Source organism: Sphingomonas sp. Root241, assembly GCF_001428865.1.
GTDB lineage: Bacteria > Pseudomonadota > Alphaproteobacteria > Sphingomonadales > Sphingomonadaceae > Sphingomonas.
Genome location: NZ_LMIV01000001.1, coordinates 421,122 through 477,093 on the forward strand (window position 1 = coordinate 421,122; position 55,972 = coordinate 477,093).

Below are 55,972 nucleotides of genomic sequence, written 5' to 3' on the forward strand. Positions count from 1 at the left end.
TCGCCCGCAAAGGCGCCGTCGAGGTCGACGACGTGCAGCCATTCGGCCCCGGCATTCGCGAAGATCTCGGCCTGTGCGGCGGGATCGTCGCCATAGATGGTGGCACGATCCATATCGCCCTCGGCGAGCCGGACGACCTGTCCGGCCTTGAGGTCGATGGCGGGGAAGACGATCAAGGCCGCCATTTGAGGAACCTCTCCAGCAGCGCGATGCCGTAGCGCTGGCTCTTTTCGGGGTGGAACTGGACGCCGGCCATGTTGTCGCGGCCGATCGCGGCGGTGACAGTGCCGCCGTGCTCGGTGGTCGCCAGCACCGAATCGCCCGTGAAGGCGAAGCTGTGGAGGAAATAAGCCTCGCCGCGCTCGATCAGCGGATGATCGGCGGCGGGAATCACGTCGTTCCAGCCCATATGCGGCACGCGCACGGCGGGCGAGGGGGGCAGCGCGTGGACGGTGCCGGGGATCCAGCCGAGTCCCGCGTGCACGCCATATTCCTCGCCGGTATCGGCCATCAGCTGCATGCCGACACAGACACCCAGGAAAGGCGCGGCTTCCTGCCGAACCCGGCGATCGAGCGCTTCGATCATGCCCGGGATCGCGCGGAGGCCCGCGGCGCAGGCAGCGAAGGCGCCGACGCCGGGCAACACGACGCGATCGGCCTTCGCCACCGCATCGGGATCGGCGGTGATGACGAGCCCCTCGGCGCCCGCGGCTTTGAGCGCATTGTGGACCGAATGGAGATTGCCCGCGCCGTAATCGATCAGCGCGATGCTCACGGCAGCAGCGACTCCAGCGCCGGCGCCGCCATGCTCGGGGTGAATTCGACGAAGTCGTTCTCCGCGACGCCCGCCAGCCGGTACGGATCCTGCGCGGCCCAGGCTTCGACATCGCTGCGTTCGCCGCGGGCGATCAGCACGCCGCCGGTCTCGGGCTGGCGCCCCGCAGTGATCAGCCGGCCCTCGGCCAGCGCCTCGCGCAGCCAGGCGACATGCGCATCGCGGTGCGGAGTGACGTCGCCGGTGTAGCGGAGCAGGACGATGATCATCAGAGGACGCCTTTGGTGCTGGGGATGACGTCCGCCTTGCGCGGATCGATCTCGATCGCCTCGCGCAGCGCCCGGGCGAGGCCCTTGAACGCCGCCTCGGCGATATGGTGGTTGTTGCTGCCGTACAGCGTCTCGACGTGGAGCGTCACGCCGGCGGTCTGGGCGAAGCTGTGGAACCAGTGTTCGAACATCTCGGTGTCCATCTCGCCGAGTCGCTTCTGGCTGAACTCGGTCTTCCAGACGAGGAAGGGCCGGCCCGAAATGTCGATCGCGACGCGCGCGAGCGTCTCGTCCATCGGCGAGAGCGCGTCGGCGTAGCGGCGGATGCCCTTCTTGTCGCCCAGCGCCTTGGCCATCGCCTCGCCGATCGCGAGGCCGGTATCCTCCACCGTGTGGTGCTGGTCGATGTGCAGGTCGCCGACGGTCTTCACGTCCATGTCGATCAGCGAATGGCGGCTCAATTGCTCGAGCATGTGATCGAAAAAGCCGATGCCGGTCGAAACCGCATAGGCGCCGGTGCCGTCGAGGTTGACGGTGACCTCGACCGAGGTCTCGCTCGTCTTGCGGCTGATCGTGGCGGTGCGCATGCGCCCCCATAGCGCCCGCTTGGCCCCAAGCAAAATAGCCTTGCTTGGGGTCAAGCAGCATACGCTTGACCCGTGGGCGTGAAACGCTACCCAAGGCCCATGACCGGTGCCGTACCTGACAGCCTGATTCCCTATGACGAGATCGTCCAGGAAGCCCTTCGCGCTGTGGTCGGCCGGGTCCTCGGAACGGTCGCCGCGACTCAGGCGCTCCCCGGCGCGCACCATTTCTACATCACCTTCAAGACTCACGCGCCCGGCGTGGACATCCCGCAGCGGCTGATCGAGCGTTTCCCCGACGAGATGACGATCGTCCTCCAGCACCGCTTCTGGGATCTGAAGGTCGACGACGAGAAATTCTCGGTCGGACTGAGCTTCAATCAGGTGCCGGCGATCCTCAACATCCCCTTCTCGGCGATCACCGGCTTCCACGATCCGGCAGTCAATTTCGAGCTGCGTTTCCAGGCCCAGGATGTGCCCGAGGGCCCCGAGCCGCACGAAGAGGCCGAGAATGACGGCCCGACCGTGACGCCCGCGGACGACGGATCGAACGTCGTCTCGGTGGACTTCAAGCGGAAGAAATAGCTAAGGGGCCGTCATCCCGGCGCAAGCCGGGATCTCATGCCAGCGAGGCTGCGTCAGCGGCCTGAGACCCCGGCGTTCGCCGGGGTGACGGAGGAAGAATGAACACCCGCACCGAAACCGATTCGATCGGCGCCATCGAAGTTCCCGCCGATTGCTATTGGGGCGCGCAGACCCAGCGCTCGATCGAGAATTTCCCGTTCGGCGCCATGGAGCGCATGCCGCTGGGCATCGTCCATGCGCAAGCCATCGTGAAGCAGGCCGCGGCGCGGGTGAACCGCAAGCATGGCCTCGACGCGAAGATCGTCGACGCGATCGAGGCGGCGGCGCAGGAGATCGTCGCGGGCAAGCTCGACGACCAGTTCCCGCTGGTGATCTGGCAGACCGGCAGCGGCACCCAGACCAACATGAACGTCAACGAGGTGATCGCCGGCCGCGCCAACGAAGTGCTTGGCGGCACGCGCGGCGGCAAGAGCCCGGTGCACCCCAACGACCATGTCAACATGAGCCAGTCGTCCAACGACAGCTTCCCGACCGCGCTGCATGTCGCGACGGCAATCGCGACGCGTGACCTGCTGGTCCCCGCGCTCGAGCAATTGACCGCGTCGCTGACCGCCAAGGCCGAAGCCTGGGATCACATCGTCAAGATCGGCCGCACCCACACCCAGGATGCCACGCCGCTGACCCTGGGGCAGGAATTTTCGGGCTATGCCGCGCAGCTGGTGAGCTGCAAGGCGCGGATCGAGGGGGCGCTGAACGGCAATATCCGGAAGCTGGCGATCGGCGGCACCGCCGTCGGCACCGGGCTCAATGCGCCCGAAGGCTGGGCCGAGGACATGGCCGCGGCAATCAGCGACATCGCCGGCACGCAGTTCGAGCCTGCGCCCAACAAGTTCGAGCAGCTCGCCGCCAAGGACGGCCTCGTCTTCTTCTCGGGCGCGCTCAACACGCTGGCGGTGGCGCTCAACAAGATCGCCAACGACATCCGCTTCCTCGGCTCGGGCCCGCGCTCGGGGCTGGGCGAGCTGTCGCTGCCGGCCAACGAGCCCGGCAGCTCGATCATGCCCGGCAAGGTCAACCCGACCCAGTGCGAATCGCTGACGATGGTCGCCGCGCAGGTGATCGGCAACCACCAGGCAGTCACCGTCGGCGGCATGCAGGGCCATTTCGAGCTCAACGTGTTCATGCCGCTGATCGGCGCGAACGTGCTGCGCTCGATCCACTTGCTCGCGGTGGGCATGACCAGCTTCGCCGAGCGCTGCGTCGACGGCACCGAGGCAAACGAGAAGCAGATCGCCGATCTGGTCGGCCGATCGCTGATGCTGGTGACCGCGCTGGCACCGGTGATCGGCTATGACAATGCCGCCAAGATCGCCAAGAACGCGCACGAAAAGGGGCTGACGCTCAAGGAATCCGGGCTGGCGCTGGGGCTCGTCGATGAGGCGACATTCGACGAATATGTCCGCCCCGAGACGATGGTCGGGAAGTGACTTCTTTCTCCCCTCCCTCCTAGGGAGGGGCAGGGGGTGGGTAGAAAAGGTCGGGCTCGATGCTCGGCCTTTTCTTTTTCTCGAGCCGCATCGATGGGCTCCCCCGGCCTTCGCCGGGGTCGCACCCACCCCTAGCCCCTCCCTTACAGGGAGGGGAACAAGTCCGGGATTCAACCGCTTACCCTTCGACTCAGGTAAGCGAGGGAGTATCCAATGATCGGCGACGCAATTGCAGGGTGGATCGGCAACAAGATCGATCGCCGCGACGGCAAGGGCGGCACGCTCGGCGCGATCGCGGGCGTGCTCACCTGGAAGGCGGCGAAGCGGGTCGTGCCCGCCGCGATCGTGCTCGGCGCGGTGGCGTATGGCGCCTACAAGCTTTCGCAAGGCTCGAACCCGCCGGTGTGACGTGACGCTCTGACTTGACGGGGGGCGAGTCCGCACGCCAGTAGCGCCCATGCCCCACCGCACCGAGAACGATCCGCATAAATTCCGCCGCCGCGGCGTCCTCTTCGTCCTTTCCTCGCCTTCGGGCGCGGGCAAGTCGACGATTGCGCGCAAGCTGCTCGCGGCGGATCCGTTTCTCGAAATGTCGGTGTCGTACACCACGCGGCCGATGCGCCCGGGCGAAGTCGACGGCGTCGACTATCATTTCGTCGATCTCGAGAAGTTCCGCGAGATGGTCTCGAACAACGAGTTCCTCGAATGGGCGCACGTGTTCGACCAGCGTTACGGCACCCCGCGCGAGGGCGTGAACAAGATTCTCGCTTCGGGTCGCGACGTATTGTTCGACATCGACTGGCAGGGCGCGCAGCAGCTGTTCCAGCTCGCCGGCGGCGACGTGGTCCGCGCCTTCATCCTGCCGCCGTCGCTCAAGGAACTGCACGAGCGCCTGATCCGCCGCGCGACCGACTCGGTCGAAGTGATCGACGCCCGCATGGCCCGCGCCACCGCCGAGGTCAGCCACTGGGACGGCTATGACTATGTGCTGGTCAACGACGACGTGGAGGAGTGCTTCGAATCGGTGCACACGATCCTGAAGGCCGAACGGCTGCGGCGCTCGCGCCAGACGGGGCTGATCGGGTTCATCCGCGGGCTGAACAAGTAACGCGACGGCGCTGCCCCGGGGCAGGTCGCTATTCCAGGCCGTTCGCGATTCGGGTGAGGGCGATCGCGCCACCGCACGGCATCTTGCGAACCGAAGGTCACACCAGGGTCACACTGCCGCGCATGTTCCGGCGATGAATGGGCCCTGCGGGAAATCACAAGGGCCTGGCCCGGAAGCGCCTTGCGTTCCGATCGGACCGACATTGTCAAAGAGCGGCCGCCAGGCGGCAGCGTCTCGATCCCAGCAAACGAAATCCTACATTGCAAGGGGTATCAGACCTCGATTGCAAACCGTGCCAGCGCCCCAGAGACTGCCATTCCAGGCAACGTCTCAGTACCCCATAAGCCGTCATCCAGTGGATGCGGATAGGGACCGCGCCGAAGTGCCTGTGTCAAAATACAAGGGGAGGACCCATGGGAGCGGTCGCCAGGATAGCCGCTATCGCGCTTGTCACCTTCGCCGGCCTGGCCATGCCGATTTCGGCGCAGGGGCAAGCCGGCGCATCGAAGGTGTTTGCATGCTCTCTGGGCAAAAAGTTCGTGTCGGTTACGGCTGTCGGCAGCACTTTGACCTATCGGTTTGGCACGCCCGCGAAAGTTGAGATGGCGATCATCGGCAGCGCGGCGCGGGGAAATATATTCTACCGGACGGATCGTTACGCGAGCGCGCAATATCAACTCAGGTTCGCGAACGGCCCTTACAGTTACATCGTCTACAGCATGGGAGGGAACGACCGCACCGGTACCAAGCCCGTTTCGGGACTGGTCGTGATGAAAGGCGCGCGCCGGATCTCGGACATGTCGTGCGTTCGGCAAGCCGAGTTCAGTACGGCGTTCGATCTAAACGCGCTGCCCAAAGACGCCGAGGCTTATTCCGCGATGTGACTTTCGGGGGCGGCGATGCGCCAAGCCATTTGCACGGACTGGCATTCTCGTGGGGAAGGCAGACGCCTGGAGCGGAACGGTCGGAAACGCTCCACGAGCGGCCACCGTCGATCCTTGCCGGCACTGTGGCCAGCTGCAGGCCGGTAAAGGGGGCTCTCCGCAGAGGATGTCGCCTGTGGCGCTCCCCTTCCACCACCGCCTTTCGGCGGCGGTCCCCCTCCCCGTACCGGGGAGGATCTGAACGGCAGCTATCCACCACTTTCAGCCGTCGGCGGATCATGCCGACGATCCGACGGCTGATGTCCGAGATTGGTGGAAAGCGGTCGTTGGCGAGGCGCCGCGCATGACCTAACAACCAGACATGTCGCTCTACCGAAAATCTTGGTTGTTCATGGCGTGGATCATGCTCCTGTTCATAACCTCGCCGTTCTGGCTGTTCTTGCCGTTTGTTCGCTGGGGTCTGATCGGCGCACTTCCCGGCGCGGCTTTCTGGCTCGCTCATGGCGCCGCCGCGCTATGGCTTTTCCGCTGTCCAGAGTGCGGCACCTCTCCATTCACGACGCGAATAGGCTTCATGGCAATCAGCCATCCGTGGCCACGTCGGTCATGCTCGAAATGCGAGCAAGACCTTACTGTCTAATGTCCGCTATTGGGCATTACCCGCCGTAACTCGGTACCGTCTCGAAGGGCAGCTTCCGGGCGTCCCGGCGACGTCGCAACCACGAATATTGTCGCCGTTCGATCCACCATGCTAGGCGAAAGGCATCTCTGGTCGAGGAGTGGTGATGAGCAAGAAGACGAGAACGATCCTGGTGATGGTGATCATCGAAGCGGGCCTAGCAGGGATATGGTGGTATCTCGCCCGCTACGGCATGGACAATCCCGATCGCGTCACACCGGATTTCCAGGCGGTCGTCGGCCAGACAATGGGAATGGCCATGGGAGGCCTGCTGGGGGTCGGCATCATCTTGTTTCTGGTCGCGGCCCGCAACGATCGCAAGGCGGCGCAGGACAAGCCGGACCGATAGAGCCGTTCGCCAACTGACGCCGACCTAAAGCAGCCCCAGGAACCGCGCGCCCGCATCGAAGTCCGCGCGGTGCGCGTCGCGTGCCTGCACCGCGAGTTCGTCCTCGCCCCATTGCTCGGCCTGCCAGTCCTCGTCGATCTCCGCGGCGCGCCATACCGTCTCGCGATCGGCGGCGCCTTCGAGCAGCGCCAGCGCGGCGACCAGCGATCCGCTTACCGTCACCAGCGGCGAAAGGCCCGCGAGGCGGAAGGCGTCGAGCGCCGCCACTGCTTCGCGCAGGCGCGCCACGGTCGCGGCCGGCTGGGCGCGGTGCATCACGCCGGCGGTCGTCTCGAAATGCACGTCATAGCGTCCGCGCGCCCATTCGAGCAGCGGGTCCCATGCGGCCCTCTGGCGCTCGACCAGGGGCGGGGGTCCTTCGGCGCGGTAATAAAGCAGGTCGCTCTCGCCATACGCCGCGAGCCCTGCGGCGAAGGCGGCCGTGTCGGGCGCGATCCGGTCGATCGCGGCGTTGGCGAGCCCGGTCAGCGGCATCGCGCGCGGGTCGACCGTCTCGCGCACTGTGCGCCATTCCCCGGCCACCGCCTCGGCCAGCTGAGGCGTGGGCAATGCGAGCGGTGCGCGGCCGGGGGTGCGCACCGGCTTGCCGTCGAGCGCGATGCCGTTGCCGGGCTCGATCGTCACGTGCTTCCAGAATCGCTTCACGGCTGCGGCGTCCTCCAGCGGCGCGCCATTGCGCGCGGCACCACCGCCATGAAATATAACGAGGAAAGCAGGATCGCGCCGCCGAGCACGCTGCCTTCCCAACTGTTCGAGCGCCCGGCGACGAGCAGCCCGAGCACGGCGCCCGCGGTCGCGAGCATGTTGACTCCGACGATCATGAAATAGCGCTTCTGCGCCAGGCGGTCGGCATCGGTCATAGGGCCTCCAGGTGCGCGGGCAGCGCGGCCGCATGATCGACGACATGGCCGGCGCCCGCCTGCCACAGTTCATGCATGGTGTGGTAGCCCCATGCAACACCTACTGCATGCGCACCCGCCGCGCGCGCCATGAGGATGTCGAAGCTGGTGTCGCCGATCATCGCGGTGGTTCCGGGCGAAGCGCCGGCCTCGGCCATCGCCGTCTCGATCATCGAGGGGTGCGGCTTGGAGGGGTGGCGATCCGCGGTCTGGAGCGTGACGAAGCGATCGTAGAGGCCGTGATGCTCGAGAATGTGCCTGAGCCCGCGATCGGATTTGCCGGTGGCGACGCCGAGCAGCCAGCCATTGGCGTCGAGCGTCTCGATCGCGTCGGCGATCCCCTCGAAAAGGGGCTCGGGGGCGAGCGCACCGCTGGCGCGCATCGCGAAGAAGGCGCGCTTATACTCCTCGGCCATCGCTTCGTGCTGGCCCGCCTCGGCCTCGGGCAGCAGCTGCGCGATGGCGGGAACGAGGCTGAGCCCGACGATCCGCCGGATCGTCGCGCGCGGCGGCGGATCGAGCCGCGAGACGGCGAAACACTCCTCCATCGCGCGGCAAATATTGGCTTGGCTGTCGACGAGCGTGCCGTCGCAATCGAAGAGCGCGAGGCGGTTCATTCGGGATTGCGCATCCAGTGCGCGATCGCACGGCGGCCCTGTGCGTCGAGCGCATCGGCTGCGGCGTGCCGGGCGGATTCGGGCTTGTTCTGGCCGAGTTTCCGCGTGCCGCGCCACGCCGTGACTTCGAGCCGGAAGCCGATGATCGCGTCGAGCATTTTGCCGAGCAGGGCGGGATCGACCTTGGCGCTGGTCCATTCGGGTTTGGGCGCGAGCCGGCGCTCTTGCTCGTGGCTGAGAGCGTCGATGATCGCGCGCAGCGCGTCGCGGTCGGTCCGCACCATCCGCCCTTCGAGCTCGACGCTCACATAGTTCCAGGTCGGCACTTCGTTGGGGCCGGTACCGTACCAGTCGGGACTGACATAGGCGTCGGGTCCGTGCGCAGTGAACAGACCGGTCGCGCCGTCGAGGTGCCGCGCGATTCCATTGCCGCGTGCGACGTGGAGCCCGAGCGTTGTCTCGTCGAGCCACACCACCGGCACATGCGCGACGCGGGGACCATCGGGCGTGGCGGCGAACAGCGCGCCGAAGCCGAGCTGCGCCACGAAACCGCGCATCGCCTCGCGGTCCTCCCAGCGGAAGGTCGGGTTGGGATGCACGTCAGTCCTTCTGGCCGCGGCCGCGCCGCTCGCCTCGCCGTTCCTTGCGAACGCCCTTGGCGTGCGCGCGGGCCTGGGCCTTTTTCTGCTCGCGGCTCATCGGTGGACGGTCGTCGAGCGCGTCGGTGTTGCCCAGCGCCAGGTCGAAGCCGAGCGTCTTCATCGATTCGGCGAAATGCGAGGGCAGCTCGGCAGTGACGTCGATCTTGCCCTCGTCGGGATGATCGATGCGGATGCGCCGCGCGTGAAGGTGCATCTTCCGGGAGATGCCGCCGCTCAGGAACGCCTCCTGCAGCCCGTATTTGCCGTCGCCGACGATCGGGTGGCCGATCGCCGCCATGTGGACGCGCAACTGGTGGGTGCGGCCGGTGAGCGGCTGGAGCTCGACCCAGGCGGTGCGGTTGCCGGCCTGCTCGATCACGCGGTAGCGCGTGCGGCTGGGCGCGCCTTCCTTCATGTCGACCTGCATCTTCTCGCCGCCGGTGCCCGGCTGCTTGCCGATCGGCAGCTCGATCAGCCCGTCCTCGATCTCGGGCACGCCCATGACGAGCGCCCAATAGAGCTTCTTGGCGCTGCGCCCGGAGAAGTGCTTCGAGAAGAAGGCGGCGGCGCGCGAGGTGCGGGCGAGCAGCAGCGCGCCCGACGTGTCCTTGTCGAGCCGGTGGACCAATTTGGGCCGTCCCTCGGCCTCGAACTGGAGTGCGTCGAGCAGGCCGTCGACGTGCTCGAAGGTCTTGGTGCCGCCCTGCGTCGCGAGGCCCGGCGGCTTGTTGAGCACGATCGCCTGCGCATCCTTGTGGATCACCATCTCGCGCGCGAACGCGATCTGGTCGTCGCTGAGCGGCGGGCGATCCGATTTGGGCTTGGCCGCGCTGGCCTTGACCGGCTCGGCCGGGGGCACGCGGATCATCTGGCCGGTGGCGACGCGATCGCTCGGGTCGGCGCGCGCGCCGTCGACGCGGAGCTGCCCGGTGCGCGCCCAGCGGGAGACGATGTTGAAGCTGGTGTCGGGCAGATGCCGCTTGAACCAGCGATCGAGCCGGATGCCGTCATCGTCGGCGGCGACGCGGAACTGGCGGACGTCGGTGCCGCTCATGCCACTGCCCTCGCGAGTTGGAGGCCGATCGCCAACGCGACTACCGAGCCGATCACCGAGGCGAGGATATAGCCGAGGCCCATCGCCCAATCGCCGCGCTGAAGCATGTTCATCACGTCGAGCGAAAAGGCCGAAAAGGTCGTGAAGCCGCCGAGTGCGCCGACGCCCAATAGCAGCCGCCATTGCTCGCCATTTTCGCCGAACCGCATCAGGCCGCCGGCGAGTAGGCCCATCAGCAGCCCGCCGATCAGGTTCACGGCCAGCGTGCCCCAGGGATAGTTCGGGCCGAACAGGCTGAGCGTCGCACGCCCGACGAGATGTCGGGCGCCGGCACCGAATGCGCCGCCGATCATGACGAGGAAAAGAGAAGGCATGGAGCGCCGGTAGCGCGGAATGGCCGCGAGGGGAACCGCGCTGTTCGCGCGCGGCGCTTCAGGCCCCGTTATTGGCGACCAGATCCACGTCGGTGCCGCCGTCCCTGCGCGCGGTGAGGAACAGCACATAGGCGCCGTCGTCGCGGGCGCGCGTGCCGCCGAGGATGTGCTGGGCGCCGTCGACCTGATGCTCGGCGCTGTACCCGGCGCGGACGGCCTTGGTGTAATACCAGTCGAGCAACGTCTGCATCGGCTGCGCGGCGGAAAAGCTGACGACGCGCAATGCGCAATTGCCCTGTGCGCCCGCAGCCTCGGTCACGCGTGCCTGCGGATAGAGCGGCAGATCGGCCGGAAGCCGCTGCGCCCAGCTCGCCGAATATTGGAGCGAACCCGCGCAGCCCCGCGTCCGCGCATTCTTCTGGCGCGCGGCGATCCCGGCGAGCGTCACCGATTCGCGCGCCGCGGCGCATTGGGGGCAATCCTTGCCGCTGACCGGCGGGGGCGTCTTGAGCAAGCCGGCGGTGTCAATCTTGGTGCCGTTGGCGGCGACTGCGTCGTCGGGAACGCCGCCCGAATAAGGCTGGCTGGGCGGGCGCACCGCATCGCCGTTCGCCTGACCGCCAAGCTGCGGGTCGACCATGATCTGGTCCTGCAGCGCGCCGGTGAGCGCCGGATCGGCGGCATTGCCGAGCTCGGCATCGCTCAGCGTGTTGTTGGCCATGTCCGCGCCACCGCAGCCGGCAAGTGCCAGCGGCAGGAAGACGAACAGGATGAAACCGATGGTGCGGAACATTGCGAAAAGGCGCTCCTTTGGGCATCCCCTCATGCCGCAGCAAGGTTAAGGAACTCTTGGGGAGGGCGCCTCACGCGACTTAGCTTGCCAACACACCGCGCCGCCCCCATGTTTGCTTTATGCTGAACCTCATCTCCATCCTGATCGGCCTGGTCGCGATACCGTTCGCGCTGGTCGGCGTGATTCCATTCCCGCTGGTGCCGATGCTCAACTGGATTGCCTTTCCCGTGGCGCTCGTCGGCGCGGTGATCGGCATGCTCTCCAGTCGCACCTCGGGCCGCAACCTCAATTTGCTGGTCATGCTGGTCAGCGGCTTGCGGCTCTTCCTCACCGGCGGGCTGATCTAAAAGCGGAGAGTTTGCGCGGCTGTCCGCTTCGCTCCACTAGCGGACGTCCTTCCAGCTTCCGAGGTTTTGGCGCTTGAGCGACGCGATCGACGGCTGGCCGAGCGGGTATGGCTGGTTGCCAAAGAGGCGAGCGACAAACAGGCGCTCTCCGACGCGCTGGAAATACAGAAAGCATGGATCGGGAAGAGGTATCGGAATCAGGCGCGGCGGAGTGCCCTTGATGCTCGCCTCTACGCGGAGGAGCCCCGGTAGCGGTTCCTTTGTGTCATTGAGCATCCGCGCTCCAGGTGATCTGATCACGGTAACTTCAGCAATATAGCTTGCGTCCGTGAATATGCGTCGCGCTGCCCGGTCTACCTCTGCCTGAGGAACCGCCTTGCGAGTCGCAACCGGTGCCGGCGTGCAGGCCTGCGCATCCCAAGCACACAGCGTCATGGCTGACGCGATCATCAACGCACTCAGATATCGTCGCATGAGAAAGCTTCCTGCCAACGCCGATGCAGATAGTGGCCGTGCAACCTTAACGATCGCTTTCCACCTAGCGGCCGTTCCGCGATAGAAGCCCGCCAACGAAAAGGGCCCGACGCCGAAGCGCCGGGCCCTCTCTTGCCTGCGTGGCAAAGACCTTAGCGGCAGCGGACCTGGCCGCGATCGACCGATGAGCCGAGCGCCGCACCGGCAGCCGCGCCGAGCAGGGTGCCGAGCGTGGCATTGCGGCCGTTCGAGAGCGCGTTGCCGAGGAAACCACCGGCGACGCCACCGACGATCAGGCCGGTCGTGCCGTCCGAGCGGCGGCAATAATAGCGGCCGTCGTTACCGCGATAGATCCGGTCGTTCCGGCTCAGGCGGCGCTCCTGATAATAGCGGCCATCGCGATAATATTGATCGGCATAATAAGCGTTCGTGCCGCGGGGCAGGCGGTTGTAATCATAGTTCCGATACTGGCGCCAATCGCGGCTGTCGCGGCGATATTCGCGCTGGGCCTGCCGCATGTCGCGGCGGCATTCGCGCATTTCGCGCTCATATTCGCGGCGATTGTCGGCACGGCGCAGCTCGCGGTTGCAGTCACGCTGCGCCTCGCGCACGTTTTCGCGATATTCCTGGCGGGGCGTCTGGGCCATCGCCGGCAGTGCCGGGATGGCCACGGCGGCAATGGCCGCGGCAAAGAGGATACGCATGGATCATCTCCTGTTTTCTTATTATTGAAGGTGACGATCCAACGTACCGGCGCATCGCCGGGTTGCGTGAACGCGAAACTACGTTCCGTTCATCCGCGGGCCATGTCCGCGTTCAAATCCGCGCGGCACCCGGATAAGCGAAGAGCAGGTCGCTGCCTGCCTCGGCGTGGAGTTCGCACGCCCCTTCCAAGGTCAGGCACTCGCCGGCCCGGAATGCGACTCCGTCGACCACGCCTTCGCCCGCGAGCGGGATCAGCCAGCCGGTAACGCCTTCGGGCAGCGTGAAGCTGCGCCGTCCGCCTTCCCAGCGCTCGAGCACGAATTTGGGCCCCTCGACCAGGATCTCGCGGTCGTCCGCCACCTTGCCCGGCATCGGATGTGGCACATAAGGCACCGGGTCCGACACGGCGACTCCGTCCTCGAGATGCAGCTCGCGCGGGCGGCCGTAATCGTAGAGCCGATAGGTCGTCTCGCTGTTCTGCTGCACTTCGACCAAAGTGATTCCGGCGCCGATCGCATGGATCGTCCCCGAGCCGGAATAGAAGAAGTCGCCCGCCTTTACCGGCTTCCAGTCGAGCAGATACTCGATCGATCCGTCGAGCGCCGCGGCGCGCAGCGTCTCGCGGTCGATCGGCTCCTTCGTCCCCAGCGCAATCGTCGAATCGGGTTCGGCGTCGAGGATTACCCAGCATTCGTCCTTGCCGCGCGGCAGGCCTTTCGCTTGCGCCTGTTCGTCGTTCGGGTGGACCTGCACCGACAATTTCTCGCTGGTGAAGAGATATTTGATCAGCAGATCGGGAGCGGCATTGCCCGGCGTCTGGAACCAGATCTCGCCCACTGGATCCTGGTCGGGTGCCGGATCGGCGAAACCCGGCCACAAAGTGTGGCGTCCCCAGGGCTTTTCAACACGGTGCGTGGCGAGAAGCGTCGCAGTCACTCAATTTCCCTCCCGATACTCGGATGCGCAATGACCAGCGCAACGCGCCCATGCAGGAGAAGGTCCCGCGAAAAAAGCGCCCGCCGCACCGGCCGTCGCGGCCTATGACACAATCGCGCCGCGAAAAGGATTGTTTGACGCCACTACGCTCGGCTAAGACCCCCTCATATGCGTATTCCCCTTGCTCGCGCGCTCGCGCTCGCCCTCGTTCCGGTGCTTGCCTTCTCGGTCGCAGGCTGCGCCAAGCGCGGCGTGAAGACTGACCTTCCCTATGTCGCGCGCGACGTGGGAACGCTCTATTCGGCGGGCAAGCAGCGGCTCGACCAGCGCCAGTACAAGCTTGCCGCAGCATTGTTCGACGAAGTCGAGCGCCAGCATCCCTATTCGGTCTGGGCGCGCCGCGCGCAGCTGATGGGCGCGTTCAGCTATTATCTGAACCAGGATTATTCCGAGGCGATCGCCTCGGCGCAGCGCTTCCTCGCGGTCCATCCGGGCAATCGCGATGCGCCTTATGCTTATTATCTGATCGGCCTCAGCTATTACGAGCAGATCGCCGACGTCACGCGCGACCAGAAGATCACGCAGCAGGCGCTCGATTCGCTGGGCGAGCTGACCCGCCGCTATCCAAACACCCGCTATGCCGCCGATGCGCGCCTCAAGATGGATCTCGTCCGCGACCATCTTGCGGGCAAGGAAATGGAGATCGGCCGCTTCTACGAAGGCCGCGGTCAATGGCTCGCCGCGACGACGCGCTTCCGCACCGTCGTCGACAATTACCAGATGACCACACACGTGCCCGAGGCGCTGCTGCGGCTGACCGAGGCCTATCTGGCGCTCGGCGTGCCGATGGAAGCGCAGAAGGCCGCCGCGGTGCTCGGCGCAAATTATCCCGGCACCGACTGGTACAAGCGCGCGTATGACCTGATGCAGAAGAATCAGGACAAGCTCGCCAAGGCGCAGAACCCCGCCGCGAGCTGATGCCCGGGGCGGCTTCCGTTCTTCCTCCGTTCCTGCAATAAGGCGCCGCGCATGTTGACGGCGCTCTCCATCCGCGATGTCGTCCTGATCGAGGCGCTGGACCTTGAGTTCGGCACCGGCCTCGGCGTGCTGACCGGCGAGACCGGCGCGGGCAAGTCGATCCTGCTCGATGCGCTGGGCCTTGCGCTCGGCGCGCGCGGCGAGAGCGGGCTGGTGCGCCAAGGGGCCGCGCAGGCCGCAGTCACCGCCAGCTTCGAGACTCCGCCGCCGGGCGGCGCGATCGCCAACGTGATGGCGCAGAACGGGCTCGACCTCGAACCCGGCGAGCCCTTGCTCGTCCGCCGCATCGTCAAGTCGGACGGCGGCAGCCGCGCCTTTATCAACGATCAGCCCGCCTCTGCCGGCCTGCTCCGCGAGCTCGCGCCGCATCTGGTCGAGATTCACGGCCAGCACGACGATCGCGGACTGCTCAACCCGCGCGGCCATCGTGCTCTGCTCGACAGTTTCGGGCGGCTCGATATCGGTCCCGTCGCCGTGGCGCATCGCGCGTGGCGCGAGGCCGAGGATGCGCTCGCGGTAGCCCGTGCCGAGCAGGACGTGGCCGAGCGCGACCGCGAATGGCTCGATCACGCCGTCACCGAACTCCGCGCGCTCGCACCCGAAGCGGGCGAGGAAGAGCGCCTCGCCGAGCGCCGCGCCACGATGCAGCGCGGCGAGAAGGTTGCCGACGAGCTTCAGACGATCGCGCAATTGCTCGAAGGATCGGAAGGCGGGCTCAGCCAGCTCCGCCAGGCCGCGCGCGTGCTCGAGCGGATCGCCGACAGCCATGACGCGCTTGCCGAGGCGCTCGCCGCGATCGATCGTGCGATCACCGAGGGTGCCGAGGCGCAGGACCGGATCGATTTCGCCGCCGAGGCGCTGGCCTTCGATCCCGCCGCGCTCGAGGCCGACGAGACGCGGCTGTTCGAGCTGCGCGGCGTCGCGCGCAAGCATCGCGTCCAGCCCGACGATCTTCCCGCGTTGCTGGAGGAATTGTCCGCCCGGCTAGATCGTGTCGAGAGTGGCGGTGCCGGCATTGCCCGGCTCGCGCTCGCCGTGGAGGAAACCCACCGCGCCTATCGCGAGGCCGGGCGCGCACTGTCCGCCGCGCGCGCCGGGGCGGCCGCGCGGCTCGATATCGCGGTTGAGGCCGAGCTCAAGCCGTTGAAGCTCGACGCCGCGCGCTTCCGCACCGTGGTCGAGCAAATCGACGAGGGGCAATGGTCGGCCGCGGGCATGGACCGGGTCGAATTCGAGGTCTCGACCAACCCGGGGGCGCCCTTCGCGCCGCTGATCAAGATCGCCAGCGGCGGCGAGCTTTCGCGCTTTATCCTCGCCTTGAAGGTCGCACTTGCCGAAGAGGGCGGCGCGGCGACACTGATCTTCGACGAGATCGATCGCGGCGTCGGCGGCGCGGTGGCCAGTGCGATCGGCGAGCGGCTCGCGCGGCTGTCGTCGAGCGCGCAGGTGCTCGTCGTGACGCACAGTCCGCAAGTGGCGGCGCGGGGCGCGCAGCATCTGCTGATCGCCAAGAGCCATGACGGCTTCGTCACTCGGACCGGCGTCACCCCGCTCGACGCCGCACAGCGCCGCGAGGAGATCGCCCGCATGCTCTCCGGCGCCGAGATCACCCCGGAAGCACGCGCCCAGGCGGAGCGCCTGCTCGCCGCCTGAACAAGGCGAACCTGAACGCTCCTTTCGCAGCTGCGACAAATCGCGACACAAAATGCGGGGCCATGGGACACTCCCGCGACACGGGCGCTTCATAACGCCTTTCGACCGCAGCCGCGGTCCAGTTGCAAAAGGAGAGTAACATGAAGAAGTTCTCGCTCGTTCTTGCCGGCCTCGGCATTGCCGCCGCGGCTGTCCCCGCCGCCGCCATCGCAGCCCCCGCGCCGCATTTCGCGAGCTATCAGGGCGGCTGGCAGAACATCAATGCGCGCCAGGCGAAGCTCGAGGCCCGCATCAACCAGGGCATCCGCTCGGGTTCGCTCACCCGCGCCGAAGCCGTTCGGCTCCGTGCGCAGTTCCGCGACCTCAGCCGCCTCGAGGCACGCTATCGTGCGAGCCGCCCCGGCCTGACGCTTGCCGAACGCCGCGATCTCGATCGCCGCTTCGATGCGCTCTCGGCGCGGATCCGCTTCGAGAAGCATGATCGCCAGGGATATCACGGCCGATAAGCGGCCTTGGCCGAAAGACCATGACGGGCTCCGCCAGCGACGGTGGGGCCCGTTCTACATCGGCCATGCTCCCCGTGCATTCGCTCCCGAAGGAAAATTAGGGCAGCAATTCAGACGCATTCCCTGTACAAGGTCGCCATGTACACCGTCTCCCAACCCCAGACCGATTCCGCGACGCTCCTCGTCGTCGACGACGATCACGACATCCGCCATCTGCTCGCGAACAGTCTCGGCGCGCGCGGCTTTCGGGTCGAAACCGCCGCCGATGCGCGCGGCATGGACGAAGTGCTCGCGCGCACGCCGGTCGATTGCGTGATCCTCGACATCATGATGCCGGGCGAGGACGGCCTGTCCGCGTGCCGCCGCATCGCGAAGCGCGAGGGACCCGAAGTCATCCTGCTGAGCGCGCTCGGCGAGGAGCAGGACCGCATCCTCGGGCTCGAGGTCGGTGCCGGCCATTATCTGCCCAAGCCGTGCAGCCCGCGCGAGATCCTCGCCACGGTGCGCGCGGCACTCCGCAAGCGCGGGACGAACCCTGCGCCGGTGAGCGAAGTCTACATGTTCGATGGCTGGAGGATCGATCTCGGCAGCCATGAGCTGTTCGATCCCGACGGCGTGCTGGTCGGGCTCACCGACGGCGAGTTCGCAGTGCTGCGCGTGTTCATCGAGCGGCCGCGGCGCGTGCTCTCGCGTGAGGCCTTGCTCCAGGCCGCGCGCGGCCCCGATTCGGACGCCTATGACCGTGCGATCGACGTGCAGGTCAGCCGCCTGCGGCGCAAGCTGCGTGCCGGCGCCGACGAGATCATCCGTACCGTCCGCAACGAAGGCTATCTGTTCGTGCCGCGAGTCGCGCGCGCATGATCCCAGCCGGGGGCGCGGCCCGATCGCCGCTGTTCCTGCGCATCTTCGTGCTGATGCTGGTCTGCGTCGCGGTGGTCCAGCTCATGAACCTCGCGCTGCTGGTCGCGGCCCAGACGCCCTCGGCCAAGCTCTATACCGTCGAGTACATCGTTCAGACCATGGAGCAAGGCCGCGATCCGGGTGGCGAACTGCAGGTCGAGCGCGTCGGGGACGTGCCGCCCGTGCCATGGAACCCGCGTAGCGAGCGTATCGGGGCGGCGCTGGCAACCGCGCTCGGCACGTCGGCCGACAAGGTGCGGATCAGTTTCCCCCCGCCTTTCCTCCAGCGTGAGCGCGTGTTCGAGCGCTCCGCCGTGCCGCGCCCTTCGCCGATCAGCCCCACGGTCGCGCGCAACGTCATCGTCATCGGTGGATTCTCGGCGGCGTGGCGCCAGCCCGACGGGCAATGGATCCGAGTCGAGCCTGTCGAGGCTTTCGAGCCGTGGCGCTGGTTCGTGCTGCTGTGGCTGATCGTCTCGGCGCTGGCCGTCGCGCCTTTCGCCTGGGCGCTCGCGCATCGCTTCGCCAAGCCGATCCGCGCCTTCGCCGCCGCCGCCGAACGACTGGGGCGCGATCCGCGCGCGCCACCGCTCGAGCTCGAAGGACCGGGCGAGATCGCCGAGGCGGCCGCTGCGTTCAACACGATGCAGGCGCGGCTCAATCGCTATGTCGACGATCGCACCACGGTGATCAGCGCAGTGGCGCACGATCTGCGCACGCCGCTGATGCGGCTCGGGCTCCGGCTCGAAGCCGCGCCCGACGATCTGCGCCGGGCGTGCGAAAGCGACATCCGCGACATGCAGGGGCTGGTCTCGACCGCGCTCGCTTATGTCCGCGATACCAGCGAAAAGCCGGTGCGGCGCCCGCTCGACCTGCGCTCGCTGACCGAGACGGTGGTCGATGATCTCGCCGATTGCGGGGAGGCGGTGACGCTCGCGCCCGGAGAGACCGTGGTACTCGACGGCAATCCCGCGGCGATCAAGGCATTGGTCACCAATCTGGTGACGAACGCGGTCAAATATGCCGGCGGCGCCGAAGTGACGCTCGATCGGGTGGATGGTCACGCAGTGCTGGAGGTGTGCGACCGCGGACCCGGCATCCCGCCCGAGGATCTCGACCATGTCTTCGAGCCGTTCTTCCGCGGCGAGCGTTCGCGCAACCGGGACACCGGCGGCGTCGGCCTCGGCCTGCCCAGCGCGCGGGCAGTGGCGCGCGCGCATGGCGGCGATGTCGAACTGGCCGACCGGCCAGGCGGCGGGCTGATCGCGACCGTGCGCCTGCCGATCTAGGTTGAGATCCCAAACGGACCGCTAACATATTTCCGTCATCCCGACCTTGAGCCGGGATCCCGCTTCTTCTGCTTGTCCGAAAGGCAGCGGGACCCCGGCTCAAGGCCGGGGTGACGAGGGAAGAATATGAGTCCTCAACCTGGCGCGAGACGATCTGCCGGGGCACCTCTCCGGCATACGACCATGAGGGGTCTTTCGCTCCCGTCCGCCATCATGATAGCGCTACCGCCTGCACGGCGGCAGATCGATTCACACGCGCGACGTGATGAACGATCGGCCAGCCCAAGCAGCGCGAGAGGAGAGGGTGATGAGCAACGGACAGAGCCGCCGCGAGATCCTGACCGGTTCGAGCGCCGCGCTGCTGGCGGCGACGCTGCCGGCATGCGGCTGGGCGCAGGAGCCGCCGAAACGCAAGCTGGGCTATGCGATCGTCGGGCTGGGCAGCTACGCCACCAACCAGATCATGCCGCGGCTGAAGGACTGCGAGTTCGCCAAGCTCTCCGCGCTGGTCAGCGGCACGCCCGAGAAGCTCGAGCGCTACGGCACCGAATACGGCATCCCCAAGACGCATCGCTACAGCTACGCCAATTACGACAGCATCCGCGACAATCCCGACATCGACCTGGTCTATGTCGTGCTGCCCAATGCGCTGCACGCCGAATATTCGATTCGCGCGAGCAAGGCGGGGAAGCATGTGCTGTGCGAGAAGCCGATGGCGGTGTCCTCGGCCGAATGCGAGGCGATGATCGCCGCCGCGAAGAAGGCCGGCAAGAAGCTGATGATCGGCTATCGCAGCCATTTCGAGCCGTATAACCGCCACGGCATCGAACTGATCAAGAACGGCTTCATCGGCCGCCCGCGGCTGATCACCTCCGAGCACGGCTTCACCATCCAGCCCAACCAGTGGCGGCTCGATCGGCCCTTGTCGGGCGGTGGATCGATGATGGACATCGGCATCTACAGCCTCAATGCCGCGCGCTATCTCGCGGGGGAGGAGCCGGTCGAAGTCAGCGCGATGGAATCGACCGACAGGGCCGACCCGCGCTTCCGCACTGTCGAGGACCGGATCGACTGGCAGATGCGCTTCCCCTCGGGCGCGCTGGCCGCGTGCGTGTCGAGCTACAGCTCGAACCACAATGCCTGGCGTGCCACCGGAGGCGATGGCTGGATCGGGATGGAGCCCGCAACGCCCTATGAAGGGCACCAGATGTGGACGCGCAAGAGAGGCAAGCCCGAGCAGGTGACGCTGCCGGTGCCGGCCAAGAACCAGTTCGTGGCGCAGCTCGATCACCTCGCCGAATGCGCGATGAGCGGCCGCGAGCCGATCGTCGCGGGCGAGGAAGGCCTGCGCGACATGCAGCTGATCGAGGCGATCTATCGCTCGGCGCGCGAGGGCAAGGCGATCCGGGTGGCCAAGGCGTGAAGGCGGACCCCAGGCAGCTTCTCACCACCAAACTCATCGAAATCCGCGTGGAGAGCGCCTGATGCCCGAGCCCTGGTACACGCTGGCGATCGTCGCCGCGAGCATCGCCGCGGTGATCGTGCTCGTCCTGCGCTTCAAGCTGCAGCCGTTCCTCGTCCTCCTGCTGGTGGCGTTGGTGACGGGACTGGCATTCGGCGGCGAGCCCCAGTCGGTGATCGCCGCGATCCGCAAGGGCACGGGCGAGGCACTCGGCTTCGTCGCGGTGGTGATCGGGCTCGGCGCCGTGCTCGGCGGGCTGCTCGAGGCGAGCGGCGGCGTCAACGCCATCGCACACCGCCTGCTCGACCTGTTCGGCGAGAAGCGCGTGCCCTGGGCGCTCACTGCGGTGGGCATCGTGGTCGGGGTGCCTCTGTTCTTCGACGTGGCCTTCATCATCCTCGCGCCCTTGCTCGCCACGCTGGCGATCCGCGCCGAGCGTCGGGTGACTTATTTCGCGCTGCCGCTGCTCGCCGGGCTGATGACGATGCACGCCTTGCTGCCGCCGCATCCGGGCCCGGTGGCGGTCGCCGAGCTGATCCACACCGATTACGGGCTGCTAGCTTTCTACGGCCTGATCTGCGGGATACCCTCGGCGCTCCTCGCCGGGCCGATCTTCGCGAAGATGTTCCACGGCGCGCCCGGTTTCGGCGATCAGGCACCGCCGCCGATGCTCGACGAAGGCGCGCCCCAGACCAACCCGATCGGCTTCTTGCCGGCATTGCTCGCGATGCTCTTCCCGCTCGCCTTGATCCTCATCGCGGCAGTGGCGGGGCAGGCGATGGCACCGGGCCCGGCCAAGACCTTCCTGCTCTTCCTCGGCCATCCTTTCACTGCGCTGATGCTCGCCGCCTTGTCGGTGACCGGCTGGCTCCGCGTGCGCGAAGGCGCATCCTGGGCGACGCTTTCGAAAATCATGACCCGCGCGCTCGAACCTGCCGGGCTGATGGTGCTGATCATCGGCGCGGGTGCGGCGTACAAGGAAGTGCTGATCGAATCGGGGGCGGGACAGCAGATCACCGCCCTGGTCACCGCGGCGCAGGTCTCGGTGCCGGTCTTCGCCTTCCTGCTCTCGGCGTTCGTCCGCATCGCGCAGGGCTCGGCCACCGTCGCGATGGTGACCGCCGCGGGGCTCGCCGGGCCGCTGATCACCGCGGCGGCGCTCAGCCCCAGTCGGATCGCATTGGTCACCATCGCGATCGGCGGCGGGGCCACGATCGCCAGCCACGTCAACGACACCGGCTTCTGGCTGGTGAAGCAATATCTGGGGCTGACCGAAGCACAGACCTTCCGCAGCTGGACGATCGGCGCCACGATCGCCGGGCTCACCAGCTTCGGAATCGCGCTGCTGATCTGGCCGTTCGTGTAAAGAGAGGGACATGACCAACTCCATCACGCGCCGCACCGCGCTCGCCGGAATGGCGGCGCTCCCCTTCGTCCCTGCGCTCGCACGCGCCAAAACCATCGGCAGCATCACTCGGCTCGATCCGGGCCTCGACGCCGTGATCGACGCGAACGCGCCGATCGAAGTGCTCGGCACCGGCTATCGATGGACCGAGGGCCCGGTCTGGGTGAAAAACGGCGGCTATCTGCTCTTCTCCGACGTGCCGGCGAACATCGCCTATCGCTGGAAGCAGGGTGAGGGCATCACGCCGTTCCTGAACCCGTCGGGACTGGTCGGGCCAATCCCGGCCGGCATCCGCGAGGCAGGATCGAATGGCCTCGGAATCGATGCGCAGGGGCGGCTGATCATCGCCGATTCGGGAACGCGCGCGATCGCCGCGCTTGATCTCGCCACCAAACGCCGGAAGATCCTCGCCGATCGCTATGAGGGCAAGCGCTTCAACAGCTGCAACGATGTCGCGTTCGGGCGCGACGGCGCGATCTACTTCACCGATCCGCCTTACGGCCTCACCGAAGGCGACACTTCGCCGCTCAAGGAGCTGGCGTTCAACGGCGTGTTCCGGCTCGATCGCGACGGCAAGGTCCGGGTGATCGACGACACGCTCAAGCGCCCCAACGGCATCGGCCTCTGCCCCAAAAAGACCACGCTCTACGTCGCGATGTCGGATGAGGCGCGGCCGCAGATCCTCGCATACCCGCTGGGTGCCGACGGCATGCCGCGCGCCGCGCCGACCGTCTTCCACGATTTCAGCGAGCCCTTGAGTCGGAAGCTTCCTGGGATGCCCGACGGGCTCGAGGTCGACAGGGCCGGCCGGCTGTTCGCCAGCGGGCCCGGCGGTATCTATGTCCTCTCGCCCGAAGGCAAGGCGCTCGGCCTGATCGCCACCGGCAAGGCAACCGCCAATTGCGCGTTCGGCGAGGATGGCAGGACCTTGTTCCTCACGTCGAGCGACATGCTCGCCCGCGTCCGGCTGAAGAGCTCGGGCTGGTAGAGCCGGGGATCGCCGCCTAGATCGGGGGCATGTCCGAACCCGAGGCGATTCCCGCGGCCACCGTGATCGTGATGCGCGAGACCGCTGACGGTCCGCCCGAATTGCTGATCGTCGAGCGTGCGCGGGCGATGTCGTTCGCCGGCGGCGCACTGGTGTTTCCCGGCGGGCGTGTCGATCCGGGCGACCATGTGCTGGCGATGACGCTGGACGGGGACCCCGAAGACCTCGCCGCGCGCATCGCCGCGGTGCGCGAGACGATCGAGGAAGCCGGCGTCGCAATCGGCGTGACGGTCCCCGCCACGGCGATCCCCGATCTCCAGCGGCGCCTCTATGCCGGCGAGGCGATGGGGGCATTGCTCGACGAGGTCGGGGGCGCGCTCGATCTCGCCGCGCTGGTACCGTTCGCACGCTGGCTGCCCGCGGGGGTCCATCACAAGGTGTTCGACACGCGCTTCTATCTCGCCCGGGCGCCGCAAGACGCCGAGCCGGTGGTCGACGGCAACGAGAATGTCCGCGTCTTCTGGGCCTCGGCGCGCGCGGTGCTCGACGCGGCCGATCGCGGCGAGGCCATGATCATCTTCCCCACCCGTCGCAATCTCGAACGGCTCGCATTGTTCGCCAGCTTCGCCGATGCGGCGGCCGATGCCCGGGCGCATCCGGTGCGCACGATCACGCCGTGGATGGAGGCGCGCGACGATGGCCGGCACCTCTGCATCCCCGACGACCTCGGCTATCCGGTCACGTCGGAGCCGCTGGCGCAAGCGATCCGCGCATGAGGACGATCCGCCAGGCGGTCCTCGCCGTCATCGCCTTCGCGGTGCTGCTGGGCCTCTTCTTCACGATCTACGCGCTGGTGCGAAACCGGCCGCAGGACCTGCCCTGGACGCGGCTCGATCTGGGCCAGCCGATCGGCGCCTTCACCGGGCGCAAGCTCGCCGGCCTGACCGACAATTTCGCCGAATGCCGCGCGCTGCTCCAGTCGGCGGGGGTGCGCTACACGATCCTGCCGGCGGTGAAGTCGGGTGAGCGATGCGGCTATGCGGATGGGCTTCGCTTCACGCCGGGCGGCACCCAGCAGATCGAATTCAGTCCGGCGCGGCTCGGCGTCTCCTGCCCCGTGGCGGCCGGTCTGGCGATGTGGGAGTGGAACGTCCTTCAGCCCGCCGCGCAGAAGCATTTCGGCGCGCGGGTCGAGCGGATCGAGCATCTCGGCAGCTATTCGTGCCGCCGCATCTACGGCCGCAGCGCAGGCGACTGGAGCGAGCACGCCACCGCGGACGCGATCGACGTCGCCGGCTTCAGGCTTTCGGACGGCACGCATATCCGCGTGCTCGGCGATTGGGAGAGCGGGGGAGCGAAGGCGGCGTTCCTGCGCGACGTGCGCACCGGCGGGTGCAGATTATTCTCGACGGTACTGTCGCCCGATTACAACGCGGCGCACCGCGATCACTTGCATCTCGACCAGGCGACACGCGGGGAAATGGGGTGGCGGACCTGCCGGTGAGGGCAGGCCCGCGCGAAGATCAGTGCGGAAGCGCCGCCGCGTCGACCTTCTCCACCCATTGCGGGAAGAAAGCCGGCTGGCGGTTCGACCAGCCCGAGGCGGTCGCCGCGGCTTCGCTGATCGACTGGAGCAATTTCCGGCGCAGATCCGGGTGCAAATGCGGCAGCGCCGCCGCCGAGCAGAAGGCCGAAGGGAGCCACGGCCGGACCTCGGCGCCGATCAGCCGCTCATAGAGGAAGCGATAGGCCGAAAAGGTGGTGAGGCGGCCCTGGCCGAGGTCGAACGCCGACACGGTTACCAGCGGTGCCATGAACGGCTCGATCGAATCGAGATCGCTATCCTCGGGCATCAGCGCGCGAAGCTCGGGGATGCGCTCGTACATGTGCGCCTGGGCGCGGATGCTCGCCGCCTCGACCACGTCGCGCGACCAGCGCTCCAGCGCGTCCTCGCGTTCGAGCCCGATGTCGAGCGCGCGGCGGACATAACGCTGCGTAGCCGCGCTGAACCCCGCGAATTCCTTCATTTCGGCCAGCGTCATGGCGCCTTCGGCCGGCTTCATTCTCGATGCCATCACCTTAACTCCCACCCCACTCAATCCCCGACGGTGATCATGCGACAGAATGGTTAACGCGCCGCTTAATCAGCCGTTGGCTCCCGTTCATTATAGGAATCGAAAAGGTGTTGCGGCGCAACATCGCTGCGATGAATCGAGTCGGCTCCTGTGGAAAACCCGCAGGCTGATGCTCTTGCGCAACAATCGGACTTTTACGGAGCCTCGCCCGGTGTGCGGCGGGGAATTAAGAAAGTATAAACCTTTGAAGGGAGCCAAAGCCGCTGTTTTCCGCGGTTTTTTGGCCAGTTCCTTCAACCCGTCGGTTCGTCGCAACGGTTCGTCCGATCGGTGGGCCGCAGGGCTGTACCGGCGTCCTATGTTGCGGTTAGCAACAATCAACAGCTTGATTCCTGACCGGGGGGTCCATGAAGTTTCGTGTTCTCGCAGCGCGTTTTGCGCTGATGGCGGTTTGCGCCCTGATGACTTCGGTGCCCGCCCAGGCGAAGAGCGCCTATCTCCAGTGCGTGCCTTATGCCCGTCAGGTTTCCGGCGTGAACATTCGCGGCAATGCCTGGACGTGGTGGGAACAGGCCGCCGGCCGTTACGAGCGCGGCGCCACTCCCAAGGTCGGCGCAGTGATGTCGTTCAAGAAGACCGCGCGGAACCCGTTCGGCCATGTCGCGATGGTTTCGGAAATCGTCAGCGACCGCGAAGTGCTGCTCACCCATGCGAACTGGTCGCGCCGCGGCGGCATCGAGCGCAACGTCCGCGCCGTCGACGTCTCGGCAGCCGGTGACTGGAGCGAAGTCCGCGTCTGGTTCGCGCCGCTCGGCGATCTCGGCACCTCGACCTACCCGATCAACGGCTTCATCTATTCGGACGGCGCGCCGGACGCATTTGCCGCACCGCAGATGGCGAAGAAGGCCGATCCGATCGTCGTCGCCTCGCTGAACCTCGATCTCAGCGATCTCAAGCCCGAGACCGCCGCGAACTAAGCTTTCGCCGTGAACGTCAGCGCCACGCCGTTCATGCAATAGCGCTTGCCCGTGGGCTGGGGCCCGTCGTCGAAGACATGGCCGAGATGCCCGCCGCAGCGGCGGCACAGGACCTCGGTCCGCGCCATCCCCAGGGTCCGGTCGCTCTTCGTGACCACTGCATTGGGCAAAGCCGCATAGAAACTCGGCCATCCCGTTCCGCTGTCGAACTTGGTCGACGAGGCGAACAGCGGCAGCGCGCACCCCGCACAGGAAAACGTCCCCGCGCGATGCTCGCGATTGAGCGGGCTCGTCCCCGGAAACTCGGTCGCGCCCTGCCGCAACGTCCGATAGGCGGCGGGGCTCAGCCGCTTCTTCCACTCGGCATCGGTGAGCGTGAAGGCGAAATGCTGCGCCGCCTCGGCGGGCACGCCACCGCATGCCGCGGTGATCGCGCCGAGTCCGGCAACGGTGAGGAGCGTGCGGCGATCGGTCTGCATGCCCGATATGTGGGGCGTGCGCCGCACTCCCGCAACGTCAGCCGATCGCGCTCAGATGCTCGTACAGGATCACCGAACCGATCGTGATCAGCGCGATGCCGCCCAGTATCTCGACCGTGCGCCCCAGCCGCGCTCCCGCCACGCGCCCGATGCTCAGCCCGATCGTCGTCATCGTGAAGGTCGCCAGCCCGATCGCCGCGGCGATCACGAGGATGTTCTCGCCTACCAGAGCGAGCGACACGCCCACCGCCGCCGCGTCGATGCTCGTGCCGATCGCGGTTGCTACGAGCACCAACCCGCCGCGCCATCCCGGTGCCGCGGCTGCCGGCGTATCCTCGGCCTCGTCCCGGCGCGCGGCTTCCCAGATCATCCGCGCGCCGACCACGCCGAGGATCGCGAACGCAATCCAGTGATCGATCGCGCCGACGAAGCTCGCGGTGGCGAGTCCCGCCGCAAAGCCGAGCAGCGGCGTGATCGCCTCGACCGCACCGAACACCAGCCCGCCCTTCACCGCGCCGGCGAAATCGGGCCGCGTCGAGGCGCCGCGCGCGATCGATGCGGCAAAGGCGTCGGCGGACATGCTGAGCGAAAGCGCGACGATACCGAAAGGGGACATTCACGAACCTCACCGGACGAGCGACAGCGGCATCGGTCCCGGCCGGTGCGGGTCCGATGCACGCTGGTCTCGCAAGGCGAACTAGGTTCGCTGATCGCGCCATGCGCCGAAGCGCAAGTATGTTGACGCGATCTCGGCTTCAGAGCCGAAAGCTACTCCCCAACAAAGGGGCGTCTAGCAAAGCGCCGATTTTCCGCAAGCGCGAAAGGGCTCAATAGCGGCTGAGCTCCACCGGCATCTTCCTGTAGCCATGGACGAAGCACGCCGCGACGCGCTCGGGCTCGCGCAGCACATTTACGCGCAGCCGCCGCTTCGCCATTTCCTCGAGCAATATCCCGATCTGCAGCTCGGCGAGCCGCGCGCCGACGCAGCGATGGATGCCATGCCCGAAAGCGAGGTGGCGCCGCGCATTCCCGCGGTCGACGATGATCTTGTCGGCATTGGGGAACATGCTCTCGTCGCGATTGGCCGAGAGATACCAGAGCGCCAATTTGTCGCCCGCGCAGATCTGCTGCCCTTCCAGCTCGCTGTCCTGTGTCGCTGTCCGCCGCATATGCGCGAGCGGCGTCTGCCAGCGGATGATCTCCTGCACCGCATTGGGGATCAGCGCCGGATCGGCCTCCAGCTTCGCCCGTTCGTCGGGGAATTGTTCGAGCCCCCAGGCGTAAGCGCTCATCGAATTGCGCGTCGTATCATTGCCGCCGACGATCAGCAGGATGAGGTTCCCGAGGAACTCCATCTGATCCATGTGGCTCATCGCGTCCGAATGGATCATCATCGAAATGAGGTCCGGGGTCGGCTCCTTGCCCAATTTTCCCTGCCACAGATTGCCGAAATAGGCGGCGCATTCGAACAGGATGTTGCGGCGCTCTTCCTTGCGCACCGGATCCTTGGCGATCTCGATGTCGCCCGCCCAGTCGGACCAATAGGTCAGCAGCCGCCGTTCCTCCCACGGGAAGTCGAACAGGATCGCCAGCATCTGCGTGGTCAGCTCGATCGAGACGGTGTCGACCCAGTCGAACTCCTGTCCCACCGGCAGCGAATCGAGGATCTCGGCGCTGCGGGTGCGGATATTGTCGTTCATCCGCACCATTTCCGACGGCGTGAACGCCGGGGCCACGGTCCGTCGCTGGCCGGTATGCTTGGGTCGGTCCATCGCGATGAACATCGGCATCTTGATGTCGCCTTCCTGCAGGTCGGCGATGGTGATCCCGCCCGCTTCGGACGAATAGAGATCGGGCAGCGACTCGACCTGGACGATCGGCTTGTAGGAAGAGACCGACCAATAAGGGCCGAAGGCGCTGTGCTCGGTATAATATACCGGAGCCTTCTCCCGCAGCTCGCGGAACGGCGCCTGCCAGACATCGTCGCGATAGAGCTCGGCGCGGCTCATATCGAGCGGATCCATGGCCTTTTCCGGGCTCGACTCAGTCGCAAGCGTAGCCATTCCGCCTCTCCTTTTCGCGGAGAGGAGAACCTTAACTGACAGTCATGTCAATAGCGGGTTGCTCGACCTGCCGCTTGCTGCGCTTCGGGCTGCCCGACTTGAGCACGCCGCGCCGGAACAGCCGTGCCGCCACCGTCACGGTGATCGCCACCCACAGCATCTGCCAGACGAGCGCCACCGCGTGCGGCCACAATATCGGGGAGTTCGCCGCGTGCGCCGCCATCGCCAGCGGCGAGCTGAACGGGAAGATCTCTGCGGCGCGCGCCAGCCAGCTGTCGGCATGGCCGGCGGCATAGGAAGCGAAGCCGAGCATCGAGAACTGGAAGATCGTGATCGGCAGCGACAGCATCTGGATCTCGCGCTGGGTGCCCGCCAGCGATCCCACGCCAAGGAACACCGCGCTTTGCAGCATGTACGCCATGGTGAAATAGACGACGAACAGCAGGGGGAAGATCGGTCCCACCGCGGTGCTCAGATTGCCCAGCTCGGCGGCGAACCCCGCCGGCACCACCTTGGGCAGCTGCGCGATCAGCGTCCCCCAGAAGCACACGAACAGCAGCGCCGATCCGAACGCGCCGAGCAGCTTGCCGAAGAACACGCTCTCCAGGGGGATCGCGGCGGCGAGCACTTCGATGACCTTGTTCGATCGTTCCTCGGCCATCGCCCCCACGGCCTGGCCCGAGAGCATCAGCGTCAGGAAGAAGATGCCGAGCGCGGCGAAATAGGCCGCCTGGCTGCGCCCTCCGGTGGTTGCCTGGCCGGAGGTCACCTCAACGACATGGGCCTTGCTCAATTGCTTCGCGCCGCCGCTGCGTTCGGCACGCAGCGTCTGCTCGGCAAGCTGCGTCAGATAGACTCCTTCGGCATAGCCCGAAGGCCTGCGCAGGATGTGCGGCCGATCGAGCGGACCATAAAGCACCGCCGTCACATCGAACTGGCTGCTGTCCAGCAAGGCGCGGGCCTGCGCGGGCACATCGTCGCCTGGACCCTCGATCCGCAGCGACGGGCGTGCCGTCGGTACGGTGAAGACCTGGCGCAATTGCTTGTCGACCGCGACGATCTCGTCCGCTTTGTCGGGGGCGGCGATCACGACGATGCGCTGGCGCTCCTCGCCACCGCCCGCGGCGCTCGACGCACTCATGCTGCCGACGACGCCGAAGCCGATCATCAGCAACGGGCTCAGCAGGAAGAGCAGGAAGGTCGGCGTCATCACCGTCGCGGTGAAGTCGCGGCGCGCCACGGTGAGCGTCTGGCGGAGCATGCGTCCGAATTTCATGCCGCCTGCTCCAGCGCTTCCGGGCCGACGATGCGGACGAACGCGTCGTGCAGCCCCGGTCGCTCGATCGACAGCCCCGAAATGCCGTAGCCCGCATCGATCAACCGGACGAGCAGCGCCTCGATCCCCTCAGGCGGCACGGTGAAACGCCAGCTTCCATTCTCGCGTTCAGCGTCTGGCGGCAGCAGCGCGCCCGCGGTGTCGGCATGATGATGCGGGGTGTAATGCGCCTTGAGCGGCAGCATCGCGCGCGCCTCGTTCACCGTGCCTTCGAATTTCACCACCCCACCGGCGATGATCGACAGCCGGTCGCACAGCCGCTCGGCATGCGCCATGACGTGGGTCGAGAACAGGATCGTCGCGCCGCGGTCGCGCTGGCCGCGGATCAGTTTCTCGAGCCGTTCCTGATTGACCGGATCGAGCCCGGAAAAGGGCTCGTCGAGCACCAGCAATTCGGGCTCGTGCACCACCGATCCGAGCAGTTGGACGAGCTGCGCCATGCCCTTGGAGAGCTTGCGGATCTTGTCGTCGGCGGCATGGCCGAGCCCAGCCGCTTCGAGCAATTCGCCTGCGCGCTTGCGCCCCACGCTCCAGGGCAGTCCGCGCAATGCGCCCATGAACGCGATCGCCTCGCGGCACTTCATGTTGGGATAGAGCCCGCGCTCCTCGGGCAGATAGCCGACCCGATCGCTCGCATCGCGCGGCGCAGCGCAGCCGAGCAGCATGCGTTCGCCCTCGTCCGGCTCGATGATCCCGAGCAGCATGCGCAGCGTCGTCGTCTTGCCCGCGCCATTGGGCCCGAGCACGCCATAGATCAGCCCCCTGGGCACCGCGATGCTCACCCCGTCGACCGCGCGTCTGTCGCCGAAGCGTTTGACGAGGCCGGTGGCGCTTACCGCCAGATCACTGTTCAAATGGGTGCCCTCCGTTGTGCTTCGTGGTAGCGGGTGCGCGTGCGCGAAGACAAGCCACTCGAAGACCGGATCAAGGAGAAGGCGGCCGAAATCGGTTTCGCTGATTGCGGAATCGCGCGCGCCGATGCCGCGCCCGCGGCGGGCGAGCGGCTGCGCCAATGGCTGGCGGAGGGCCGTCACGGCTCGATGATCTGGATGGAGGAGCGCGCGCATCACCGCGAGAGCCCGGCCTCGCTCTGGCCCGAAGTGCGCTCGGTGATAGCGCTCGGGATGAGTTATGCGCCCTCGGTCGATCCGCTTGCGCTGGCCGAAGAAGGGGAGGTGGGCCGCATCTCGGTCTATGCCCAGGGCGGCGATTATCACGATCTCATCAAGCGCCGGCTGAAGGAACTCGCGCGCTGGCTGGTCGCCACGGCTCCGGGCGCCGATATGAAGGTGTTCGTCGATACCGCACCGGTGATGGAGAAGCCGCTGTCCGAGGCGGCGGGTCTCGGCTGGCAGGGAAAGCACACCAATCTCGTCAGCCGCAGCCACGGCAGCTGGCTGTTCCTCGGTGCGATCTACACCACGCTCGATCTCGTGCCCGATCGCGCCGGCCGCTCAACCTGCGGCAGCTGCGACGCGTGCCAGACCGCCTGTCCGACCGACGCGTTTCCGGCGCCGTACCGGCTCGATGCCCGGCGCTGCATCTCCTACCTCACGATCGAGCACAAAGGCCCGATCCCGCTCGAATTCCGCGAGAATATAGGCAATCGCATCTATGGCTGCGACGATTGCCTGGCGGTCTGTCCGTGGAACAAGTTCGCCGCGGCCGCCCAGGCCAATCTCGCCTTCGCGCCGCGTGCCGAGCTGACCGCGCCGATGCTCGCCGACCTCCTCGCGCTCGACGATGCCGGTTTCCGCGAAGTCTTCGCCGGATCACCGATCAAGCGCATCGGCCGCGATCGGATGGTACGCAATTGCCTGATCGCCGCGGGGAATAGCGGCAGCGCGGTACTGATGGCGCCGATCCGGGCGCTGCTTGATGATCCTGACGAGGTCATCCGCGATGCGGCGCAATGGGCGCTGGAACGGCTTGGACAGGCGCCACCCGAGTCCTGAGTTCCTCCCTCGCGCACCGGGGGATGGGGACCACGAAGTGGTGGAGGGGGCTTGGCCGCAGGCGATGCGCTTGCGGCTGCGCCCCCTCCGTCATGCTTTGCATGCCGCCTCCCCCGCTGCGCGAGGGAGGAATTTTTTCGGGCTACCGCCCCACCGGCTGCCGCGCTGCCAGCGCCGCGAGGCAGCTCGCCTGGTCGATTGGGCCGCCGTCGCGCTGGCGCGTGTCCAGCCAAGTAACCACCGGTTCGCTGCGCCCGTTCGAGGGCGGATAGAGATACGCGTCGAGCACGCAGATCGGCCCGACGAACTGCAGCTTGCGCGCCCGGCTTTCGGTCGCGTCCATCGCAGGTTGACCGAACTGCGCGATCAGACGCGTCGCGGTCTGGCCTTTCACCGCCGTGACGCTCGCCGGCGCGGCAGCGGGCGGCGCGGCGGGGACGGGGACATAGGCCGCGGGTCGCGCTTCGGGGATCAGCTCGCCCCCGCAGCCGCCCAGCGCCATCGCCCCCGCCAATACCCAGAACTTCATGCCTCTCTCCCGCGGTGGAATGCGTGCGTCGCCATCGCCGCGCCGAGCACCGGCGCCATCAGATTGATGACCGGCACGAGGAACAGTCCCGTGCCGATCGCGCCCAGCGCAAGACGCCGCAGGTGGGTTTGGCGCCGCCATTCGCCGAGCTGCGCATAGGGCATATGCCGCGCCGCGACCATGTCGCCAAGGTCGCGCCCCAATAGCCATGCGTTGACGAGGAAAAATGCCAGCGCGGTCCCAACGCCGGTGACGAGCAGCATCAGATAGATCGGCGCGAGCAGCAGATTATAGCCGATCGTGCGCGCCGCCGAGCCCACGCCCATGGTAATGGAGCGCCCCAGCGGCACGGCACGCGCGGCGGCATGCGCGGCCGGATAATGCTTCGCTTCGACCGCCGCGACGACTTCGTCGGCGAAAATGCCCACCACTGCGACCGCCACCGCGCGGAACAGCAGCCACCAGCCGAGCACGAACAGCAGCAAGGTCGCGATATCCGCGAGCGCCCCGGCACCCGCGCCGTGCCCCATCCACTCGCTGGCCACTCTTGCCAGCCATCCCATCGCGAACCACAGCCCGACCCCGAGGCCTAAGAAGAGCAGCAAAGTCAGCGCCAGTGACTTGAGCAGGACCAGCAGCACCGGCCGATCGAACAACTGCCCGAACGAGAGGAGGAGGCCATGCATCATTGCGCTATCCCTTGCCCGCCACTAGGGCGTCCGCGCAACCCTGTCGGAGCCCAGACTTGACCAGCCACACCTACGACGTCGTCGCCATCGGCAACGCCATCGTCGACATTCTCGCCCAGGCCGAGGACAGCTTCATCGAGGAAATCGGCGTCGCCAAGGGCTCGATGCAGCTGATGTTCTCGCCCGAGGAAGCCGACGCGCTCTACGCGAAGATGGGGCCCGGCCGCGAAGTCTCGGGCGGTTCGGCCGCCAACACCGTCGCCGGCATCGCAGCCCTTGGCGGAAAGTGCGCGTTCATCGGCCAGGTAGCCGACGACCAGCTCGGCACTGTCTTCGCCCACGACATCCGCGCCGCCGGCGTCGACTTCGCCACCGCGGTTCGCCCCGGTCAGCCGACCACTGCGCGCTGCCTGATCTTCGTCACGCCCGATGGCCAGCGCACGATGAACACCTTCCTCGGGGCGTCGCAGTTTCTGCCCGCCGCCGCGCTCGACGAAGCGGTGATCGCCAATGGCGCGATCCTCTATCTCGAAGGCTATCTCTGGGATCCCGAAGAGCCCCGCGCCGCGATGCGCAAGGCGATCGACATCGCCCGCGCCAACGGGCGGAAAGTCGCCTTCACGCTCTCCGACGTCTTCTGCATCTCGCGTCACGGCGGCGATTTCCGTAAGCTGATCGAGGACGGTCTGATCGACATCCTCTTCGCCAACGAGAGCGAATTGCTCGCTTTGTGCGAGCACGAGACATTCGAGGCGGCGGTCGAGCACATCCACGGCAAGGTGCCTTTGCTCGTCGTCACGCGCAGCGAGAAGGGCGCGATGGCGCTGCAGGGCACCGAGCGTGTCGAAGTGCCGGCCGAGCCGATCGCAAAGCTGGTCGACACCACCGGTGCCGGCGACATGTTCGCGGCGGGCTTCCTGTTCGGCCAGGCGCAGGGCAGGGGCTTGCAGGAATCGCTCCGCCTCGGCGCGATTTGCGCGGCGGAGATCATCCAGCATTATGGCGCGCGCGCCGAAGCCGATCTCAAGCAGCTGGCCGGCGCCTGATCGCGTTCGTCCATCGGACCGAACAGGCTTTCCGCCGCCTTAAGGCTGTCTCTTTAAGCACTATGAAACCCGGAGCGAGGTAAGCCGCTAGAACGGCTACCTTATCTCTGGGGGCAAATCGTTGCTGCGACGGATCGCGCCCAGCCAGGCCAGGATGGGCATGTACATCCATGGATTCGAAGGCTCGTGGTTCAGCCACCCCTTCTGGCGCACGCGATTCCTGCTCGAACGCTCCGAGGACCTCGCCGCGCTGCTCGCCAGCGACGTGCCGGCGGTGCTCATCGATATCGACAAGGGCGTCGCTCCCGCCGAACCTCGGCCGCAAGCCACCGCCGCGCGCGCCGCCCCGACGCTCGTCGCGATCGAGCCGCTCGTCCCGCGCGACGCCGCCAAGATCGATCGCGAGCTCGCGCGCAAGACGATCGCGCGGTCCAAAACCGTGTTGAAGGACGTATTCGAAGGCGCGCGCCTCGGCCGGCCGATCGATGCCGGAGACGTGGCATCGGTCGTTACCGATATTTCAGCCGCGGTCGACCGCAATCCAGCGATGTTCATCGATATGGCGCGGCTGAAGTCCAAGGACGAATACACCTATCTCCATTCGGTTTCGGTCTGCGCGCTGATGGTCAATTTCGCCAGTCAGCTCGGCCTAGACGAGCCGACGGTGCGATCGATGGGGCTGGCCGGCCTGCTCCACGATGTCGGCAAGATGGCGGTGCCCGACGCTGTCCTCAACAAGCCCGGCCCCCTCGACGAGAACGAGCTCGCGCTGATCCGCGCGCATCCCGAGCACGGCCATGCGATGCTCGCCAATGGCGAAGGCGTCACGCAGGAAGTGCTCGACGTCAGCCTGCTCCACCATGAGAAGATCGACGGCACCGGTTATCCTTATGGCCTCAAGGGCGACGCGATCAGCCTCGCCGCGCGAATGGGCGCGATCTGCGACGTCTATGACGCGCTCACTTCCGAACGCCCCTACAAGGAAGGCTGGACCCCGCTCCGCGCCGCGACCGAGATGCATCGCTGGGAAGGCCATTTCGATCGCGATTTGCTGTTCAAGTTCTTCCGCAGTGTCGGCATCGCGCCCACCGGGCTGCTGGTGCGGATGCGCTCGAACCGCCTCGGTATCACGCTGCCCGACGGCGCCAGGGAGACGCGCAGCAAGGTCCGCGTCTTCCATTGCGCGCTCGAACGTGCCCCGCTCACGCTCGAGGACGTCTTCCTGTCCAGCGCGGGCGGGAGCGACCAGATCGTCAGCGAGGAAGAGCCAGATCGCTGGGGTTTTGCCGATTGGCGGGCATTGTCGCAGAGGCTGATCGCCGGGCAGGCCGCGCGGAGCTGAGTGGCGGCGCCTAAGCGTGGGCCAGGCTCCACGCGAACTCCGCCTTGGTTCAGGCGGCGCCGGCCTCGAGCGGTTCGCTGGTTCGCTCCGGCTGGCCGTATTCCGCGAGTGCCTGGGGGTAGCCGAGCAGGAAGCCCTGCACTTCGTCGCACCCTTCGCGTCGCAGCACGCCCAGCTGGCGCTCGGTTTCGATACCCTCGGCGAGCACGGGGATCGACAGGCTCTTGCCCAGCGCCAGCACCGCGCGGACGATCGCCACTGCCTGCGGGCTGCTTTCGAGCTCGGAGACGAACAGTCGGTCGAGCTTGATCTTGTCGAACGGGAAAGCGCGCAACGTTTCCAGCGAGGAATAGCCGGTGCCGAAATCGTCCAGCGCGATGCCGATCCCCATCGCCTTGATCTGGCGAAGGACGTGCAGCGCGCGGTCTCGATCGGCGAAGATCGCGGTTTCGGTCAGTTCGATCTCGAGGCGACGCGGCGGTAGCCCGGTATCGAGCAGCACCTGATGGAACAGCCGCGGCAGATCGGCATGGGTGAGCTGCATCGGAGAGACGTTGATCGCGACCTTGGCCTTATGACGCCAGCCCATCGCATCCGAACAAGCACGTCGCAGCACCCACTCGCCGAGCGGCAGGATCAGACCGTTCTCCTCCGCGATCGGAATGAACAGGTCCGGCGCGATCGGTCCGCGTTCGGGGTGCGTCCAGCGCAGCAGCGCCTCATACCCCGTCACCTCGTGCGTCGCGACCGAGGTCTGCACCTGATAATGGAGCTGGAGGTCGCCCTGATCGAGCGCCACCCGCAAGTCGTTTGCCAACTCTCGCCTGTCGCGAATCGCTTCGTCGAGCAGCGCGTCGTAGTAGCAAGGCGTCGGCGAGCGCTGGCTCTTGGCGCGGTACATCGCCAGATCGGCGTTGTTCATCAGCGTCTGGGCATCGCCCGCATCGGCCGGATAGACCGCGACGCCGAAACTGGCGCCGACTCGCGTATCGAACTGCCCGAGCGCCAGCGGGGCTTCGAGCGCCGTCTTCAGCCGATCGGTGAACGTGGTCAATTGGGTGGGGTGCTCGAAGCGAATGAGCGCCACGAACTCGTCGCCCCCGAAACGCGCGACCATTTCGTGCCGCCCGAGCTGGCTTGCCATGCGTTGCGCGACCAGGAGGAGGACCTGGTCGCCGGCCTGGTGCCCGTGGACGTCATTGATCTCCTTGAAGTGGTTGAGATCGATCGCCACGACGCCCAGCTGGCTCCCGCTCGCGCGCGCCAGCTCCAACTGGTGCTTGAGCTCGGACTGGAAATTGACGCGATTGGGGAGCCCGGTGAGCCCGTCGTTCATCGCCATATGGTGCAGCCGGTCCATCGCGTCCGAGCGGGTCCAGCGGTCGATCAGCGCCGCGAACACGCCGGCAGCGATCACCACCAGCCCTACCAGCGCCGTGGCGAGTGCCAACGCCTGCATCTGCTGCGGCTCCAGCGGCGCGGCGCTGAGCCGGAGCGGCGTGATGCGCAGCGCCGTCATCGCCACAAAGTGCAGCGTCGCAATCGCCGTGACCAGCAGCCCCGTGCCCGTCGCGACACGGTAGCGACCCAGCCGGGGCGACGAGAAAGCGCCGAGCGCGGCACCTGCGAAGACGACCGAGCACAGCACCGATGCCACCACATAGGGGATCCGCCATTCGACCAGCCCGTCGACCCGATAGGCCGCCATGCCGGTGAAGTGCATGCCCGAGATCGCGAGTCCGACGACCCCACCACCTGCGATCGAGTAGAAAAGGCTCCGGCGCGAAACTGCGATCCCGAAGCCCGTGCCCGTGCCCATGATCGCCGCGATCAGCGAGACGATGGTGAGCACCGGATCGAGCCGGACCGGAACCCCAGCGCGATATGCCAGCATCGCGACGAAATGGGTGCACCAGATCGTGGCGCCGGCGCCGACCGCGGTGAGGAACAGCCATGCGATCCGCTGGGCGCCGTGGGTGACCTGCGCGCGGCCGAACATCTGCATGATCGCGAACGCGCCGGTGCAGCAGACGAAGACTGCGAGCAGGACCAGCCAGGGGTCATGGTCCCTGCCGATACACATGGCGACTTCGATCATAGGGCGCGACCCCGCAAGCTGCGGGCCGGATATGCCGGCACCGCTTGAACACGCTTTCTGCGCAATGCGGGTTAAAAGGATGTGAAGCCTCGGGATTGGCGATCACCGATGCCGATAGTGGCGGCCCTCGCGTCGTCCGATATCCCGCTGGTCGAGATATCGGGCCGATCCGAAGCGCGGGCCAACCGCGGACCAACTTGACTCGACGCGACACCTTCGCGCCTGCCACGCGTCACTCGGGCTACAGCTACGCGCCGCGTAGGCGCCACCACGGTCACGCAGATGCGCCATCCGCGTTGACTCGCGCTTGCGACGGGAATCGACCGACGACGTCAAAGAGCGCCCGGCAAGGCCGGCTGGCGGAGGCAAGCAGACGAAATCCTACATTGCAAGCGAGGCGGTGACGTTCCTGCCAGCGACACTCACTTGCAATTGCAAGTCAATCGCATTAGTGGCGCGGGAACATCGTGCGACAAAGGGGAAATGATGCGCCATTCATTTGGTTTGCTGCTGGCGAACTCCGCCTGGTTGTTCACGCCGGCGCTGGCCCAGGCGCAGGAGATGCCGCAGCAGGACACGGCGCCGGGCGACACGGCCGTCGAGGATATCGTCGTCACGGGCTATGGCCGAAGCAACGAACCCACCACGGCTACGGGACTTCCCCTCACGCCCATCGAAACCCCGCAGACGATCAGCGTCATCACCCGACAGCAGATCACCGATCAGGCGCTGACGTCGATCAACGACGCGCTCGATTTTGCCGTGGGCATTTCCAAGAAGGACATCGATCGCGGCCGCAGCGCCATTTCCGCGCGCGGCTTCGAGGTCCAGAATTTCCAGCTCGACGGCGCGCCGTTCGTCAACGGCAATGTCGGCTTCGGCGAGACCAGCACGGCGCTGTACGAGCGCGTCGACCTGGTCCGCGGCGCCGCGGGCCTGATGCATGGTGCGGGCGACCCATCCGCAGTGGTCAACCTGATCCGCAAGCATGCGGATGCCAGCGAATTCGGCGGCTATGCCAGCCTCGAAGCAGGTTCGTGGAGCCGCTTCGCTGCGACGGTGGATGTCCAGTCGCCGCTCAATGCTTCGGGGACGGTGCGCGCCCGCGTCGTCGCACAGGCATATCGGCAGGATGCTTTCGTCGATCGCGAGGAAAGGAAGGGCCTGGTCCTTTACGGCGTGCTCGATGTCGATCTGGGCGAGCGCACCAAATTGTCCTTCGGCGCGAGCTATCAACGCGACGACCGCGACGGCGTGATGTGGGTGCAGCTTCCTTATTGGTACACCGACGGTACGCGGACCGACTGGCCACGATCCAAGACCACCGGCGCCGATTGGGGGCATTGGAACACCACCGAAATCACTGCCTTTGCGACGCTGACGCATGATCTGGGCGGCGGCTGGAAGGTCCGCGGCGATCTCGGTTATCACAACGGGCTCGAGGATTCGAAGCTGTTGTGGCTCGACGGCACACCCGATCGGGTGACCGGGCTGGGCATGACCAGCTATGGCTATTGGTACAAGGCCAATCCCGAGCAATGGCACGGCAGCATCCAGGCCAACGGCACCTTCGCGCTGCTCGGCGGCACCCATGATCTCTCCTTCGGCGCCATGGCGAGCTATCTCGACGGCGGCTGGACCAATCGCGATCCGATCGCGATCGATCCCGTCGGCGACTTCAATCGCTGGGACGGCACGCTGGCCGAGCCCGAATGGGGCGATCGTTACGTGCTGTCCGACCAGGGCAACACCACCCAGGCGGCGCTTTACGGCACGACGCGGATCAGCCTGTTCGACGGGCTGAAGCTGATCGCCGGCGGGCGCGTGAGCAGTTTCAAGCGCAACGAAGACGCGCATCCCTCGGGCAGGGCCGCCTACAGCCTGGCGTATAAGGGTGTGTTCACGCCTTATGCGGGGCTGGTCTATGAGATCACCGACAATCTGTCCGCTTATGCGAGCTACACCAACATCTTCAAGCCGCAGGGCAATCTGCGCGATCGCGAGGGTCGGCTTCTCGATCCACTCGAGGGCAAGAGCTACGAAGCGGGGGTGAAGGCGCTGCTGCTGGCCGGCAAGCTTCTCGCGACCGCCGCCGTGTACCGCATCGAGCAGGACAATCTTGCCGTGCCCGATCCGGGCCAGTTCGTGCCGGGCACGTCCAATCCGGCGTATCGCGGGGCGAGCGGGACCGTCGCCAAAGGCTACGAACTCGAAGTGGTCGGCAAGCTCACGCCGCAATGGGACATCAGCGCCGGGTGGAGCGACTATAGCGCGAAGGATGCCGATGGCGTCGATGTGCTCAGCCATCAACCGCGCCGCGCGTTCAATTTCGCGACTGCCTATGGCTTTGCCGGCGCACTCGACGGACTGCGGATCGGCGGCGCGCTCAAATGGGAGAGCCAGCCGCCGGTCACCGCGACCAATCCCGGATCGGGCGCCGTGGAGCGGATCGGCCAGCCCGATTACGCGATCGCCAACATCATGGCGCGCTACGATCTGAACAAGCAGGTGTCGCTGCAGCTCAATGTCGACAATCTGTTGGACCAGACCTTCTTCAGCGGCAACAGCTGGTTCCCCGGCTTCGTCTATGGCGAGCCCAGAAATGCGCGGGTGACGCTGAAATACGCCTTCTGACGCCGGACACCGTGGACGCCCCGCGCGTCCACGGACCTTGGCCTAGGACTTCGCCGTCTCTTCGCGCTGCACTTCGCGCCAGCCGATGTCGCGCCGGCAGAAGCCCGTCGGAAAATCCACCGCGTCCACCGCGCGATAGGCGGCCGCCTGCGCCGCCTTCACGCTTGCGCCACGCGCGGTCACCGCGAGTACGCGTCCGCCGCTCGACATCAGCGTCTCGCCGTCCAGCCGGGTGCCGGCGTGGAATATCTTCGCGCCGGTCGCCTCGGCTGCGTCGAGCCCGCGGATCGCGCCGCCGGTCTCCGGCGTGCCCGGATAGCCGTTCGCCGCCATCACCACGGTCAGCGCGGTATCGCCGGAAAAGACGGGATCGGCTCGTCCCGCCAGCTCGCCCTTCGCGGTCGCGACCATCAGCTCGAGCAGATCGCCTTCATAGCGCAGCATCAGCACCTGGCATTCGGGATCGCCGAACCGGGCGTTGTATTCGATCAGCTTGGGGCCGTGCGCGGTCAGCATCAGCCCCGCATAGAGCACGCCCGAATAAGGCGCGCCCATCCGCGCCAGCGCTTCCACCGTCGGCCGCACGATCGTGTCGATCGCTTCGCGCTCCAGTTCTGGGGTAAGCACCCGGGCGGGGCTGTACGCGCCCATCCCGCCGGTATTGGGTCCGGTGTCGCCATCGCCGACGCGTTTATGGTCCTGCGCCGATCCGAACGGGAGCAGATGCGTTCCGTCGGTCAGCACGAACAGGCTGGCTTCCTCGCCTTCCAGGAATTCCTCGATCACCGCGCTGGCGCCCTGCACCGCGAAGATGTCGCGGATCGCCTCCTCGGCTTCCTCGCGCGTCATCGCCACCGTCACGCCCTTGCCCGCGGCGAGGCCGTCAGCCTTGATCACCACCGGCAGGGGGAAATCGTCGAGCGTCGCGAGCCCGCCGTCGCGGCTCTCGACGCGGACATAGCCAGCGGTCGGGATCTTCGCGCGCGCGCACAGGTCCTTGGTGAAGCCCTTCGATCCCTCGAGTTGCGCCGCGGCCTTGTTGGGGCCGAAGACGCCGATCCCCATCGTACGCAAATTGTCGCCGAGTCCTTCGACCAGCGGCGCTTCGGGGCCGATCACGACGAAGCCGATCGAATGGCGGATGCAGAAATCGATGATCGCGCGATGGTCGGTCAGCGCGATCTCGGCGAGTTCGGCGTGCGCGGCTATTCCCGGATTGCCCGGCGCGGCGTAGAGCTTCGCGAGGAGTGGCGATTGCGCCAGCTTCCACGCGAGCGCATGTTCGCGGCCTCCCGACCCGAGCAGCAGGACGTTCATGGCCGATCCCTTTTCCGATACGTCATCCGGGCGGCTCGTAGCCGAGCAAGTGCCGGGGGACAACGCACCTGAAATGAGTGTCAGCGAACTCTCGCTCGCGCTCAAGCGGATGGTGGAGGGCGAGTTCGGCCATGTCCGCCTGCGCGGCGAGATTTCAGGGTGGAAACGCGCCGCCTCGGGCCACGCCTATCTGTGCCTCAAGGATGCCGATGCGGTGATCGACGGCGTGATCTGGCGCGGCGCCGCGTCGGCCCTCGCTTTCGCGCCGCAGGACGGCATCGAAGTGATCGCCACCGGCAAGCTCACCACCTATCCCGGCCGCTCCAAATATCAGATCGTGATCGAGCGGATGGAGCTCGCCGGCGAAGGCGCGCTGATGGCTTTGTTCGAGAAATTGAAGGCGAAGCTGGCGGGCGAGGGGCTATTCGATCCGGCGCGCAAGCAGCCCTTGCCCTATATGCCGCGCACGATCGGGGTGGTGACCTCGCCCACCGGCGCGGTGATCCGCGACATCCTCCATCGCCTCGCCGATCGCTTCCCCAGCCACGTCCTCGTCTGGCCGGTCAAGGTGCAGGGGGAAGGAGCAGCGGCCGAGGTCGCTGCGGCGGTGCAGGGATTCAATGCGCTGCAGGGCGATGGTCCGATCGGTCGCCCCGACCTGCTCATCGTCGCGCGCGGTGGCGGTTCGATCGAGGATCTGTGGGCGTTCAACGAAGAGATCGTCGTTCGGGCAGTCGCAAACAGCGACATTCCGGTGATCTCCGCGGTCGGCCACGAGACCGATACGAGCCTTTGCGATTTCGCCGCCGATCTCCGCGCGCCCACGCCCACCGCCGCCGCCGAGATCGCGGTACCGGTACTCGCCGACGTCCGCCACACCGTCGCCACCCTGGCGCACCGTACCGAACGCTGCGTCCGCCGCTACCACGAGCGTGCCGGCGAGCGACTTTCCGCGCTGGTCCGCGTCCTGCCGCGCCGCGACGCGCTGCTTGGTCCGCAGCGGCAGAAGATGGACGATCTCGCCGGCCGTCTCGATCGCGCGCTCGGGCGCCGGGTGACTCTCGCCCGCGCCCAGCTCGACCGCGACGCGGGCGCGCTGCGTCCTGCCGTGCTCGACCAGCTGGTCGCCACCGCGCGGCATCGTTTCGAGGGCGCGGCGCGCCTGCTCGACAGCGTCAATCCCGACAATCTGCTCCAGCGCGGCTATGTCCGCGTGGGTGCCAAGGCGACCGGAAAGGTCGTCACCACCGTCGCCGAAGCCCAAGCGGCGGGGGCGATCACGCTCCAGTTCAGGGATGGCCCGGTAGATGCCCGGGTTGAGCGGCCCGGCGGCAAACCCTACACGGGTTCAGTCCCCGAGCAGCCGAGCTTGCTGTAAACCAACGACGGAATCGAGACCGCCATGCTGATGTCCAACACCGCCCGCGCCGCTAAGCTTCATTACATGGCCAACGGCTTCCGCGTGCTCGCGCCTGGCGATCACGTCGTCTGCGCGGTCAGCGGTGAGCGGATTCCGCTCGACATGCTGCGCTACTGGAGTGTCGAGCGCCAGGAACCCTATGCCAGCGCCCAGCACGCCGCCGAGGCGATCCACGGCAAATGAGGCACGCCCGGTTGGGGGCGGCCCTCGTGCTGGGCCTGCTCTGCGCCTCTGCCCAGGCCCGTGACGCCCGGCCCGCAGCGGCGGCGGTGCAGGCCGATCCCTTCGCACTGATCGGAAAGCTGGTGCAGGGCGGCTTGGCGACCGGCACGGCGCCACGCGGGACGACGTTGCTCAGCCTCAACGGCAGGCCCGTTCAGATTGCCTCCGACCGGCGCTTCCTGATCGCATTCGATCGCGATTCCGGCTCGACGGCGACGCTCGTCGCCCGGCTCGGCAACGGAGTCGAGGTCCGCAAGCAGCTTGCGATCGCCCCGCGCGCCTGGGACATATCGCGCCTCAATACCTTGCCCAAATATCCGGTTCCCCGCCCCGAGTTCGACCGGGTGCGCCCGGCCGAGCTCGCCCAGATCAGCGCGGCGCGCGCGCTCGGAAGCGATTCCCAGGGCTGGCGGCAGACCTTCCTGTGGCCGGCGGTCGGCCGGATCTCGACGCTGTTCGGCTCGCAACGCATCTATGCCGGCGAGCCCGGCGCCTATCATTCGGGCATCGACATCGCCCGGCCCACGGGCACGATCGTGTTGGCGCCAGCCGACGGTGTGGTCATCCTCGCCACGCCCCGGCCCTTCACACTTGAGGGCAATCTGGTGCTGATCGACCATGGCATGGGGCTCAACAGCGCCTTCATGCACCTCTCTCGAATCGACGTGAAGCTCGGCGAGCGCGTCCGCCGCGGGCAGCCGATCGGCGCGATCGGCAGGAGCGGGCGGGCGACCGGCCCGCATCTGCATTGGGGATTGCGCTGGAACGACGCGCGGCTCGATCCCTTGCTCGTCGCGGGGCCCATGCCCGCCGCAGACTAATGTGTCCGGCGCTTTGCGCTGCAACATTATTTTTCAAGTCTCGCGCCGCTGACGCAACAATCAAACTCGCAATGTGTCATTTTAGATACACTGCTCCCAAAAGGCGGGCCGGGAACCTGAATGCACGCTTTACAGCGGGCGGACCCCTCTTCATCCCTCGTGCCAAGCTTTGCCCAGAGCATGCCCAAAAGGCGTGCGGGGGGTGGAGCGGGGAGACATTCTGGCCGGGATGCACTGCAACACGGCCGGACCAAGCGAGGGAAATTCATGAAGAAAACCCAGATCACACGCGGTCTGCGCGGCAGCACGGCTTTGTCCGCGCTCGTCCTCGCCGGCACGCTGTTCGCCGCGCCTGCATTCGCGCAGACTGCGCCGAACACGCAGAACACTCCAGCGGCTGCGCCGTCGGAAGACGAAGAAGCCAGCGACAACCAGGACATCGTCGTCACCGGTTCGATTCTGCGCCGCACCGACAGCGAGACACCTTCGCCCGTCACCGTGCTGAGCAGCGAGACGCTCGAGGCGCGCGGCATCAATACGGCAGCCGAAGCGCTGCAGCGCGTTGCTGCCAACGGCTCGGGAACGATCTCGGAAGGTTGGAACAACGGGAACAACTTCGCGGCCGGTGCGAACGCTGTGTCACTGCGCGGTCTGACCGTGCAGAAGACGCTGACGCTCTTCGACGGCTTGCGGATGGCGCCTTATCCCGTTGCGGACGACGGTCACCGAAACTTCGTCGACCTCAACACGATTCCGGACGCGATCATCGATCGCATCGAAGTTCTGAAGGACGGCGCTTCGTCGACCTACGGCGCCGACGCTGTCGCGGGCGTGGTCAATGTGATCACCAAGAAGGAAGTCAAGGGCGTCCACGTCAATGCCTCGACCGGCATCTCCGAGCACGGCGACGGCGCCGAGCAGCGGTTCGACTTGACCCTTGGCCACGGCGATCTCGATGCGGATGGCTTCAACCTCTACGTCAGCGGCTCCTATCGCAAAAACGACGTGATCTGGGCTCGCGATCGCGACTTCCCGGGCAGCACCGGCTATCTCGGCGACATTTGCGACGGCGCTGGCCACTGCATGGGCACTCCGACGCGCTGGTACCAGTTCGCTGTCAATCCCAATGGCACCCTCGGCGGCTCGACCATCGCGAATTTCCCGCTGGTCGCCCCGGGTACCGCGGCCGGTGCCCGGACGGCTGAATACCGTCTGCTGAACTCGGATTGCGGCGCATTCGGCGCGCAGTCGCAGACTCTGCCGAACAGCGCTCGCGGTCTGGTGACCACCGGCGCACTCGCAGGGCAGTACACCTACGCGTCCAACCTGTGCCAGCTGGACATGAAGGAAAAGTACGCCACGCTTCGTCCGTCGACTGAGCGCTATGGCTTCTCCGCCCGCGCCACGGTGAGGGTTGGTGACAATGCGGAAGCGTATGTCTCGGGCAATTACATGCACGTGAATACCTATTCGCAGCTGACCCCGTCGGCGTTGGGCACCACCAACACGCCGCCGCCCAGCTCGGTTGCGTGGAATTCCATGGTGCTGCCGGTCTATGTCTGCCCGGGTGGCGTCGGCGCCTTCACGGCTGCCGGGGTCAACACCAGCAGCTGCACGGCCGCTTCGGCGGGCGCGGCGCTCAACCCGAACAATCCGTTCGCGTCTTCGGGTCAGGTTGCGATCCTTCGCGGCCGTTATGACCGTCCGCAGACCGTCGAGACCAATTCGCGTGCGCTTCGGGCCGCAGCCGGGATCAACGGGACCTTCGGCTCGGACAACGACTGGAACTATCAGGTCGAATTCACCGCGTCGCAGATTGAACTCAGCCGCATCAGCGAGAACTACATCATCCCGCAGCGGGTCGCGGACGTGATCGCAACCGGCGCGTACAATTTTGCGCAACCTTGGCTGAACAGTCAGCAGGTGCGTGATTATATCTCGCCGATCAATGTCAAGAAGTCGACTTCGGAACTATGGCAAGGTTCGGCTACCCTGGGTCGGGCTCTGTTCGATTTACCGGGTGGTCAGCTCCAGGCGGCCGTGGGCGTATCGTATCGTCACGAATCGATCAACGATCAGTCGGCGAACCCCGAGAACCTCGCACATCCCTACGATCGTTACTTCACGATCAACGCTGTGGGCGCGGTCGGCAGCCGCAACGTCAAGTCGGCGTTCTACGAAGTCGGTGCGCCGATCTTCGATCAGCTCGAGCTGAGCGCTTCTGGCCGCTATGACAAGTATTCGTCCGGCCAGAGCAACTTCTCGCCGAAGTTCGGCGCGAAGATAAAGCCCGTGCAGCAGCTCCTGCTTCGCGGGACCTGGTCGAAGGGCTTCCGTATCCCCTCGTTCAACGAGGCGTTCGGCCTGCCGACGACCGGTTACACCAACCTGGGCGTCAACTGCGCCGATACACCGACCTTCTGTGCTGCGCACTCGGCCGGCGGCGTTCCCAACACCTACATCACCAACGGCTATCAGCTCGGACGTACTTCGACGGGTAACCCGGCTCTCGACCCTGAAAAGTCGACCAGCTGGACCGTGGGCGCGGTGTTCGAACCGATCCGGAACGTCTCGTTCACGATCGACTACTTCAACATCAAGGTGCGGGATGTCATCGGGAACATTTCGGCCGAGGATCAGGACGCAGCGCTGATCGCCTATATGGAAACCGGCAATACTACTGCCGTTCCTGGCGTCAACGTCGTTCCGAGCGCCGGCAACGATCCCCAGTTCCCGACCGCGCGCGTGCTCCCGCAGTTCCTCGAGTTCTCGTTCCAGAACGCGGACACTGAAGAAGTTTCGGGCATCGACCTCGGCTTCGATGTGAAGCACGACTTCGGTGGCGGCGTGCAATTGTACAGCTCGTTCGACGCGTCGTACCTGCTCAAGTATCAGGTCGTTCGCAAGAGCGGCACGATCGAGCGCTATGACGGGTCGCTCAGCCCGTGCGACTACACCTCGTGCTCGGGTTCGCCGAAGTGGCGCGGCAGCTGGCAGAACACGCTCACCGTGGGTGGGCTGGCGCTGACAGGCACCGTCTACTACACTGGCGGCTATGACTTGGCTTCGGTCGACTACGGCGGCACGCCGGGCGACTGCCAGGCCAGCATCGGTGCGTCCGTCGTGGGTTATCAGCGTGCTCCGGGCGAAGCCGGATCGGTTCCGCTGGTACCGGTGAAGTGCGAAGTCGGCGCGCAGTGGAATGCTGACCTCACCCTCAGCTACCGTGTGAATGACCACTTCCAGATCTATGCGAATGCCCTGAACTTCCTGAACATCAAACCGCAGTTCGATCCGTCGGCTGCGTACTCGATCTTCAACTATAACCCTGCTTGGGGTCAGGCGAACGTCGTGGGCCGTTACTTCCGCGTCGGTACCAAGCTCGACTTCTAAACTTCCGGAAATACTGGAAACAAAATGGGGCGGCTCCGCGAGGAGCCGCCCCTTCTTTTTGCCCGGCGATCGCAGCTCAGACGACGTTGAGCTTCAGCGCCCCGTCCCCCTCGTCGATCGTCACGGTCGATCCGTCCTTGACGTCGCCGCGCAGGATCAGGTCCGCGAGCGGATCCTGCAGATAGCGCTGCACCGCGCGCTTCAGCGGTCGCGCGCCGTAGACCGGATCATAGCCGACCCGCCCGAGCCAGGCGCGTGCGGCATCCGACAATTCGATCCGGATCTTGCGGTCCGCGAGCAGCTTGCTTACCCGCCCCACCTGGATATCGACGATCGGCGCCATGTGATCGGCGGCGAGTCGGTGGAACAGGATGATCTCGTCGAGCCGGTTGAGGAACTCCGGCCGGAAATGCGCGCGCACGATTTCCATCACCTGCGGCTCGACATCCTCCACTTTCTGCCCGTCGGCGAGGTTGGTGAGGAATTGCGACCCCAGATTCGACGTCAGGATCACGATCGTGTTCGAGAAGTCGACCGTGCGGCCCTGGCCGTCGGTCAGCCGCCCGTCGTCGAGCACCTGGAGCAGCACGTTGAACACGTCGCCATGCGCCTTCTCGACTTCGTCGAACAACACGACCTGATAGGGCCGGCGGCGAACCGCTTCGGTCAGCACGCCGCCTTCCTCATAGCCGACATAGCCCGGAGGCGCGCCGAGCAGCCGCGCGACCGAGTGCTTCTCCATGAACTCGCTCATGTCGATCCGCACCATCGCGTTGCTGTCGTCGAACAGGAACTCGGCGAGCGCCTTGGTCAGCTCGGTCTTGCCGACGCCGGTGGGCCCGAGGAACAGGAACGAGCCGAGCGGGCGATTGGGATCCTGCAGCCCGGCGCGGCTGCGGCGCACCGCGGTCGCCACCGCCTTCACCGCGTCGGCCTGACCGATCACGCGCTTGCCGAGCTGCTCTTCCATGTTGAGGAGCTTCTCGCGTTCGCCCTCGAGCATCCGCTCCATCGGAATGCCGGTCCAGCGCGCGACCACCGCGGCGATATCGTCGGCAGTGACTTCCTCGCGCAGCATCGCACCCTTGGTGGTGGCCTGTGCCTCGTCGAGCTGCTTGGTCAGCGCGGGGATGGTCCCGTAATTGAGCTCGGCCATCTTGCCGAGATCGCCCGCGCGCTGCGCCTGTTCGAGCTCCAATTTGGCGGCGTCGAGCTGCTCCTTGAGCCGCGATTCGGCGTTGATCTTGTCCTTTTCCGCCTGCCAGCGCCCGGTGAGCTCCGCCGACTGCTGCTCGAGATTGGCGAGCTCGGCCTCGAGCGTCGCGAGGCGATCCTTCGACGCCGCGTCGGTCTCCTTTTTGAGTGCCTCGCGCTCGATCTTGAGCTGGATGATTCGCCGGTCGAGATTCTCGATCTCCTCGGGCTTGCTCTCCACTTCCATGCGGATGCGGCTGGCGGCCTCGTCCATCAGGTCGATTGCCTTGTCGGGCAGGAATCGATCGGTGATGTAGCGGTTGGAGAGCGTCGCGGCGCTGACGATCGCGCCGTCGGTGATCCGCACGCCGTGGTGCAGCTCGTATTTTTCCTTGAGGCCGCGCAGGATCGAAATCGTGTCCTCGACCGTCGGCTCGCCGACGAACACGGGCTGGAAGCGGCGCTGGAGAGCGGCATCCTTCTCGACATATTTGCGGTACTCGTCGAGCGTGGTCGCGCCGATGCAGTGGAGCTCGCCGCGCGCGAGCGCGGGCTTCAGGAGATTGCCGGCATCCATCGCGCCCTCGGTCTTCCCGGCGCCGATCAGCTGGTGCATCTCGTCGATGAACAGGATGATATGGCCCTCGCCGGCCTTCACTTCGTCGAGCACACCCTTCAGCCGCTCCTCGAATTCGCCCCGATATTTGGCGCCCGCGATCAGGCTGCCCATGTCGAGCGACATCAGTGCACGATCCTTGAGATTGTCGGGCACGTCGCCATTGGCGATGCGCAGCGCGAGGCCCTCGGCGATCGCGGTCTTGCCGACACCGGGCTCGCCGATCAGGACGGGATTGTTCTTGGTGCGCCGTGCGAGGATCTGGATCGTGCGGCGGATCTCCTCGTCGCGACCGATCACCGGATCGAGCTTGCCGTCGCGCGCCGCTTGCGTCAGGTCGCGCGCGAACTTCTTGAGCGCATCATAGCGATCCTCGGCACCCGCGGTGTCGGCGGTGCGCCCGCCGCGAAGCTTGTCGATCGCGGCGTTGAGGTTCTGCGGGGTGACGCCGGCGGCGGCGAGTGCCTTGCCCGCGGTCGTGGTGCCGGCCAGCGCCAGCGCGAGCAGCAGCCGCTCGACGGTGACGAAGCTGTCGCCTGCCTTGGCCGCGACCTGCTCGGCCTGGTCGAGCACGCGCACCGCGTCATTGTCGAGGCCCGGCGTCTGCTGCGCGCCGCCGCCCGATACCGCGGGGACCTTGGCCAGCGCCGCATCGGTTTCGGAGAGCGCGCGCTTCGCATCGCCGCCTGCCGCACCGATCAGTCCGCTCGCCATGCCCTGCTCGTCCTCGAGCAGCGCCTTGAGCAGATGTTCCGGCGAGATCCGCTGGTGGTTCATCCGGATTGCCACGGTCTGCGCCGACTGAAGGAATCCCTTGGCGCGGTCGGTGAATTTCTCGAGGTTCATGCTGGCCCCTATTGGTTATGGAGCCGATGTAGTGTTGCCATTGTGCAACACAAGGACTTCGATGCGTCTCAGGTGAGGTGGATGTACAGCGCCGTGGTCCGCAACTGGCCCCCGCCGTTCTGAAATTCCTGTTCGGTCACCGAAAGCGTCTCGCCTTTGCCCGGCGGCCAGGGATCGCGGATGCTCAACACGCGAGTGCCTTCGACACGAAGCGCGCGGGCGCTGGCCTGGACCGGCGCGTCGCCGCTCACGGAGTCGATCACGACGAAATGGCCATGCGCACCGTCGACTCGCGCAATGACCGGACCTTTGGCCAGCGCCTCGATCACTGCGGTGAGCGACATCACCTTCGGCGCGGAGCATGGCACATAGTTGTTCAGGACCTTCGCTATATTGCCCATCGCGGCTCCGGCGGCGGGATTATAAGATTTGGGATAGTCCTGCGACAGCCGCTCGATATATCCAGCATCCATGTAAATGGACTTGGAGGCCATCACCATCTGTACGGCCGCGATCCCGCACGATGTGCTGGTCAGCTGCCCGAACAGCGGGTTCGCTTCTTCCTCGTCATCGTCATCGTCATAATCGTCGTCTTCAGCGTCAAGATCCTCCTGATAGTCTCCCATTGCCCGCGCCATCTCGCTCTGTGCATCGGTGGAGGACTTTGCCATCTGGATCGCGGAGGCGCCTGACGCCTTCAACTGCCGGAACGGCGGCACATAAGGCCGGGGCACATAACCTTTGTGGTCTTCCACGTCGCTGGCATAATCGCGGTCAAGCGCCTCGTTGAACTCCGCATCCTTGCTCGCGGCCTTCATCGCGCGGTGAGTCGCCTTTAGGCGCGGGTTCTTGTCGGCGCCCAGCAACGCGTGTTCATGATCCGCCGAATAGGCCCCGGTTCCGAACATGGTGGCGTCGACGAAATTCCTCGCCATTTGCGGATGGTTCATCCCTCGTACCTTGCGGATCAGCGGCAGCTTGTTGGTGGCATGGACGGATATCTCGTGATTGAGCGTGTGCGCCATTGCCGCCTTCGAAAGGTCTTCGCGAAGCGTGACGGTGATGCGAACTGCGTTGCCCGCGGTCATCCAGGGCGGCCATTGGTCCGAGGTCGCCGAATTGAGGGCGTTCTGCTGCAAGCCCCGATATACGCCCTGACCGTCCATCACGGCCATCGCCGTGTCCCCCATCGCCTCCATGGCGTCGGTGGTGATGACGAGCTCCAGATCGGGCTCGGTCTCGAAGACGGTCAACGCGGGTTTGATCGCCTTGTCCTCAGCCGCGACATTCTGGTCGCCCTGCTTGTACAGTTCGATCCCAGCTTTCGCGTCGTCAAAGGCCTCGGCCTTGGCGATGTCATCATACTCAATGACATCGGGCGCGACCGCATCGGGATGGAAGTTGCCGGCATAGACCACCTTGGGCTGACGGACGGCGGAGAGCGATAGTGGAAGACTGGGGAGCGGCGGCGCCGCTTTCGCCTGCGCAATCGGTCGCGCAGCGATCGCGCCCATCCGGTCCGCTTCGCTTTCCAGAGAGGGTGAATCGTTGATCGGCTGGCCCCGCGGATCGTGCCGGGTTGCCCGGACCCGTCCCTGCTTCTGCTGCACCACGTGCCATGCCTCATGCGGCAAGTGCTGCTCCTGCCCCGGGGCGAGGTGGATGTCGGTACCTTGAGCATAAGCGTGCGCCTGCATTTGTGCGGGCCTGGCCGAGTTGCGATGAACCCGCACATCATCGAGCGCGATGCCCGACAGCGCTTCCATACCTGTCTTGAGATTGGCGGGTAGGCTGTCGCGCGGCGCGGCCTTCGCTTGAATCGGTGCGGGTGCGGACCGCGCGTTCAGGCGCGCCGCCATTTCATGGAGCTGCGCGACGGCGCTACGCGCGCCGAGCTTGCCCGACGATGGCCCGGCCGGCGACGTGCTTCTGGTTGGCTGGTTCGACAGCCGGTGGGCCAGTTCCGCCATCGCTCGCTCCTTGATCGCTGGTTCCTGACGATCGGAGAATGCCGCCTTTCCGCTCGTCCGGGGGCGCAACCGCATCCGTTTTGGTACAGGTTATTTCCCTGCCTCGGCCGGCCGGCGCGCCCGCGGCGCACCCTTGGCGAAGCGATTGCCGTAGCGATTGCCTTCGTACCAGCGCGGCGGCTCGGGAGCGTTGGCGACTTCGCGGGCGATCAGATAGTTGAGCCGCGCGAACTTGGCGCCCGCCTCCCAGTTGAAGGGCAGGTCGGCTTGGTCGGACGGCTGGTGGTAGTTCTTCGCGAGGAACGTCCTGAACGCCTTCTCGCCGCCATTCTTGAACCCGGTCATCAGGAAGATCGACGGCACGCCGACCTTGACGAAGCTGTAATGGTCGGAGCGTTCGAAGAAATCCTCCTCGGGCATCGGATCGGGCGAGACCGACACGCCCATGCTCGCGCCGGCACGGGCAGTGACTTCGCCCAACGTCGAATGCTCGCCGCCGAAGGCGATCACGTCCTGAAAGTCGTAGAGCAGGATCGGCATGTCGAGATTGATGTCGGCGACGATCCTGCCCTTGCCGACCACCGGATTTCGGGCGAGATAGTTCGATCCCAGCAGCCCGCTTTCCTCGCCCGCCAGCGCGACGAACAGGATCGATCGCTTCGGCCGCTGCCCGCTCCCGGCGAACGCGCGCGCCGTCTCGAGCATGGTCGCGACGCCCGAGGCATTGTCCATCGCGCCATTGTAGATCTTGTCGCCCGCGCGCAGCGGATCGGTTCCGACATGGTCGAGATGCGCGCTCAGCACGACATATTCGTTCCTGAGCACCGGATCGGATCCGGGCAGGACTCCGATGACGTTGGGCGCCTTGTAGATGCGCTGACGCGGCGGATTGCCCATCGTGATCGGCAGCTTCGCGATCTGGAACCAGCCCGTGTCGGTCTGGGCCTGGACCAGTCCGAGCGCGGCAAAGCGCTCTGCGACATAGACGGCGGCGGTCAGATAGCCTTTCGACAGCGTGTAACGGCCCTCGAGCGCGTCGTCGGCGAGGAACTCGACATGCTTGCGCACTTCGCTCGCGCTGAACGCCGGCTGGTCCGGAGCCGCCTGGGCATGCGCGGCCATGGGCGCGAGGGCGAGCGAAAGCCCGGCGAGGAGCATCGAAATGCGCATGGGGAAGTCTCTCGGAAAAGGCGCCAATCGGCTCGAGGCTAATCGAAAAACCACCGGCTGCAAGCGCTTACGGATTCGGTTGCAGCGGTTACCGCCTGCGCTATGCTCAGCCGCAGCCTCATCCTTTCCCGGAAGCCCACCGCACATGAAATCGTTCCTGATGTACTGCAGTGCAGCCACGGTTGCGCTCGCCGCCGCCTCGATCCCCGCAGCCGCGCAGCAGGTCGCCGCGAGCGCTTCCGCCGCAAAGCCGGTGCCGGTGGCCGAGCTCGTCAAGCGCGTCGACATTCCCTTTGAGGAATTCACGCTCAAGAACGGCCTGCGCGTCATCGTCCACACCGATCGCAAGGCGCCGGTCGTCGCGGTGTCGACTTGGTACGATGTCGGATCGAAGCACGAGCCGCAGGGCAAGACCGGTTTCGCGCATTTGTTCGAGCATCTGATGTTCAACGGTTCGGAAAACGCGCCCGGCGACTTCTTCGAGCCCCTGAAGCAGGTCGGCGCGACCGATTTCAACGGCACCACCAGCTTCGACCGTACCAATTATTTCGAGACGATCCCCCGCCCGGCGCTCGATCGTGCGCTGTTCCTCGAGAGCGATCGCATGGGCTATCTGCTCGGCGCGATCACCCAGGACGTGCTCGACGAGCAGCGTGGCGTTGTCCAGAACGAAAAGCGCCAGGGCGACAACCAGCCTTATGGCCTCGTCTACTACAAGGTGCTCGAGGAGCTGCTGGCGGGCAGCCCCTATGGCCATAACGTGATCGGATCGATGGCCGATCTCGACGCGGCGAGCCTCGACGACGTCAAGAACTGGTTCCGCTCGCATTACGGCCCGAACAACGCCGTGCTGGTGCTCGCCGGCGACGTCGACGCGAAGGAAGCCCGGCCGCTGGTCGAGAAATATTTCGGCACAATCCCCGCGGGTCCGAAAAGCGTGCTGCCCAAGGTCGAGGTGCCGACGCTGCCGCAGTCCAAGACCGTGGTGATGAAGGACCGCGTCGCCGCGACGATGATCCTGCGCACCTGGGCGGTGCCCGGCCTGAACGACCCGGAGTCGGTGGCGCTCGACGTGTTCGGCGACGTGCTCGGCGGCCTCGCCAGCTCGCGGCTCGACAATGCGCTGGTGCGCAAGGACAAGGTCGCGGTCCAGGTCTCGGCCGGCATCCAGTCGATGTCGCAGCTCGGCATCTTCCAGGTCCAGGCGATCGTGAAGCCCGGCGTCGATGCCAATCTCGTGGCCAAGCGGCTCGATGAGATCGTCGCCGATCTGATCGCGAACGGCCCGACCGCGGACGAAGTCCAGCGCGTCGCCACCACTGCGGTCTCGGGCCGCATCTCGGGCCTGGAATCGGTCGGCGGCTTCGGCGGCAAGGCCGTCGCATTGGCCTCGGGCGAGCTCTATTCGGACGACCCCGCCTTCTTCAAGAAGCAGCTCGAAGAGACTGCCCGCGTCACCCCGGCGCAGGTGCAGGCCGCCGGCAGGAAGTGGCTCAGCCGCCCATCGCTGACGATCATGGTCGAGCCCGGCCAGCGCGAGGCCTATCAGGAAGCGCAGGCCGTCCCCGCCGCAGTCAAGCCGGCCGAAGGCGCGGCCAAGGCCGAGCCGGTCAAGGGCACCCGCGGCGCATTGCCGGGCGTCTCGCAGATCGGCGATCTCGACTTCCCGGACGTGTCGCGGAGCAAGCTCTCGAACGGCGTCGAGATCGTCTATGCCAACCGCACTGCGGTGCCGGTCACTCAGGTGGTGATGAGCTTCGACGCCGGCGTCGCCGCCGATCCGGCGAACAAGCTCGGCACGCAGAACCTGGTTCTGTCGCTGCTCGATGAAGGCACGACCACCAAGGATTCGATCGCCATCGCCGAGGCACGCGAGCGGCTGGGGGCCAGCATCGGCACCGGCAGCTCGTCGGACCGCACCTATTTGTCGGTGGCCGCGCCGAGCCCCAACCTGCCGGGCGCACTCGACCTGTTCGCCGATGTGGTGCGCAACCCTGCGTTCGCGCCGGACGAAATCGAGCGCATCCGCGCCACCCAGCTCACCGGAATCGCGCAGGAGCTCACCAGTCCGCAGGGCCTCGCCAGCCGCGCACTGCCGCCGCTGATCTATGGCCCAGGCAATCCTTATGTGAAGTTGGCCGCCGGTTCGGGCGATCCGGCGGCGGTCAAGTCGCTCACCCGTGACGATCTGCTCGCTTTCTATCGGGCGTGGATCCGGCCCGACAAGGCGAAGATCTTCGTGGTCAGCGATCGGCCGCTCGCCGAGGTAAAGGCGGCGCTCGAGGCGCGCTTCGGCAACTGGAAGGGCGTGGGGGCTGCCGGGGTCAAGGCGTTCACCGTCGCGCCGAAGCAGGTCGCCCCGAAGATCGTGCTGATCGACCGGCCGGATTCACCCCAGTCGCTGATCCTCGCCGGGCAGATGACTCAGCTCGATCCGTCGAGCGAATTGCTGACCCAGGTCACTGCCAATCAGGTGCTCGGCTCGGGCTTCCTGTCGCGGATCAACATGGAACTGCGCGAGAACAAGCATTGGTCCTATGGCGCGCGCGGCGGCTATGACTGGCTCGAAAAGGCGGTGCCCTACACGATCAGCGCGCCCGTCCAGGCCGACAAGACGGGGGAATCGATCAAGGCGATCCAGCAGCAGGTCGGCGATTTCCTGTCGACGAAGGGCGTCACCGATGCCGAGCTGATTCGCGAGATCAACGGCACCACCCGCGAGCTGGCCGGGCGATTCGAGACCTCCGGCGCGGTGCTCTCGGCGATGCAGCAGAACGACCTGCGCAAGCGCCCGGACAATTTCTACGACACCGTCACGCAAAAATATCGGAGCATGACCGTCGCGCAGCTTGACGCTGCGGCACGCGCGGCTTTGGACCCGAAGAAGTTCGTCTGGGTGGTCGTGGGCGATGCCGCGAA

General features: G+C 66.3%; 55 protein-coding genes and 1 riboswitch (2 of these 56 only partly in view). Of the genes, 28 read left to right on the plus strand and 27 right to left on the minus strand.

Annotation, left to right across the window (positions count from 1 at the left end; all coding sequences use genetic code 11):
• The 4 genes in view from hisA to hisB are tightly spaced (each overlapping or abutting the next) and all read right to left on the minus strand, a layout consistent with a single transcriptional unit that may run on beyond the window.
• Window positions 1–185, minus strand: the start of a protein-coding gene (gene hisA / locus ASE13_RS02110; protein WP_056610752.1) for a 1-(5-phosphoribosyl)-5-[(5-phosphoribosylamino)methylideneamino]imidazole-4-carboxamide isomerase. The gene continues 547 nt to the left of window position 1, outside the view; 185 of the gene's 732 nt are visible here — the first part of the coding sequence; the start codon lies at window positions 183–185; its stop codon lies off the left edge, out of view.
• On the minus strand, window positions 173–775 hold the full coding sequence (gene hisH / locus ASE13_RS02115) for an imidazole glycerol phosphate synthase subunit HisH (RefSeq protein WP_056610755.1): 603 nt from the start codon (window positions 773–775) through the stop codon (window positions 173–175). The genes hisA and hisH overlap by 13 nt, the downstream gene beginning before the upstream one ends.
• Window positions 772–1,044 carry a YciI family protein gene (locus tag ASE13_RS02120; protein ID WP_056610758.1) on the minus strand — a complete coding sequence of 91 codons (273 nt, stop codon included), beginning with the start codon at window positions 1,042–1,044 and terminating at the stop codon, window positions 772–774. The genes hisH and ASE13_RS02120 overlap by 4 nt, the downstream gene beginning before the upstream one ends.
• Window positions 1,044–1,631 carry an imidazoleglycerol-phosphate dehydratase HisB gene (hisB, locus tag ASE13_RS02125; RefSeq protein ID WP_056610762.1) on the minus strand — a complete coding sequence of 196 codons (588 nt, stop codon included), beginning with the start codon at window positions 1,629–1,631 and terminating at the stop codon, window positions 1,044–1,046. Before hisB ends, ASE13_RS02120 begins: the two co-directional genes overlap by 1 nt.
• Before the next feature lie 99 nt (window positions 1,632–1,730).
• Between hisB and ASE13_RS02130 the strand changes: the two genes are divergently transcribed.
• From ASE13_RS02130 to ASE13_RS02155, 7 genes are all read left to right on the plus strand, one after another.
• Window positions 1,731–2,213 carry an SspB family protein gene (locus ASE13_RS02130; RefSeq protein WP_056610765.1) on the plus strand — a complete coding sequence of 161 codons (483 nt, stop codon included), beginning with the start codon at window positions 1,731–1,733 and terminating at the stop codon, window positions 2,211–2,213.
• A gap of 98 nt (window positions 2,214–2,311) precedes the next feature.
• The gene (gene fumC, locus ASE13_RS02135; protein WP_056610768.1) at window positions 2,312–3,700 is read left to right on the plus strand and encodes a class II fumarate hydratase; all 1,389 of its coding nucleotides are present in this window, start codon (window positions 2,312–2,314) and stop codon (window positions 3,698–3,700) included.
• A gap of 213 nt (window positions 3,701–3,913) precedes the next feature.
• Window positions 3,914–4,108 carry a hypothetical protein gene (locus ASE13_RS02140; protein ID WP_056610771.1) on the plus strand — a complete coding sequence of 65 codons (195 nt, stop codon included), beginning with the start codon at window positions 3,914–3,916 and terminating at the stop codon, window positions 4,106–4,108.
• 49 nt (window positions 4,109–4,157) lie between these two features.
• Entirely contained in the window at window positions 4,158–4,808 is a 651-nt protein-coding gene (gene gmk, locus ASE13_RS02145; protein WP_056610775.1) for a guanylate kinase, read from the plus strand.
• 413 nt (window positions 4,809–5,221) lie between these two features.
• Complete coding sequence (locus ASE13_RS02150; protein ID WP_056610778.1) at window positions 5,222–5,692, plus strand: hypothetical protein; 471 nt, start codon at window positions 5,222–5,224, stop codon at window positions 5,690–5,692.
• A 361-nt stretch (window positions 5,693–6,053) separates the two neighbouring features.
• Entirely contained in the window at window positions 6,054–6,332 is a 279-nt protein-coding gene (locus ASE13_RS19635; protein ID WP_156404689.1) for a hypothetical protein, read from the plus strand.
• Window positions 6,333–6,477: 145 nt separating this feature from the next.
• The gene (locus ASE13_RS02155) at window positions 6,478–6,720 is read left to right on the plus strand and encodes a hypothetical protein (RefSeq protein ID WP_056610782.1); all 243 of its coding nucleotides are present in this window, start codon (window positions 6,478–6,480) and stop codon (window positions 6,718–6,720) included.
• Between the two features lie 24 nt (window positions 6,721–6,744).
• Here ASE13_RS02155 and ASE13_RS02160 read toward each other — a convergent pair whose 3' ends face one another.
• The 7 genes from ASE13_RS02160 to ASE13_RS02190 are packed head-to-tail and all read right to left on the minus strand — an operon-like array spanning window position 6,745 to window position 11,158.
• Complete coding sequence (locus tag ASE13_RS02160; RefSeq protein ID WP_056610785.1) at window positions 6,745–7,425, minus strand: ATP12 family chaperone protein; 681 nt, start codon at window positions 7,423–7,425, stop codon at window positions 6,745–6,747.
• Window positions 7,422–7,640, minus strand: a complete 219-nt coding sequence (locus tag ASE13_RS02165) for a hypothetical protein (RefSeq protein WP_056610788.1) — start codon at window positions 7,638–7,640, stop codon at window positions 7,422–7,424. The genes ASE13_RS02160 and ASE13_RS02165 overlap by 4 nt, the downstream gene beginning before the upstream one ends.
• On the minus strand, window positions 7,637–8,296 hold the full coding sequence (locus ASE13_RS02170; protein ID WP_056610790.1) for an HAD-IA family hydrolase: 660 nt from the start codon (window positions 8,294–8,296) through the stop codon (window positions 7,637–7,639). The genes ASE13_RS02165 and ASE13_RS02170 overlap by 4 nt, the downstream gene beginning before the upstream one ends.
• Window positions 8,293–8,895, minus strand: coding sequence for an FMN-binding negative transcriptional regulator (locus tag ASE13_RS02175; RefSeq protein ID WP_056610793.1), 603 nt, complete (start codon window positions 8,893–8,895; stop codon window positions 8,293–8,295). The genes ASE13_RS02170 and ASE13_RS02175 overlap by 4 nt, the downstream gene beginning before the upstream one ends.
• Window position 8,896: 1 nt before the next feature.
• On the minus strand, window positions 8,897–9,991 hold the full coding sequence (locus tag ASE13_RS02180; RefSeq protein ID WP_056610795.1) for an RluA family pseudouridine synthase: 1,095 nt from the start codon (window positions 9,989–9,991) through the stop codon (window positions 8,897–8,899).
• Complete coding sequence (gene crcB, locus ASE13_RS02185; RefSeq protein WP_056610797.1) at window positions 9,988–10,365, minus strand: fluoride efflux transporter CrcB; 378 nt, start codon at window positions 10,363–10,365, stop codon at window positions 9,988–9,990. The genes ASE13_RS02180 and crcB overlap by 4 nt, the downstream gene beginning before the upstream one ends.
• Window positions 10,366–10,423: 58 nt before the next feature.
• On the minus strand, window positions 10,424–11,158 hold the full coding sequence (locus ASE13_RS02190) for a hypothetical protein (protein ID WP_056610800.1): 735 nt from the start codon (window positions 11,156–11,158) through the stop codon (window positions 10,424–10,426).
• A 119-nt stretch (window positions 11,159–11,277) separates the two neighbouring features.
• Here ASE13_RS02190 and ASE13_RS02195 point away from each other — a divergent pair, with 119 nt between their 5' ends.
• Window positions 11,278–11,505, plus strand: coding sequence for a hypothetical protein (locus tag ASE13_RS02195; RefSeq protein ID WP_056610802.1), 228 nt, complete (start codon window positions 11,278–11,280; stop codon window positions 11,503–11,505).
• Between the two features lie 36 nt (window positions 11,506–11,541).
• Here the strand turns inward: ASE13_RS02195 and ASE13_RS19640 are convergent, their stop codons facing one another.
• The 3 genes from ASE13_RS19640 to ASE13_RS02210 form a co-directional block, all read right to left on the minus strand.
• Window positions 11,542–11,979, minus strand: a complete 438-nt coding sequence (locus ASE13_RS19640) for a hypothetical protein (protein ID WP_156404690.1) — start codon at window positions 11,977–11,979, stop codon at window positions 11,542–11,544.
• Between the two features lie 152 nt (window positions 11,980–12,131).
• A complete protein-coding gene (locus tag ASE13_RS02205; protein WP_056610808.1) occupies window positions 12,132–12,683 on the minus strand; it encodes a glycine zipper 2TM domain-containing protein in 552 nt (183 codons plus the stop codon).
• A gap of 112 nt (window positions 12,684–12,795) precedes the next feature.
• Entirely contained in the window at window positions 12,796–13,620 is an 825-nt protein-coding gene (locus ASE13_RS02210) for a class I mannose-6-phosphate isomerase (RefSeq protein ID WP_056610811.1), read from the minus strand.
• A 168-nt stretch (window positions 13,621–13,788) separates the two neighbouring features.
• On the opposite strand from ASE13_RS02210, the gene ASE13_RS02215 reads away from it, so the two are divergent.
• The 10 genes from ASE13_RS02215 (at window position 13,789) to ASE13_RS02260 (ending at window position 24,365) form a co-directional block, all read left to right on the plus strand.
• Window positions 13,789–14,598, plus strand: coding sequence for an outer membrane protein assembly factor BamD (locus ASE13_RS02215; RefSeq protein WP_056610814.1), 810 nt, complete (start codon window positions 13,789–13,791; stop codon window positions 14,596–14,598).
• A 51-nt stretch (window positions 14,599–14,649) separates the two neighbouring features.
• Window positions 14,650–16,311, plus strand: a complete 1,662-nt coding sequence (gene recN, locus ASE13_RS02220; protein WP_056610817.1) for a DNA repair protein RecN — start codon at window positions 14,650–14,652, stop codon at window positions 16,309–16,311.
• A gap of 140 nt (window positions 16,312–16,451) precedes the next feature.
• Complete coding sequence (locus tag ASE13_RS02225) at window positions 16,452–16,817, plus strand: hypothetical protein (RefSeq protein ID WP_056610820.1); 366 nt, start codon at window positions 16,452–16,454, stop codon at window positions 16,815–16,817.
• Between the two features lie 138 nt (window positions 16,818–16,955).
• The gene (locus ASE13_RS02230; protein WP_056610823.1) at window positions 16,956–17,678 is read left to right on the plus strand and encodes a response regulator; all 723 of its coding nucleotides are present in this window, start codon (window positions 16,956–16,958) and stop codon (window positions 17,676–17,678) included.
• A complete protein-coding gene (locus ASE13_RS02235; RefSeq protein WP_056610826.1) occupies window positions 17,675–19,006 on the plus strand; it encodes an ATP-binding protein in 1,332 nt (443 codons plus the stop codon). Before ASE13_RS02230 ends, ASE13_RS02235 begins: the two co-directional genes overlap by 4 nt.
• A 307-nt stretch (window positions 19,007–19,313) precedes the next feature.
• Window positions 19,314–20,429: a Gfo/Idh/MocA family protein gene (locus ASE13_RS02240; RefSeq protein ID WP_056610827.1), complete on the plus strand. Its 1,116-nt coding sequence runs from the start codon at window positions 19,314–19,316 to the stop codon at window positions 20,427–20,429.
• 61 nt (window positions 20,430–20,490) lie between these two features.
• Window positions 20,491–21,834: a gluconate:H+ symporter gene (locus ASE13_RS02245; RefSeq protein WP_056610832.1), complete on the plus strand. Its 1,344-nt coding sequence runs from the start codon at window positions 20,491–20,493 to the stop codon at window positions 21,832–21,834.
• Between the two features lie 10 nt (window positions 21,835–21,844).
• The gene (locus ASE13_RS02250; RefSeq protein ID WP_056610835.1) at window positions 21,845–22,861 is read left to right on the plus strand and encodes an SMP-30/gluconolactonase/LRE family protein; all 1,017 of its coding nucleotides are present in this window, start codon (window positions 21,845–21,847) and stop codon (window positions 22,859–22,861) included.
• 29 nt (window positions 22,862–22,890) lie between these two features.
• On the plus strand, window positions 22,891–23,637 hold the full coding sequence (locus ASE13_RS02255; RefSeq protein ID WP_056610838.1) for an NUDIX hydrolase: 747 nt from the start codon (window positions 22,891–22,893) through the stop codon (window positions 23,635–23,637).
• Complete coding sequence (locus tag ASE13_RS02260; RefSeq protein WP_056610841.1) at window positions 23,634–24,365, plus strand: extensin family protein; 732 nt, start codon at window positions 23,634–23,636, stop codon at window positions 24,363–24,365. The genes ASE13_RS02255 and ASE13_RS02260 overlap by 4 nt, the downstream gene beginning before the upstream one ends.
• Window positions 24,366–24,384: 19 nt before the next feature.
• Here ASE13_RS02260 and ASE13_RS02265 read toward each other — a convergent pair whose 3' ends face one another.
• Entirely contained in the window at window positions 24,385–24,936 is a 552-nt protein-coding gene (locus ASE13_RS02265; protein WP_056610844.1) for a hypothetical protein, read from the minus strand.
• A 407-nt stretch (window positions 24,937–25,343) separates the two neighbouring features.
• On the opposite strand from ASE13_RS02265, the gene ASE13_RS02270 reads away from it, so the two are divergent.
• Window positions 25,344–25,913, plus strand: coding sequence for a CHAP domain-containing protein (locus ASE13_RS02270; protein WP_056610848.1), 570 nt, complete (start codon window positions 25,344–25,346; stop codon window positions 25,911–25,913).
• Here ASE13_RS02270 and msrB read toward each other — a convergent pair.
• From msrB to ASE13_RS02295, 5 genes are all read right to left on the minus strand, one after another.
• A complete protein-coding gene (msrB, locus tag ASE13_RS02275; RefSeq protein WP_056610851.1) occupies window positions 25,910–26,392 on the minus strand; it encodes a peptide-methionine (R)-S-oxide reductase MsrB in 483 nt (160 codons plus the stop codon). The two genes, ASE13_RS02270 and msrB, sit on opposite strands and share 4 nt — an antisense overlap.
• A gap of 37 nt (window positions 26,393–26,429) precedes the next feature.
• Window positions 26,430–27,008, minus strand: a complete 579-nt coding sequence (locus ASE13_RS02280; RefSeq protein WP_056610853.1) for a manganese efflux pump MntP family protein — start codon at window positions 27,006–27,008, stop codon at window positions 26,430–26,432.
• Window positions 26,977–27,178, minus strand: a riboswitch (yybP-ykoY riboswitch). It overlaps the preceding gene by 32 nt.
• A gap of 41 nt (window positions 27,179–27,219) precedes the next feature.
• Entirely contained in the window at window positions 27,220–28,455 is a 1,236-nt protein-coding gene (locus tag ASE13_RS02285; protein WP_056610856.1) for a cytochrome P450, read from the minus strand.
• A gap of 31 nt (window positions 28,456–28,486) precedes the next feature.
• Window positions 28,487–29,731, minus strand: a complete 1,245-nt coding sequence (locus ASE13_RS02290) for an ABC transporter permease (RefSeq protein ID WP_056610860.1) — start codon at window positions 29,729–29,731, stop codon at window positions 28,487–28,489.
• A complete protein-coding gene (locus tag ASE13_RS02295) occupies window positions 29,728–30,645 on the minus strand; it encodes an ABC transporter ATP-binding protein (RefSeq protein ID WP_056610863.1) in 918 nt (305 codons plus the stop codon). Before ASE13_RS02295 ends, ASE13_RS02290 begins: the two co-directional genes overlap by 4 nt.
• Window positions 30,646–30,684: 39 nt before the next feature.
• Between ASE13_RS02295 and queG the strand changes: the two genes are divergently transcribed.
• Window positions 30,685–31,746: a tRNA epoxyqueuosine(34) reductase QueG gene (queG, locus tag ASE13_RS02300; protein WP_056614583.1), complete on the plus strand. Its 1,062-nt coding sequence runs from the start codon at window positions 30,685–30,687 to the stop codon at window positions 31,744–31,746.
• Window positions 31,747–31,888: 142 nt separating this feature from the next.
• Here the strand turns inward: queG and ASE13_RS02305 are convergent, their stop codons facing one another.
• The gene (locus ASE13_RS02305; protein ID WP_056610866.1) at window positions 31,889–32,275 is read right to left on the minus strand and encodes a hypothetical protein; all 387 of its coding nucleotides are present in this window, start codon (window positions 32,273–32,275) and stop codon (window positions 31,889–31,891) included.
• Window positions 32,272–32,964 carry an EI24 domain-containing protein gene (locus tag ASE13_RS02310; protein WP_056610869.1) on the minus strand — a complete coding sequence of 231 codons (693 nt, stop codon included), beginning with the start codon at window positions 32,962–32,964 and terminating at the stop codon, window positions 32,272–32,274. The genes ASE13_RS02305 and ASE13_RS02310 overlap by 4 nt, the downstream gene beginning before the upstream one ends.
• A 56-nt stretch (window positions 32,965–33,020) precedes the next feature.
• On the opposite strand from ASE13_RS02310, the gene ASE13_RS02315 reads away from it, so the two are divergent.
• The gene (locus tag ASE13_RS02315; RefSeq protein ID WP_056610871.1) at window positions 33,021–34,010 is read left to right on the plus strand and encodes an adenosine kinase; all 990 of its coding nucleotides are present in this window, start codon (window positions 33,021–33,023) and stop codon (window positions 34,008–34,010) included.
• Between the two features lie 121 nt (window positions 34,011–34,131).
• The gene (locus ASE13_RS02320) at window positions 34,132–35,352 is read left to right on the plus strand and encodes an HD-GYP domain-containing protein (RefSeq protein ID WP_056610874.1); all 1,221 of its coding nucleotides are present in this window, start codon (window positions 34,132–34,134) and stop codon (window positions 35,350–35,352) included.
• Between the two features lie 49 nt (window positions 35,353–35,401).
• Here the strand turns inward: ASE13_RS02320 and ASE13_RS02325 are convergent, their stop codons facing one another.
• Entirely contained in the window at window positions 35,402–37,450 is a 2,049-nt protein-coding gene (locus ASE13_RS02325) for a putative bifunctional diguanylate cyclase/phosphodiesterase (RefSeq protein WP_235536813.1), read from the minus strand.
• 486 nt (window positions 37,451–37,936) lie between these two features.
• Between ASE13_RS02325 and ASE13_RS02330 the strand changes: the two genes are divergently transcribed.
• Complete coding sequence (locus ASE13_RS02330) at window positions 37,937–40,084, plus strand: TonB-dependent siderophore receptor (RefSeq protein WP_162254660.1); 2,148 nt, start codon at window positions 37,937–37,939, stop codon at window positions 40,082–40,084.
• A gap of 42 nt (window positions 40,085–40,126) precedes the next feature.
• On the opposite strand, the gene purD is transcribed toward ASE13_RS02330, so the two are convergent.
• The gene (purD, locus tag ASE13_RS02335) at window positions 40,127–41,401 is read right to left on the minus strand and encodes a phosphoribosylamine--glycine ligase (protein WP_056610881.1); all 1,275 of its coding nucleotides are present in this window, start codon (window positions 41,399–41,401) and stop codon (window positions 40,127–40,129) included.
• Here purD and xseA point away from each other — a divergent pair.
• From xseA to ASE13_RS02355, 4 genes are all read left to right on the plus strand, one after another.
• Window positions 41,400–42,779 (plus strand): exodeoxyribonuclease VII large subunit, encoded by a 1,380-nt coding sequence (gene xseA, locus ASE13_RS02340; protein ID WP_056610886.1) that lies wholly within the window; start codon window positions 41,400–41,402, stop codon window positions 42,777–42,779. The genes purD and xseA overlap by 2 nt on opposite strands.
• A 24-nt stretch (window positions 42,780–42,803) precedes the next feature.
• The gene (locus tag ASE13_RS02345; protein WP_056610889.1) at window positions 42,804–43,004 is read left to right on the plus strand and encodes a DUF2093 domain-containing protein; all 201 of its coding nucleotides are present in this window, start codon (window positions 42,804–42,806) and stop codon (window positions 43,002–43,004) included.
• Window positions 43,001–43,864, plus strand: coding sequence for a M23 family metallopeptidase (locus ASE13_RS02350; RefSeq protein ID WP_082596324.1), 864 nt, complete (start codon window positions 43,001–43,003; stop codon window positions 43,862–43,864). The genes ASE13_RS02345 and ASE13_RS02350 overlap by 4 nt, the downstream gene beginning before the upstream one ends.
• Before the next feature lie 267 nt (window positions 43,865–44,131).
• Complete coding sequence (locus ASE13_RS02355; RefSeq protein WP_056610891.1) at window positions 44,132–47,257, plus strand: TonB-dependent receptor plug domain-containing protein; 3,126 nt, start codon at window positions 44,132–44,134, stop codon at window positions 47,255–47,257.
• Window positions 47,258–47,333: 76 nt separating this feature from the next.
• On the opposite strand, the gene clpB is transcribed toward ASE13_RS02355, so the two are convergent.
• The 3 genes from clpB to ASE13_RS02370 all read right to left on the minus strand — a co-directional run bounded on the left by clpB (window position 47,334) and on the right by ASE13_RS02370 (window position 53,053).
• On the minus strand, window positions 47,334–49,913 hold the full coding sequence (gene clpB, locus ASE13_RS02360) for an ATP-dependent chaperone ClpB (RefSeq protein ID WP_056610894.1): 2,580 nt from the start codon (window positions 49,911–49,913) through the stop codon (window positions 47,334–47,336).
• A 68-nt stretch (window positions 49,914–49,981) separates the two neighbouring features.
• Window positions 49,982–51,883, minus strand: a complete 1,902-nt coding sequence (locus ASE13_RS19115; RefSeq protein WP_082596326.1) for an eCIS core domain-containing protein — start codon at window positions 51,881–51,883, stop codon at window positions 49,982–49,984.
• A gap of 90 nt (window positions 51,884–51,973) precedes the next feature.
• Complete coding sequence (locus tag ASE13_RS02370) at window positions 51,974–53,053, minus strand: M28 family metallopeptidase (RefSeq protein ID WP_056610896.1); 1,080 nt, start codon at window positions 53,051–53,053, stop codon at window positions 51,974–51,976.
• Window positions 53,054–53,213: 160 nt separating this feature from the next.
• On the opposite strand from ASE13_RS02370, the gene ASE13_RS02375 reads away from it, so the two are divergent.
• Window positions 53,214–55,972, plus strand: the 5' portion of a protein-coding gene (locus tag ASE13_RS02375) for a M16 family metallopeptidase (protein WP_235536815.1). The gene runs 94 nt beyond the window's last position; the window shows 2,759 of its 2,853 coding nt (coding positions 1–2,759); the start codon lies at window positions 53,214–53,216; its stop codon lies beyond the right edge, outside the window.

Bases quoted from the DNA above. Each gene is read 5' to 3' on its own strand.
- ASE13_RS02130 (WP_056610765.1), top strand. From the start codon at position 1,731: ATGACCGGTGCCGTACCTGACAGCCTGATTCCCTATGACGAGATCGTC.
- ASE13_RS02260 (WP_056610841.1), top strand. From the start codon at position 23,634: ATGAGGACGATCCGCCAGGCGGTCCTCGCCGTCATCGCCTTCGCGGTG.
- ASE13_RS02310 (WP_056610869.1), bottom strand. From the start codon at position 32,964: ATGATGCATGGCCTCCTCCTCTCGTTCGGGCAGTTGTTCGATCGGCCG.
- ASE13_RS19640 (WP_156404690.1), bottom strand. From the start codon at position 11,979: ATGCGACGATATCTGAGTGCGTTGATGATCGCGTCAGCCATGACGCTG.
- ASE13_RS02250 (WP_056610835.1), top strand. From the start codon at position 21,845: ATGACCAACTCCATCACGCGCCGCACCGCGCTCGCCGGAATGGCGGCG.
- ASE13_RS02240 (WP_056610827.1), top strand. From the start codon at position 19,314: ATGAGCAACGGACAGAGCCGCCGCGAGATCCTGACCGGTTCGAGCGCC.
- ASE13_RS02235 (WP_056610826.1), top strand. From the start codon at position 17,675: ATGATCCCAGCCGGGGGCGCGGCCCGATCGCCGCTGTTCCTGCGCATC.
- ASE13_RS02245 (WP_056610832.1), top strand. From the start codon at position 20,491: ATGCCCGAGCCCTGGTACACGCTGGCGATCGTCGCCGCGAGCATCGCC.
- ASE13_RS02165 (WP_056610788.1), bottom strand. From the start codon at position 7,640: ATGACCGATGCCGACCGCCTGGCGCAGAAGCGCTATTTCATGATCGTC.
- xseA (WP_056610886.1), top strand. From the start codon at position 41,400: ATGGCCGATCCCTTTTCCGATACGTCATCCGGGCGGCTCGTAGCCGAG.
- ASE13_RS02290 (WP_056610860.1), bottom strand. From the start codon at position 29,731: ATGAAATTCGGACGCATGCTCCGCCAGACGCTCACCGTGGCGCGCCGC.
- ASE13_RS19635 (WP_156404689.1), top strand. From the start codon at position 6,054: ATGTCGCTCTACCGAAAATCTTGGTTGTTCATGGCGTGGATCATGCTC.
- ASE13_RS02230 (WP_056610823.1), top strand. From the start codon at position 16,956: ATGTACACCGTCTCCCAACCCCAGACCGATTCCGCGACGCTCCTCGTC.
- ASE13_RS02355 (WP_056610891.1), top strand. From the start codon at position 44,132: ATGAAGAAAACCCAGATCACACGCGGTCTGCGCGGCAGCACGGCTTTG.
- ASE13_RS02225 (WP_056610820.1), top strand. From the start codon at position 16,452: ATGAAGAAGTTCTCGCTCGTTCTTGCCGGCCTCGGCATTGCCGCCGCG.
- ASE13_RS02205 (WP_056610808.1), bottom strand. From the start codon at position 12,683: ATGCGTATCCTCTTTGCCGCGGCCATTGCCGCCGTGGCCATCCCGGCA.
- purD (WP_056610881.1), bottom strand. From the start codon at position 41,401: ATGAACGTCCTGCTGCTCGGGTCGGGAGGCCGCGAACATGCGCTCGCG.
- ASE13_RS02370 (WP_056610896.1), bottom strand. From the start codon at position 53,053: ATGCGCATTTCGATGCTCCTCGCCGGGCTTTCGCTCGCCCTCGCGCCC.
- clpB (WP_056610894.1), bottom strand. From the start codon at position 49,913: ATGAACCTCGAGAAATTCACCGACCGCGCCAAGGGATTCCTTCAGTCG.
- gmk (WP_056610775.1), top strand. From the start codon at position 4,158: ATGCCCCACCGCACCGAGAACGATCCGCATAAATTCCGCCGCCGCGGC.
- crcB (WP_056610797.1), bottom strand. From the start codon at position 10,365: ATGCCTTCTCTTTTCCTCGTCATGATCGGCGGCGCATTCGGTGCCGGC.
- ASE13_RS02255 (WP_056610838.1), top strand. From the start codon at position 22,891: ATGTCCGAACCCGAGGCGATTCCCGCGGCCACCGTGATCGTGATGCGC.
- hisB (WP_056610762.1), bottom strand. From the start codon at position 1,631: ATGCGCACCGCCACGATCAGCCGCAAGACGAGCGAGACCTCGGTCGAG.
- ASE13_RS02150 (WP_056610778.1), top strand. From the start codon at position 5,222: ATGGGAGCGGTCGCCAGGATAGCCGCTATCGCGCTTGTCACCTTCGCC.
- ASE13_RS02350 (WP_082596324.1), top strand. From the start codon at position 43,001: ATGAGGCACGCCCGGTTGGGGGCGGCCCTCGTGCTGGGCCTGCTCTGC.
- ASE13_RS02325 (WP_235536813.1), bottom strand. From the start codon at position 37,450: ATGATCGAAGTCGCCATGTGTATCGGCAGGGACCATGACCCCTGGCTG.
- ASE13_RS02155 (WP_056610782.1), top strand. From the start codon at position 6,478: ATGAGCAAGAAGACGAGAACGATCCTGGTGATGGTGATCATCGAAGCG.
- ASE13_RS02270 (WP_056610848.1), top strand. From the start codon at position 25,344: ATGAAGTTTCGTGTTCTCGCAGCGCGTTTTGCGCTGATGGCGGTTTGC.
- ASE13_RS02170 (WP_056610790.1), bottom strand. From the start codon at position 8,296: ATGAACCGCCTCGCGCTCTTCGATTGCGACGGCACGCTCGTCGACAGC.
- ASE13_RS02265 (WP_056610844.1), bottom strand. From the start codon at position 24,936: ATGGCATCGAGAATGAAGCCGGCCGAAGGCGCCATGACGCTGGCCGAA.
- ASE13_RS02120 (WP_056610758.1), bottom strand. From the start codon at position 1,044: ATGATCATCGTCCTGCTCCGCTACACCGGCGACGTCACTCCGCACCGC.
- ASE13_RS02195 (WP_056610802.1), top strand. From the start codon at position 11,278: ATGCTGAACCTCATCTCCATCCTGATCGGCCTGGTCGCGATACCGTTC.
- ASE13_RS02215 (WP_056610814.1), top strand. From the start codon at position 13,789: ATGCGTATTCCCCTTGCTCGCGCGCTCGCGCTCGCCCTCGTTCCGGTG.
- msrB (WP_056610851.1), bottom strand. From the start codon at position 26,392: ATGCAGACCGATCGCCGCACGCTCCTCACCGTTGCCGGACTCGGCGCG.
- ASE13_RS02180 (WP_056610795.1), bottom strand. From the start codon at position 9,991: ATGAGCGGCACCGACGTCCGCCAGTTCCGCGTCGCCGCCGACGATGAC.
- ASE13_RS19115 (WP_082596326.1), bottom strand. From the start codon at position 51,883: ATGGCGGAACTGGCCCACCGGCTGTCGAACCAGCCAACCAGAAGCACG.
- ASE13_RS02280 (WP_056610853.1), bottom strand. From the start codon at position 27,008: ATGTCCCCTTTCGGTATCGTCGCGCTTTCGCTCAGCATGTCCGCCGAC.
- ASE13_RS02140 (WP_056610771.1), top strand. From the start codon at position 3,914: ATGATCGGCGACGCAATTGCAGGGTGGATCGGCAACAAGATCGATCGC.
- fumC (WP_056610768.1), top strand. From the start codon at position 2,312: ATGAACACCCGCACCGAAACCGATTCGATCGGCGCCATCGAAGTTCCC.
- recN (WP_056610817.1), top strand. From the start codon at position 14,650: ATGTTGACGGCGCTCTCCATCCGCGATGTCGTCCTGATCGAGGCGCTG.
- ASE13_RS02345 (WP_056610889.1), top strand. From the start codon at position 42,804: ATGCTGATGTCCAACACCGCCCGCGCCGCTAAGCTTCATTACATGGCC.
- ASE13_RS02285 (WP_056610856.1), bottom strand. From the start codon at position 28,455: ATGGCTACGCTTGCGACTGAGTCGAGCCCGGAAAAGGCCATGGATCCG.
- ASE13_RS02330 (WP_162254660.1), top strand. From the start codon at position 37,937: ATGCGCCATTCATTTGGTTTGCTGCTGGCGAACTCCGCCTGGTTGTTC.
- ASE13_RS02190 (WP_056610800.1), bottom strand. From the start codon at position 11,158: ATGTTCCGCACCATCGGTTTCATCCTGTTCGTCTTCCTGCCGCTGGCA.
- ASE13_RS02305 (WP_056610866.1), bottom strand. From the start codon at position 32,275: ATGAAGTTCTGGGTATTGGCGGGGGCGATGGCGCTGGGCGGCTGCGGG.